This window comes from Agrobacterium sp. GW821-FHT14E08 (genome assembly GCF_058803865.1).
Map to the genome: position 1 here is coordinate 115,343 of NZ_JBXAPJ010000008.1, position 54,104 is coordinate 169,446.

At 55.7% G+C, this 54,104-nt stretch carries 44 protein-coding genes, 5 pseudogenes and 1 riboswitch; of the genes and pseudogenes, 24 read left to right on the forward strand and 25 right to left on the reverse strand.

The window, feature by feature from the left end; all coding sequences use genetic code 11:
* Positions 1 to 371: 371 nt before the first annotated feature.
* A complete protein-coding gene (locus AC1ROR_RS23015; RefSeq protein ID WP_498590863.1) occupies positions 372 to 1,829 on the reverse strand; it encodes a tyrosinase family protein in 1,458 nt (485 codons plus the stop codon).
* Positions 1,830 to 2,209: 380 nt separating this feature from the next.
* The gene (locus AC1ROR_RS23020) at positions 2,210 to 2,623 is read right to left on the reverse strand and encodes a winged helix-turn-helix transcriptional regulator (protein WP_498590864.1); all 414 of its coding nucleotides are present in this window, start codon (positions 2,621 to 2,623) and stop codon (positions 2,210 to 2,212) included.
* A gap of 89 nt (positions 2,624 to 2,712) precedes the next feature.
* On the opposite strand from AC1ROR_RS23020, the gene AC1ROR_RS23025 reads away from it, so the two are divergent.
* A complete protein-coding gene (locus AC1ROR_RS23025) occupies positions 2,713 to 3,597 on the forward strand; it encodes an NmrA/HSCARG family protein (protein ID WP_498590865.1) in 885 nt (294 codons plus the stop codon).
* A gap of 66 nt (positions 3,598 to 3,663) precedes the next feature.
* Here AC1ROR_RS23025 and AC1ROR_RS23030 read toward each other — a convergent pair whose 3' ends face one another.
* From AC1ROR_RS23030 to AC1ROR_RS23055, 6 genes are all read right to left on the reverse strand, one after another.
* The gene (locus AC1ROR_RS23030; protein ID WP_498590866.1) at positions 3,664 to 5,613 is read right to left on the reverse strand and encodes a MacB family efflux pump subunit; all 1,950 of its coding nucleotides are present in this window, start codon (positions 5,611 to 5,613) and stop codon (positions 3,664 to 3,666) included.
* 8 nt (positions 5,614 to 5,621) lie between these two features.
* The gene (locus AC1ROR_RS23035; RefSeq protein ID WP_498590867.1) at positions 5,622 to 6,815 is read right to left on the reverse strand and encodes an efflux RND transporter periplasmic adaptor subunit; all 1,194 of its coding nucleotides are present in this window, start codon (positions 6,813 to 6,815) and stop codon (positions 5,622 to 5,624) included.
* 247 nt (positions 6,816 to 7,062) lie between these two features.
* Entirely contained in the window at positions 7,063 to 8,412 is a 1,350-nt protein-coding gene (locus AC1ROR_RS23040; protein WP_035225418.1) for a sensor histidine kinase, read from the reverse strand.
* Between the two features lies 1 nt (position 8,413).
* Positions 8,414 to 9,088, reverse strand: coding sequence for a response regulator transcription factor (locus tag AC1ROR_RS23045; RefSeq protein WP_080839184.1), 675 nt, complete (start codon positions 9,086 to 9,088; stop codon positions 8,414 to 8,416).
* A 198-nt stretch (positions 9,089 to 9,286) separates the two neighbouring features.
* Positions 9,287 to 9,571, reverse strand: coding sequence for a YMGG-like glycine zipper-containing protein (locus AC1ROR_RS23050; protein WP_142172327.1), 285 nt, complete (start codon positions 9,569 to 9,571; stop codon positions 9,287 to 9,289).
* A 421-nt stretch (positions 9,572 to 9,992) separates the two neighbouring features.
* Positions 9,993 to 10,826 (reverse strand): enoyl-CoA hydratase/isomerase family protein, encoded by an 834-nt coding sequence (locus AC1ROR_RS23055; RefSeq protein WP_035225424.1) that lies wholly within the window; start codon positions 10,824 to 10,826, stop codon positions 9,993 to 9,995.
* A gap of 125 nt (positions 10,827 to 10,951) precedes the next feature.
* Here AC1ROR_RS23055 and AC1ROR_RS23060 point away from each other — a divergent pair, with 125 nt between their 5' ends.
* Positions 10,952 to 11,335 (forward strand): winged helix-turn-helix transcriptional regulator, encoded by a 384-nt coding sequence (locus AC1ROR_RS23060; protein WP_498590868.1) that lies wholly within the window; start codon positions 10,952 to 10,954, stop codon positions 11,333 to 11,335.
* 188 nt (positions 11,336 to 11,523) lie between these two features.
* On the opposite strand, the gene AC1ROR_RS23065 is transcribed toward AC1ROR_RS23060, so the two are convergent.
* On the reverse strand, positions 11,524 to 12,135 hold the full coding sequence (locus AC1ROR_RS23065) for a pyridoxamine 5'-phosphate oxidase family protein (RefSeq protein WP_498590869.1): 612 nt from the start codon (positions 12,133 to 12,135) through the stop codon (positions 11,524 to 11,526).
* 108 nt (positions 12,136 to 12,243) lie between these two features.
* Here AC1ROR_RS23065 and AC1ROR_RS23070 point away from each other — a divergent pair, with 108 nt between their 5' ends.
* Positions 12,244 to 13,149 (forward strand): LysR family transcriptional regulator, encoded by a 906-nt coding sequence (locus AC1ROR_RS23070; protein ID WP_498590870.1) that lies wholly within the window; start codon positions 12,244 to 12,246, stop codon positions 13,147 to 13,149.
* A gap of 555 nt (positions 13,150 to 13,704) precedes the next feature.
* Positions 13,705 to 13,878 (forward strand): annotated as a pseudogene (locus tag AC1ROR_RS23075) (IS6 family transposase); the annotation flags it as partial.
* A gap of 65 nt (positions 13,879 to 13,943) precedes the next feature.
* On the opposite strand, the gene AC1ROR_RS23080 reads toward AC1ROR_RS23075, so the two are convergent.
* A complete protein-coding gene (locus AC1ROR_RS23080; protein WP_498590887.1) occupies positions 13,944 to 15,122 on the reverse strand; it encodes a glucoamylase family protein in 1,179 nt (392 codons plus the stop codon).
* A 357-nt stretch (positions 15,123 to 15,479) separates the two neighbouring features.
* Between AC1ROR_RS23080 and AC1ROR_RS23085 the strand changes: the two genes are divergently transcribed.
* Together AC1ROR_RS23085 and AC1ROR_RS23090 are read left to right on the forward strand one after the other, a co-directional pair.
* Positions 15,480 to 16,289 carry a cyclase family protein gene (locus tag AC1ROR_RS23085; RefSeq protein ID WP_498590871.1) on the forward strand — a complete coding sequence of 270 codons (810 nt, stop codon included), beginning with the start codon at positions 15,480 to 15,482 and terminating at the stop codon, positions 16,287 to 16,289.
* A gap of 377 nt (positions 16,290 to 16,666) precedes the next feature.
* Positions 16,667 to 16,900 carry a BrnA antitoxin family protein gene (locus tag AC1ROR_RS23090; RefSeq protein ID WP_035225458.1) on the forward strand — a complete coding sequence of 78 codons (234 nt, stop codon included), beginning with the start codon at positions 16,667 to 16,669 and terminating at the stop codon, positions 16,898 to 16,900.
* Positions 16,901 to 17,091: 191 nt separating this feature from the next.
* Here AC1ROR_RS23090 and AC1ROR_RS23095 read toward each other — a convergent pair whose 3' ends face one another.
* Both AC1ROR_RS23095 and AC1ROR_RS23100 read right to left on the reverse strand, forming a co-directional pair.
* Positions 17,092 to 17,466: a VOC family protein gene (locus AC1ROR_RS23095; protein ID WP_498590872.1), complete on the reverse strand. Its 375-nt coding sequence runs from the start codon at positions 17,464 to 17,466 to the stop codon at positions 17,092 to 17,094.
* A 39-nt stretch (positions 17,467 to 17,505) separates the two neighbouring features.
* On the reverse strand, positions 17,506 to 18,312 hold the full coding sequence (locus AC1ROR_RS23100) for an AraC family transcriptional regulator (protein WP_035225437.1): 807 nt from the start codon (positions 18,310 to 18,312) through the stop codon (positions 17,506 to 17,508).
* A gap of 432 nt (positions 18,313 to 18,744) precedes the next feature.
* On the opposite strand from AC1ROR_RS23100, the gene AC1ROR_RS23105 reads away from it, so the two are divergent.
* From AC1ROR_RS23105 to AC1ROR_RS23115, 3 genes are read left to right on the forward strand one after another with little or no spacing between them, the layout of a single operon-like run.
* Positions 18,745 to 20,775 (forward strand): FUSC family protein, encoded by a 2,031-nt coding sequence (locus AC1ROR_RS23105; RefSeq protein WP_498590873.1) that lies wholly within the window; start codon positions 18,745 to 18,747, stop codon positions 20,773 to 20,775.
* Positions 20,772 to 20,981, forward strand: a complete 210-nt coding sequence (locus AC1ROR_RS23110; protein ID WP_035225439.1) for a DUF1656 domain-containing protein — start codon at positions 20,772 to 20,774, stop codon at positions 20,979 to 20,981. The genes AC1ROR_RS23105 and AC1ROR_RS23110 overlap by 4 nt, the downstream gene beginning before the upstream one ends.
* Positions 20,978 to 21,856, forward strand: coding sequence for an efflux RND transporter periplasmic adaptor subunit (locus AC1ROR_RS23115; RefSeq protein ID WP_035225440.1), 879 nt, complete (start codon positions 20,978 to 20,980; stop codon positions 21,854 to 21,856). Before AC1ROR_RS23110 ends, AC1ROR_RS23115 begins: the two co-directional genes overlap by 4 nt.
* Positions 21,857 to 22,350: 494 nt before the next feature.
* On the opposite strand, the gene AC1ROR_RS23120 is transcribed toward AC1ROR_RS23115, so the two are convergent.
* From AC1ROR_RS23120 to AC1ROR_RS23145, 6 genes and pseudogenes are all read right to left on the reverse strand, one after another.
* Complete coding sequence (locus AC1ROR_RS23120; RefSeq protein WP_498590874.1) at positions 22,351 to 23,655, reverse strand: lipoprotein-releasing ABC transporter permease subunit; 1,305 nt, start codon at positions 23,653 to 23,655, stop codon at positions 22,351 to 22,353.
* A gap of 962 nt (positions 23,656 to 24,617) precedes the next feature.
* Positions 24,618 to 24,839, reverse strand: a pseudogene (locus AC1ROR_RS23125) (MgtC/SapB family protein); the annotation flags it as partial.
* Positions 24,840 to 25,115: 276 nt separating this feature from the next.
* Positions 25,116 to 25,739 (reverse strand): hypothetical protein, encoded by a 624-nt coding sequence (locus AC1ROR_RS23130; RefSeq protein ID WP_498590888.1) that lies wholly within the window; start codon positions 25,737 to 25,739, stop codon positions 25,116 to 25,118.
* 114 nt (positions 25,740 to 25,853) lie between these two features.
* Entirely contained in the window at positions 25,854 to 26,321 is a 468-nt protein-coding gene (locus AC1ROR_RS23135; protein WP_498590889.1) for a pyridoxamine 5'-phosphate oxidase family protein, read from the reverse strand.
* 478 nt (positions 26,322 to 26,799) lie between these two features.
* The gene (locus AC1ROR_RS23140) at positions 26,800 to 27,393 is read right to left on the reverse strand and encodes a general stress protein (RefSeq protein WP_035228422.1); all 594 of its coding nucleotides are present in this window, start codon (positions 27,391 to 27,393) and stop codon (positions 26,800 to 26,802) included.
* Between the two features lie 21 nt (positions 27,394 to 27,414).
* Positions 27,415 to 27,732: a PepSY domain-containing protein gene (locus AC1ROR_RS23145; protein ID WP_262513767.1), complete on the reverse strand. Its 318-nt coding sequence runs from the start codon at positions 27,730 to 27,732 to the stop codon at positions 27,415 to 27,417.
* Between AC1ROR_RS23145 and AC1ROR_RS23150 the strand changes: the two genes are divergently transcribed.
* Together AC1ROR_RS23150 and AC1ROR_RS23155 are read left to right on the forward strand one after the other, a co-directional pair.
* Positions 27,731 to 27,958: a hypothetical protein gene (locus AC1ROR_RS23150; protein ID WP_498590875.1), complete on the forward strand. Its 228-nt coding sequence runs from the start codon at positions 27,731 to 27,733 to the stop codon at positions 27,956 to 27,958. The two genes, AC1ROR_RS23145 and AC1ROR_RS23150, sit on opposite strands and share 2 nt — an antisense overlap.
* A gap of 200 nt (positions 27,959 to 28,158) precedes the next feature.
* Positions 28,159 to 28,566: pseudogene (locus AC1ROR_RS23155) on the forward strand (catalase); the annotation flags it as partial.
* A gap of 50 nt (positions 28,567 to 28,616) precedes the next feature.
* Here AC1ROR_RS23155 and AC1ROR_RS23160 read toward each other — a convergent pair.
* A complete protein-coding gene (locus tag AC1ROR_RS23160; RefSeq protein WP_262513765.1) occupies positions 28,617 to 28,886 on the reverse strand; it encodes a DUF1488 family protein in 270 nt (89 codons plus the stop codon).
* Complete coding sequence (locus tag AC1ROR_RS23165) at positions 28,883 to 29,176, reverse strand: hypothetical protein (protein ID WP_498590876.1); 294 nt, start codon at positions 29,174 to 29,176, stop codon at positions 28,883 to 28,885. The genes AC1ROR_RS23160 and AC1ROR_RS23165 overlap by 4 nt, the downstream gene beginning before the upstream one ends.
* Before the next feature lie 114 nt (positions 29,177 to 29,290).
* Between AC1ROR_RS23165 and AC1ROR_RS23170 the strand changes: the two genes are divergently transcribed.
* From AC1ROR_RS23170 to AC1ROR_RS23185, 4 genes are all read left to right on the forward strand, one after another.
* Positions 29,291 to 29,536, forward strand: a complete 246-nt coding sequence (locus tag AC1ROR_RS23170; RefSeq protein WP_498590877.1) for a hypothetical protein — start codon at positions 29,291 to 29,293, stop codon at positions 29,534 to 29,536.
* 191 nt (positions 29,537 to 29,727) lie between these two features.
* Positions 29,728 to 29,937, forward strand: a complete 210-nt coding sequence (locus AC1ROR_RS23175) for a cold-shock protein (protein ID WP_035228436.1) — start codon at positions 29,728 to 29,730, stop codon at positions 29,935 to 29,937.
* A gap of 129 nt (positions 29,938 to 30,066) precedes the next feature.
* Positions 30,067 to 30,291, forward strand: a complete 225-nt coding sequence (locus AC1ROR_RS23180) for a hypothetical protein (RefSeq protein WP_003499608.1) — start codon at positions 30,067 to 30,069, stop codon at positions 30,289 to 30,291.
* 132 nt (positions 30,292 to 30,423) lie between these two features.
* Positions 30,424 to 31,233, forward strand: a complete 810-nt coding sequence (locus AC1ROR_RS23185) for a transglutaminase-like domain-containing protein (RefSeq protein WP_498590878.1) — start codon at positions 30,424 to 30,426, stop codon at positions 31,231 to 31,233.
* Between the two features lie 103 nt (positions 31,234 to 31,336).
* Here the strand turns inward: AC1ROR_RS23185 and AC1ROR_RS23190 are convergent.
* Positions 31,337 to 31,420, reverse strand: a pseudogene (locus tag AC1ROR_RS23190) (IS21-like element helper ATPase IstB); the annotation flags it as partial.
* Between the two features lie 574 nt (positions 31,421 to 31,994).
* Complete coding sequence (locus AC1ROR_RS23195; RefSeq protein ID WP_035228440.1) at positions 31,995 to 33,374, reverse strand: enoyl ACP reductase FabMG family protein; 1,380 nt, start codon at positions 33,372 to 33,374, stop codon at positions 31,995 to 31,997.
* Between the two features lie 1,718 nt (positions 33,375 to 35,092).
* Here AC1ROR_RS23195 and AC1ROR_RS23200 point away from each other — a divergent pair.
* From AC1ROR_RS23200 to AC1ROR_RS23210, 3 genes are all read left to right on the forward strand, one after another.
* Positions 35,093 to 35,416 (forward strand): hypothetical protein, encoded by a 324-nt coding sequence (locus AC1ROR_RS23200; protein ID WP_142174889.1) that lies wholly within the window; start codon positions 35,093 to 35,095, stop codon positions 35,414 to 35,416.
* A gap of 195 nt (positions 35,417 to 35,611) precedes the next feature.
* Complete coding sequence (locus tag AC1ROR_RS23205; protein WP_498590890.1) at positions 35,612 to 36,721, forward strand: alpha/beta hydrolase; 1,110 nt, start codon at positions 35,612 to 35,614, stop codon at positions 36,719 to 36,721.
* Positions 36,722 to 37,296: 575 nt separating this feature from the next.
* Entirely contained in the window at positions 37,297 to 40,521 is a 3,225-nt protein-coding gene (locus tag AC1ROR_RS23210) for an autotransporter outer membrane beta-barrel domain-containing protein (RefSeq protein WP_498590879.1), read from the forward strand.
* Positions 40,522 to 40,636: 115 nt separating this feature from the next.
* On the opposite strand, the gene AC1ROR_RS23215 is transcribed toward AC1ROR_RS23210, so the two are convergent.
* Entirely contained in the window at positions 40,637 to 41,221 is a 585-nt protein-coding gene (locus AC1ROR_RS23215) for an N-acetylmuramoyl-L-alanine amidase family protein (RefSeq protein WP_498590880.1), read from the reverse strand.
* A gap of 308 nt (positions 41,222 to 41,529) precedes the next feature.
* Between AC1ROR_RS23215 and AC1ROR_RS23220 the strand changes: the two genes are divergently transcribed.
* The gene (locus AC1ROR_RS23220; RefSeq protein WP_498590881.1) at positions 41,530 to 42,468 is read left to right on the forward strand and encodes a GlxA family transcriptional regulator; all 939 of its coding nucleotides are present in this window, start codon (positions 41,530 to 41,532) and stop codon (positions 42,466 to 42,468) included.
* Between the two features lie 895 nt (positions 42,469 to 43,363).
* A complete protein-coding gene (locus AC1ROR_RS23225; protein WP_142174896.1) occupies positions 43,364 to 44,662 on the forward strand; it encodes an MFS transporter in 1,299 nt (432 codons plus the stop codon).
* A gap of 1,842 nt (positions 44,663 to 46,504) precedes the next feature.
* On the opposite strand, the gene AC1ROR_RS23230 is transcribed toward AC1ROR_RS23225, so the two are convergent.
* Entirely contained in the window at positions 46,505 to 47,467 is a 963-nt protein-coding gene (locus tag AC1ROR_RS23230) for an EAL domain-containing protein (RefSeq protein WP_498590882.1), read from the reverse strand.
* 664 nt (positions 47,468 to 48,131) lie between these two features.
* Between AC1ROR_RS23230 and AC1ROR_RS23235 the strand changes: the two genes are divergently transcribed.
* From AC1ROR_RS23235 to AC1ROR_RS23250, 4 genes are all read left to right on the forward strand, one after another.
* Complete coding sequence (locus tag AC1ROR_RS23235; protein ID WP_498590883.1) at positions 48,132 to 48,881, forward strand: L,D-transpeptidase; 750 nt, start codon at positions 48,132 to 48,134, stop codon at positions 48,879 to 48,881.
* A gap of 171 nt (positions 48,882 to 49,052) precedes the next feature.
* A riboswitch (glycine riboswitch) is annotated at positions 49,053 to 49,146 on the forward strand.
* A 440-nt stretch (positions 49,147 to 49,586) separates the two neighbouring features.
* Positions 49,587 to 50,438, forward strand: coding sequence for a LysR family transcriptional regulator (locus AC1ROR_RS23240; RefSeq protein WP_498590884.1), 852 nt, complete (start codon positions 49,587 to 49,589; stop codon positions 50,436 to 50,438).
* A gap of 157 nt (positions 50,439 to 50,595) precedes the next feature.
* Positions 50,596 to 52,332 carry a peptidoglycan D,D-transpeptidase FtsI family protein gene (locus AC1ROR_RS23245; RefSeq protein WP_498590885.1) on the forward strand — a complete coding sequence of 579 codons (1,737 nt, stop codon included), beginning with the start codon at positions 50,596 to 50,598 and terminating at the stop codon, positions 52,330 to 52,332.
* A 15-nt stretch (positions 52,333 to 52,347) separates the two neighbouring features.
* Positions 52,348 to 53,022, forward strand: a complete 675-nt coding sequence (locus AC1ROR_RS23250; RefSeq protein ID WP_308400416.1) for a trimeric intracellular cation channel family protein — start codon at positions 52,348 to 52,350, stop codon at positions 53,020 to 53,022.
* On the opposite strand, the pseudogene AC1ROR_RS23255 reads toward AC1ROR_RS23250, so the two are convergent.
* Positions 53,016 to 53,610: pseudogene (locus tag AC1ROR_RS23255) on the reverse strand (aldolase/citrate lyase family protein). The gene AC1ROR_RS23250 and the pseudogene AC1ROR_RS23255 sit on opposite strands and share 7 nt — an antisense overlap.
* Positions 53,611 to 54,104 lie beyond the last annotated feature (494 nt).

Here is a 54,104-nt window from a genome sequence, read left to right on the forward strand (position 1 = left end):
AAGCAGTGACGTCGAAGTTGTTTGGTTTTTCGGTAAAATGCGACGCCCTTTGATCCAACGGGCTGTCTCCGCTTCGTCAACACCTCCTGCGAAGGTGTCAGCTGATACTGTTATGTGAGCGAATCCATTTGTTGCCGGGCGATGTCGAGCTTGTTTCGAAACCTCTTGCCGGTACTTGTTAGCGCCGTCTGTATTTTAAGAGGGTGGCGTTTCCAAAAGATGTCGTCATAGTCGATATAACCGGCGACACATATGTGTTTGGTATTGCGATGAAGTGCGCCAAGGTCATCTATCCCGCTTGAAACGACGTCAGGCCAATCCGGCGAAATCTGGAGCCCCCATATTTTTATCCGTGCAAAAGGTGATTACACCTATTGCAAGGGAGCGCTTGAAACCTCCACTCGAAAGTCCTTAATCTGGAGACTTGGATCAACAGAAGTTTGATCTGCTCTTGGGGTGAATCTGGGAACAAGGCTTACAACGACGTTGCTGGTCAATTCCCCGCGCAACCGTGCTTGGTTCGTTGCAGCGAACCTGAACGTCGAACCTGCCCCGCCATGATGATCGCCATGATCAACAGTCAGGTTGAAGAGGGCGATGGAACCGACCTTGTAGTCGCCGGCACCAGCCTGTTGGCCTTCCGGCAGGTTCACAAAAACGTCGAACCCGGTAAGGCCATTCGCTGGCGAATCCAGACGGACGCCTTCGAGAACGATAATGACCGATGTGGCCTCGCGCAGCGGTACAGAGCTGAACACGCTGTTCAAACGCGGATCACTGTCGCTGGGCAATGCAAACGCAAGGCTTACTCCCGACGTCGGTACGGTCACCGAGGTTGCTGCATTCAGGGCAAGAATGCTTCTGCCAAACGGGCGGGCATTCGCTGAGATTGTGCGGGAAACCGGTGGGCGCTTTGTCACCTGCGCAACTTTCTGGGAAAACGGAGCCTCCAAGCTTTCATAGACTTGGCCGAGTGGCGAGGTGGAATTCATGTCCAGGGTGCTCGCGACTGGCTTGTAATCCGCGTCCTGATCGATCGGGAACGCGAACTTGCCAGCGGCAAACGATGCAGCCTGATCCGGCGCTTTGCGTTTGAGAGAAATCCAGGCCGTGAAGAGTCGATCGATATTGCAGTGATGTAGCCAGAATATCGGATCCCGGGCTGCGGTCGGCACGCGCCCCATATCCGATATGGCGCCGCCCGCCACGCCGATATGTATGTCACCGTGCTCACTTCCTTCTAAGCCTGTCTGGAAGCCGAAGAAAGAGGTGTCGTCGAGCGCTCCTGACGATGACGAAAACCAGACATCATCCCCGGCTTGGACAGCTGGATCCCTATTCCTGTTGTAGAGGGAATTCTTTTCCTTCTTCCCTGCGTCTAAAAATTCTTCCCGGAAGATCGCGGGAAGGGACGGATTTTTATACCAGTCCCAATAGGGAAGCCGGAGTGTCGGGACGCCGGAAAGTTTTTGCAAATTCCTCTCTATCGCCGCCAGGTAAGCGCGGTGCCAGATGAAAAAGAGACTTTCGTCTTTATGGCACTGAGACCAGTAGGCCTTAATCGTTGCAGGCAATTTTCCGGCATCGGGATCGTTAGACGGGATCCCATGAATGGCTGCATAATTAAACCATCCAACTTTCTGATCTTTTGGACGGTCGTAAAGCTTCTGAAAAGCAAGTCGCAGCGACGCTACCTTCTGAGGGTCTTTGGAAAACGTCTCGATATCCTCCCTCGCGCCTGATCCCGCTGCACGGGCAATGTCGAAGCGATTGATGCCCATCAGGATCGCCGCCGTGGTCGCTCCTGCTACAAAACTGCGTCGATGCATGAGTTCCCCTCCATATCTTAAGCGAGTACTTTCCGCCAAATTCAACCCATAGTAAAGTAACCGTCAGCGATTTGTTTTTTCGTGCTGGGCGCAAAAAGAACTGAGGGCGGCTTCGATCTGTCAAGATGGGCGGTGGAAGTTGAGGGGCCGCGCTAAACTCGTATCGGCGCCACATTTTCGGGCGCAGAGATCGGTATTTAGGCAAGAACAGGGGCGTAAATCTTCTGCGCCGGGCAGACCAAGCTTCGCCAGTTGTTTGAAACGACTACCGCGGTACCGCCGTCGTCCAGTTCTGGAAGCCAAGGAGAAATAGCCACTGAGGAAAACGGGTAACCTCCGCGACCATTTCCGCCTTCTCAGCCAATTTCGGTCACTTGGATTTACAACTCCGCCTTATCGTAAGCTCGCCGGCGCGCTGTGATGGTGTCCAGATTGTCGTGGACCCAGAAGTTAAATCCCTCAAGGGCACGCAAAGCTCCGTGGCCGATCTCTGTCAACTCGTATTCGACACGCGGCGGCACTTCGGGGAAATAGTGACGCATAACAAATCCTTCGCGCTCGAGATTACGCAGCGTGAGCGTCAGCATGCGCTGGGTGATCTCACCGACCTCTTTTCTCAATGTCGAAAAGCGGAGCCGATGATCTTCCGCGAGAGAAAGACGCCAAAGAACCGGCACAGTCCATTTGTCGCTCAGCAGGCTGCATACTCCGTTTGACGGGATGGTTCTGAAGTGTCTGTCGTTTTCTGATCCGCGCGATGGGCCGGCATTGATCTGCTTTTCCAAGGGTATCATCCTTGTGCCTGATGCTGAAAAATGTGCCGTCTTCCGGCAGCACTACATTCGTATATATAGACGGTCCTAGTTTAACGCGAGGGCTTCAAGTGACCAATAGCAAGCATCCCATTCTGGTTTTCGGCGCTACCGGAAGGCAGGGAGGATCTGTCGCCAAAGCCTTGCTGAAGGCAGGATGGCCTGTTCGCGCACTCGTGCTGGATTCCACCAAAGCTGCATCGCTACAGTTACGGGATGCAGGCGTGGAGCTTATCCAGGGTTCATTTGAAGAGACCAAAGTAATCCGCACAGCGATGAAAGACGCTTTCGGTGTCTTTAGCGTACTGCCAGCCAACCTGGCTGCCGAAGACGAAGTCCATCATGGTATATCGATTGCGGATATCGCTGCCGAAACCGGCATCAACCATTTTGTTTATTCTTCGGGCGCCAGCGTGGGGAATGAACTGACAGGCGTTCCGCGTTTCGACGCCAAGCCTCGTATCGAAGCCCATATTCGACAGCTCGACATGACGACGACCATCATCCGGCCGATGATTTTCATGGAAATGCTGGTGCGACCTGGCTTCGGTCTGGAGGAGGGCCGGCTGGTGTCCCTGATCCGACCCGACCATTCCATTCAGCTCACCGCCGTGGAAGACATCGGCAGGTTTGTCGCTGCCGTGCTTGCCGACAAATCACGCTTCGGCGGCGCAACACTTAAAATCGCCAGTGATCGACTGACCGGCCCCGAGCTTGCGGCTGCCTTCAGCGCAGCAGCCGGTCGCTCGATAGCCTATGAACGGTTTCCGGACGATGTTTTGGCTGCAAACGCTGATCTCGCGCATATGGCAGAGAGCCTGGTAGACGGGCCGCTCGCCGAGCTTGTCGATCTGAAAGTCATGCGCGAAATTAACCCCGACCTTCTCACTTTCAGGTCCTGGCTCGCTGGCAATGGGCGCAAGCTGCTCGATGCAGCCTTGCAACCGTCGGTCTAGGGACATACGCCAGCCTCAATAATGACAAGCGAACCACAATGCAACCTAGCAGACGCTTGCAGTTCATCAGTCGCGCGCCAGGGCCTCGATCGGGTCCAACTTTGCCGCATTGCGGGCCGGAAGGAAGCCGAAGACGATTCCGATCAGGGTTGAGCAGGCGAAGGCCACCATGATGGAGCCCGAAGAGAAGATCATTTTGAAGTCGGGGCTCAGCAAATTGAAAAGAGCGCTGATCCCGAGGGCGAGCATCACTCCCATGAAGCCGCCGACAAGGCAGACCATGACGGCCTCGATCAGGAACTGGGAAAGGATGTCGCTGCGGCGCGCGCCGACGGCCACACGAACGCCGATCTCCTTGGTGCGTTCGGTCACGGATACCAGCATGATATTCATCACGCCGATGCCACCGACAATCAGCGAGATCACGGCGACTGACGAAATCAGCAGCGTCAGGGTCTGCGTGGTGGTCTCGATAGTCTCGCGAATGGTCGCCGAGTTGGTGAGGAAGAAGTCTTTCGCGCCATGCCGACGCTCGAGAAGGCGCGAAACTGCGGCCTCGACATTGCCCGGATCGACATCGTCTCTGATACGGACCGTTATGCCGTCGACGTTCGGACGACCCAGCATGCGGCCCATGACGGTTGTGTAGGGCGCATAAACCGTCAACGTATCAACCGCCGGGCCGAAGGAGTTTTCCCGTTTCGTCACACCCACAACCCTCGCCGGCATTGTGCCCAGAAGGATGACCTGCCCCACCGGGTTAACCCGGTCTGGAAACAGGTCTCGCGCGGCGTTTGCGTCGATCACCACATTCTGGCTGTAGGCGGTAACGTCCTGGGCGTCGAACAGTTGTCCATGCGCCAGCTCAAGACCCCGTACACGAAAGAAGTCGGCGCCAACTCCGGTGACTGACGCATTTACGGCCACGGCGGCGCGCTTGACAGTTACGCTCGTCGTGACGGTTGGTGTCACGCTGTCGACATAGGGCTGGTTCACCAGCGCTTCTGCATCGGCGGGAACCAGCGTCCGTATCTTGCCCGCTTCCAGATCGCCGAAGCCTTTCCCGGCCCGCACCTCGATCGTGTTGGTGCCGAGCGAACTGATACTGCTCAGGATTTGTTGCTGCGAGCCGGCTCCTAGTGCCGAGATAGCCGCCACCGAGGCGATACCGATGATGATGCCGAGCATGGTCAGAAGCGAGCGCATCTTGTGCGCCCATATTGCCGCGCCTGCCATACGAAAGGCTTCGGTCATCCGGTCAATTGCGCCACGCCAGCCAGCGCCCGGCGCGTGCTCGCGGATGGGGCGGGCCGTCGCGGCGGATTTGGATATATTGCGCTCGTCGGAAATGATAACGCCGTCGCTGATCTCGACAACCCGATCCGCGTGTTCCGCGATCTTCTTGTCGTGAGTGACGAGGATGATGGTGTGCCCTTCGGCGTGAAGCTCGCGCAGGATCTTCATGACTTCGGCGCCGCTGTGCGTATCCAGCGCTCCGGTCGGTTCATCGGCCAGAATTATCTCGCCGCCATTCATCAGGGCGCGGGCAATCGACACCCGCTGCTGCTGGCCGCCCGAAAGCTTGCCTGGGATATTGCCCGTCCGCTCGGCGAGGCCCAGCCGGGTCAACAAGGAGATCGCTCGCTTGTGCCGGTCGGATCGGCTGCGTCCGGCATAAATGGCCGGCACCTCGACGTTGCTGGCCGCGCTGAGATCGCCAAGCAGATGATAGCGCTGGAAGATGAAACCAAAACGCTCACGGCGTAGCGCCGCCAGTTCGTCAACGGACATCTTCGAGGTCTCGCGTCCTTCGATCCAGTAGCTGCCGTCCGTCGGACGATCGAGGCAGCCAAGGATGTTCATCAGCGTCGACTTGCCGGAGCCAGAAGCACCGATGATGGCCATCATCTCGCCGGCCTCGATGTCGAGGTCGACGTCTTTCAGCACTCGCACCATCTCGTCGCCTGCGGGGAAAGCGCGGGATACCCCACGTACGCGGATCAGTGGTTCCGTCATAGCGCGCCCTACCGTTTCGCCGCGGCCAGTTGAGCCTGGCCATCCGTGCGTTCGTCCGTGGATGCACCCAGAACGATGGTCTCGCCTGCCTGAAGACCGCTAAGGATCTGGATGTCCGCGCCGTTATCGATGCCGACCTGGACCTGCCGGATCTGGACCTCGCCCATCGCGTCCAGTATGCGCACACGCGCCGTATCGCCGGCCCGGGGCGCCCCTTCCACCGCACTGAGCGGAACCAGCACGGCGCCGCTGACGCGGCTCAAGACGATGGACACCTGCGCCGTCATGGAGGGCCGCAGGACCCCGTCCGCATTCGCCACGTCGATCAGCCCGGTGTAATAGACCGCACCGTTGGTTGAGCCAATCCGGCTCGCCGCGGCGTTGCTCTCGTTGGCGATGGAGGCCGGGGCCGGTTCCACCTGTCGCAACTCCCCATCGAAACGACGCTTCGGATCGCCAAGAATGCTGAACCAGACCGGCAGGCCCCGCCGCACACGCACGACGTCAGCCTCGGAGATATCCGCGCGCACCGTCATTGTGTCCAATCGTGCGATCATGACGATGGTCGGCGCGGTCTGCAGGGCATTCACGGTTTGGCCCTCGTCGGTGACGATCGCGACCACCGTGCCGGCGATTGGGGCAGTGATGCGGGTATAGTCCAGTTCTATACCCGCAGACTCCAGCGCGACCTGCGCTTGGGCGACCTGAGCGTCCAGCGACTGAACCTCAGCCCGCGCGGTGTCTCGCATCGCAACCGCAGCGTCATACTGGGCGCGCGGCGTGGAACCACCTGCCAGCAGGTCACGCTCGCGCTCGAAATCCTTCTCGGCTTTCGCCAGACCGGCGCTGCGCGCGGCGTGAACGGCGCGGATGTTGGCCAAAGCGGCCTCGCGGTCCCGCAAGGTGTTGCGCCGGGTCTGGGAATCGATCTCGGCCACCAATTGGCCAGCCTCGACGATGTCACCGATCTTGACAGCCAGATGCTCAATGCGACCCGAGGCCTGAGCGCCGACACGCACCAGCTCGAGCGGTTCGAGAACCCCGGTCGCCAGCACCACCTCTTCAATGTCACCCGTTCGCGCCTGCGCTGTCACCAGTTCAAGCTTTGCCGGCGGACGCAGAAACAGCAGCCAGACGCCCAGCAGACCGACAAGGGTTGCCGCCCCCAGGATCAAACGCTTGCGGGTAATGTGTCGTGTCATTTAGTCGTGGCCCATGCTATTGAAATTTGCGGGCTTTCTCTGTCACGAGAGTTACCTGAAAATTACGGAGAGCCGTCGTCGCGCCTATCCGTTTGGCACGCGCTGGAAGATCAACCGATCAGCAAAGAGTGCTTGCAATGTGGATGGCGTGCCAAAGATTGTGCGCCAGACATCAAGCGATCGCGGCCGTGCTCAGCCAACGTCGACGAACGAAGATGCCTTGACCAGTTGGCGCAGACGACGGGCCCTACCGCTGCTGGAAAACGCGCTTCTCGCGCCAGCGTACGGCAAATGTGCTGCCCTTGCCTGGAGCGGACGAAAGCTCAACGTAGCCGCCGTGACGGGTGACGATCTCGTTGACCATGCTGAGCCCCAGGCCCGCACCTGAGCCGTGAGGGCTGATCCGGTAGAACGGCTCGAATATGCGCGATTGCTTATCGCCGGCAATTCCGCAGCCCTGATCGGCGACAGCCACGCTGCCGTCAGCCTCAATACTGACCGATATCTGTCCTTTGCCGCCTCCGTACTGGACTGCATTACGCACCAGATTGACGAATGCACGCTCCAGAGCTTCGGCATCGCCGGGAACGAACAGGTTTTCCGCATCGCTATCGAACGAAATATCGTAACCTTCGGCGATCGCCAGGGGAGCAAGGTCGGCAACCACCTTCGACACAACGCTGTTGAGATCGACGGGTGCATTCTGCTGGGGCTTCTGCCGGTACTTCTCGGTGTCGAGAAGCTGGTTCGCGATCGCTGTAAGTCGCTTGATGGCCGTCTGCAGGTGTGTCTTGTCCGCACCTGGTGAAAGCGTATCGATTCTTACCTGCAGGACAGCAATCGGCGTTCGAAGTTCATGGGCCGCGTTGACAAAGAAGCGCTCCGTCGCCTCGAAGCCGCTGTCGAGACGACGCAGTGCCCTGTTGATGTCGCGCACCAGACGAAGCACCTCAGTGGGCAAGCCCCGCTCTTCCACCAGGGCGCCACGTGTGTCGAGATCGATCCTGTCGAGACGCCTGGTCAGATCGCTGAAGGACCGCAAAGCCAAGCGTGTGACAAACGGGACGCCAATCAGGGAAATGGCGACGAGGATCAGCGCCGGCACGCCGATGGCAAGGTTCCCCAGCAGCACGGTCACACCATATTGGGACATCGAAACGCCGCCGGCAAAAATCGTGGCCTCACCGGCCTCTGTATCGAAACGCTCCATGCGGGCGACACTCAACGGATCATTCAGGTCACCATGGAGCTCGACACTTCTGAACGTCCGCAGGAATGGCATGTTGTCGGCAATTTTCCCGGGAGGCGCGCCGTGTGCAAGGACAGTATCTTTTCCAAGGTCTGCCACGAACCACAGGTCAGGCGCGTCCTCCATAATCTCTTTAAGCTCGGCCGTCGGAACCAGATGAGGTCGGCCATTCGGCTCGAGACGAACCGAGTCTGCGATTTCCTGAGACAGCCAGATGGACGTGATCGCCACATCGGGCTTGAGGCCAGAAAGGAGATAGAAAACCAGGCTGAGCGAGGCTATGACCGCGCAGAGCTGCAGGACAATAAAACCAAAAGTAAATCGCCAGCGAAGGGATGTGCTGGTCATCCTATTTCTGCTCATGAAGGTAGTAGCCTATGCCACGAATGTTCTTGATAACAATGTCGGCCTCCGCTTCGCCAAGCTTTCGGCGCAGGCGAGACATGTTGGACTCCAGTGAGTTCGACTGGATCTCATCGTCAAAGGAATAGACCTGCCCCTCAAGGGACGAGCGCAACACGGTACGACCACGGTTCCTCAGAAGAGTTTCGATGATGAGCAGTTCCCTGCGGGTGAGCGCAAGTCGGACGCCGTTGACATGCACATCGCATGAAACCCGGTCATAGGTGACGTTTCCTGCCGACAGGACGAATGGGCCAGCTGTCGGCACCCGCCTCAGCACAGCGCTCATTCTGGCAATCAACTCGGGAATTTCGAACGGCTTCGGCAAATAGTCATCGGCGCCGTCATTGAGGCCGGAAATTCGCTCGTCGGTCGACCTCAGAGCGGAGATAATGATCGATCGCGTATTTGAACCCGTGCGGTGCAAATCGGCGAGGAAGGTACTGCCATCGCCATCCGGCAGTTGCCGGTCGATAAGGACAATATCGTAATCCGCCATGGCGATTGCTTCCCGCGCCATCGCCAGATCTCCAACAGCATCCAGCACGATGCCATGCTGCGAGAGGGCCGTCCTCAAGGCATCCGTCATTTCCGGATCGTCTTCGATAAGCAGAAGTTTCATAGTGGCCTGATCGTGCAAGTCCCGGACAGCTGTTCTCAAGAATTCTAACAGCAAATTTATATGTATGTTTCGGATAAACTCGACTGCCATGACCGACTGGCCGCCAAGTCAATCGGCGGTCCAGATGTCCGGCACCGGGGAACCGAAACCTGCTGAGTATCCAGCCGGCTTTTAGCCCCCGTCGCCAAGACCAGCTCCTTATCGGCAGCGGCCGTAGTTATCCCGATATCTGCAACCGTAATCGCGCCGGTCCCGATTTTCCCAGCGATCGCGGCGGTTCCTGTCGTTTCGTTCACTGATGTTCCCAATGACAGCCCCTCCAGCACCACCCGCGGCGGCTCCCACTGCAGCACCTTGCCACGTGCCGCTTGCCAGCCCGCCAATGATTGCACCACTGGCCGCACCAATACCGGCGCCCTTTTCCGTCTGGCTGCAAGCCGTCAGCGTCAAACAAACCAATATGCCTGAAATGATCTTTTTCATGTCTGTCCTTTCGATCCATCGCCGCTACGGTCGCTCGTCGACCGTTGAGACGCGCCAAGGCGACGACGTATGGCTACCGAAAATTACGTGGAAGTTACGCAGGACCCTCGACACCGACACCAGTCGAAAGCGTAAGTTCGTGTAGGATGCGCGTTTTCGCGATCAGCAATTCTCAGGTAATTCCGCCCGCTTAATCGACAGGCTCCGACTGGGACTATGGTGGCCGACACGGTACGATGATCCACTCTTCCTTAGCGGAATTCAAACATCATCCGGAGAGGTTCTTTTTCCACGGCACTAAGTGGTGCGAATGCCTTTATGACTCGACGTCGGCGCTTGCAAGCACGCAGTCGCGCCAAATCCGAAACCGCTCCACAATGCCGCGCGGCAGCGGTTTCGCTGTTTTGCCTCCAGAAATACCTCACAGCTTCAATCCACGGAGCAAGCTTTCCAGATTTTTCTCACCCTCTTTGGTCTGTGCTCCTCCCTTTAGTCCGCCACGGATAAGCTTTTCAGCGGTCGGAAGTTCGAACAACCCTTTCCAGGCACCATGCTCGCGCTTGAAGCCATCCCCCAGGTCTTCAGGAGGCAACGCCTTTTTGGCCGCCGCGATAACGCCATCGGGCAAGGCAGCGATGTTGCGTGCAAGCCGATCGACAAAGCCGTCGAGTTCGGATGCTGGCAATGCGCGATTGATCCACCCATAGCTTTCCGCCCTCGTGGCATCGATTAGATCGGCGCCAAGGATTACTTCGAGAGCCCGGCCGCGTGTCATCCGGCTCGACAGATATTGCGTGGCCCCGCCGCCCGGCGTGATGCCCATCAACGCCTCACATTGGGCAAGGCCTGCCCGTCCCTCTGAAGCGAAGACCATGTCGGCAGCGGCCACAAACTCCGCTCCGCCGCCACGCGCCAGACCGTCGAGCTTGACGATCGTCACCTGCGGCTGCGCCCGCAGAAGTTCACCAAACGCTTGGAATGGGTTGAGACCGTCCGGCACATCGCGGATAAAATCATCGAAGGCATGAGGCTGATCAATCAATGTCATGTCGACATGCGCGATGAAGAACTCTGGATCCGCGCTCTGGAAAATCAGTACGCGCGTGTCGGGATCATCGCGCACGGCAATAAGAAAGCGGCGGATCTCGCTCATCAAGGGCACATCGAGAACATTGACTGGCGGATTGTCGATTGCGATCGTCGCAATGCCCTCTGATTTGGAAATTCGCAGCCGGCTGAAATCGGTGTCTGTCATGGGTAAATCTCTATCCTTCGGGAACTTCTGGCGCCCGTGTTTTGCACCATTGACCTTAAAGTATTCATCGAATACCTAGCGTCAATTACGCACCTGAAGCATCCCAAGTATGCCGGAGGATACCGATGGATGAGACGATCAATAATGCTGACCCCATTTACCGTGCGGATTGTCCAAGCCGGGTGATCCTTGACCAGATCGCCGACAAATGGTCGATGATGGTGCTTGCCGTGTTAAGCGAGCCACGGCGCTTCAATGCGATCAAGCGTCGCCTCGATGGCGTCACTCAACGCGTATTGACACAGACGCTGCGAAAGCTGGAGCGCAATGGCATGGTGACGCGCAGGATACTCGACGGACGTGTGCTCGGGGTTGAATATGCCTTGACGCCACTGGGCAGGTCACTTCAGGGACCTTTCGCGATCCTGTTCGACTGGACCGTTGCTAACATCGACGTGATTCAGGACTGCCAGCGCCACTATGACGGGACATCAGCAGGCGCCCGGTAATGCTTGAAGCTGCGGACTGCTCCGCGGCCGCCGGGGGGAAGCCAGCAACGCAGATTTATTCGAAGAGGCCTGCAATTTTCTCTCCAGTTTCGGAATTGCCCTTCCAGTCGATTTATCTGCGACCCGTCAACTATCAGGGCTTTGCTCGCAAAAGGTTTGACGCACTGTTGTTTCGTCTGTCGCGCCAGTTACGCCAGTTGCTCTCGAAGTTTGGCGTTCTCGGCCTCCAGTTCTGCAAGCCGCTCGCGGATCGGACGCAGACCCTCTTCAATCTGTACCTCCGTGTAGCGCGGCACGATGTGCTGGGGGCAGTTCCAGTCGAAGTTCTGCAAGCGGAGCCGCACGATACGCTCAGCCCTGCCCGTCGTTCCGTCCAGGACTGCTGCCGTCAATGCGGGGTCTGCATCCAGAGACATCGCTTCGGCATGAACATAGATCTTCAAGCGAGCACGGCGCGGATAATCCATGAGAAAGAGGCATGCCTTGTCGTTTGCCGAAAGGTTCCCCACGCTAATGTATTGGAAGTTTCCACGGTAATCGGCGAAAGCGAGTGTCCGATCATCCAGAAACTTGAGAAATCCTTTGGCCCCGCCCCGATGCTGGAGATAGGGCCACCCGGTCTCGGACGTTGTCGCCATATAAAAACTGTCGCGATCGGCGATGAAACTTGCCTCCTGATCGGTAAAACGGTCAAACTCGCGATGCCCGCGGAAATTTTCCCACATGGATGCAACACCCAGTTGCTGCTGCACCTTCCGCACCGCAGGCGTCACCGCTATATCCAGAAACCCATAGGTCATTGCCGTCTCCCAACGCTGAACGTTTCGCATGGCACCAACATAGTCCCTTTATAGGGATGAATAATCAGCGGATTTTGGATAGTATCTGCGCGAAAAGTGAGGAAATCCATGGATCGTCTGGAGGCCATGACGTTATTGATCGAGACGCTGGATGAAGGCAGCTTTTCGGCTGCCGCAAAAAAGCGCGGCGTGCCGGTGGCAACCCTCACCCGAAAGGTTGGACAACTCGAAAAGCATTTGGGCGCCGCCCTTCTGGTTCGATCGACCCGTAAGCTGTCCCTGACTGACGCCGGACAGCGATACCTAGCAGGCGCACGGCAGATCATCACGCATGTGGCGGAAGTAGAGCGAGAGGCCGCGGGTGAATTCCGCGAGCCCACGGGGCGGCTGGTTGTGAGCGCACCGCGAATGTTTGGCCGCCTCCACGTCCTGCCGATCATCAAGGATTTCCTGCAGCTTCACGAAGGGATTACGGTCGATCTGCAGCTTAGTGACGGCAATGTCGATCTTGCGGCGGGCGCCGCTGATATCGCGGTGCGGATCGGGGCATTGGGGAACAACGGCCTGATCGCCACTCGGCTGGGCAGCATGCGCACCGTGGTTGTCGCCAGTCCAGCGCTTCTTGATCGTCACAGAGAGGTTCGGCACCCGGATGATCTGAAATCTCTACCTTCCATAAAGCTCACATTGCCAACACCGGCCACTGCCCACGGACCGCAAAAATCCAAAATCGACTGGCCTGATGGCCAAATCCGATTGCTGGTTCCAAGCACGGAAGCGGCGATTGATGCGGCTGAGGCAGAGTTGGGCTTTGTGCGGCTTTTGCACTATCAAGCGGCCGATGCACTTGTTTCCGGCCGGTTGCGTCTGCTGCTTGCAACATTCGAGGGAGAGCCAGCACCAGTGCACATTCTCCACGCCCCGCTGCCACAATTGCCTCAAAAAACCCGACGCTTCCTGGATTTCGCGAGCAGCAGACTGCGTTCAACTCTGACTGCTATTGGAAAGGCCTGACGCAACCATGGCAGAAAAAATCATTCAGGCAACTCAATACGTTTCACTGGTATTAAAGAGATTCGAACAGATGGCGCCTAATTTGACCCACATCTAAACTCCGTAAGCCATTGAAACAGCGTTCGATCGACGTCCACCCGACGCTGAACGCCCAGATTAATTTTCGGGCTTTGTCGGCAAAGAGCATGAGCTGCTAAATCTCCAATTAACCTATGAAAGGTTCTTTTGGTAAAGGAGCAGGACCGTCACGAAGGTAATAAAACCCATCGCGGTCAAGCCCAAGGCTCGTATCTTTGCCGCCCGATCACGATGAATTAGCGCAGTTACAAAAGTGCAAAGGGACCAGACGCCTGTGACGATGATCAACAGCCAAGAATATAGAAACGGACCGAGGTCGTAACCGCCACCGCCGATCGAGGCTCCAGAGCTCGTATCGATCTGAACTACGATCAGCGAAAAGACGGGTATTACAAGTATCGAGAGCCACACCCAAAACCACTTATTTTTCATCAAAGGTAACTCACCCCAAATATACAGGTTCCGTCAGATCAGTGGCGGATGATGCGCTTCAAATCGGTTCGGCAATGTCAACGTTCCGTCTCGGTTCATGGCCAGGTTGCCAACCTCTTTCATCTCGATCGGAAACATTTCACTGTCATAAACCATCGCGAACTCCGCGCCAGCGCCGTCACCCCCTGTCGTGAAATTGCATTGTCGACCGTGCTCTGAAATTTGGGATGCGTGTCTTGCCGCGGCTCCGGTCCTTGAAGGCGACGTTACCCTTTCGGCACCCGTCACGACAATGCACTGCCGCGAGGTGTTGATCTGCCAGCCTCATGCGCCTTCGCCCTTTCAGAGCTGTCCTGATAAAAGCCCAAACGCGCCAGGCCGTTTTTCACTTCCGGCGCATTCATGAACAAATCCCAGATGAGACCGGTGCGATGGTTTTCCATCATTGCGACCACCGGGCCCTGATTGATCGCAAGATGCGTTCGGGAGACCCAGCCTGTTGAAGGCTGAAAGGCATCCATCAGGCCGAAGCGGCCGACGAGCGCGCCATCACGCCATTGCAGGAAGCGCAGCGCCGCCTGTTGAGACCTCAGCGGCATAAAAGGCATGCTGGAGAGCGCCGCCGTCGTTGCGACGATACCGTGATCATTGGTCGGAGAATTGACGACGTAACCCTTTGGCCCATCACAGGCGGACAGACCCCATCCGTCTTCGATTGCGTAGCGCGTTCGGCAGTAGCGGTAATTGATCTGGCAATGGGCGTGAGCCTGCGCCAGATAATCGCCGCAGTAAGCATCGCCCAAGCCTTGCGGATTGAGTGTACAAAACGAGTAATGCGACAGAAAGAGCGGCCCTCCATATGGCTCGCCAAGCGGCAGCCACACACCGAGATACTTCGATCCATTCCGGATTGCGCCACGGCGCGCCCACCCGAAATGATAACACTCCGGGCTTATCGGATGCGCAACCGAACCTGCCGCCAGCACATAACAGACCAGAGCCTCGTTCCAGCCCACAATAGGCAGATTTTTCGCCCAGGCATACCGAGGACTCCAGTGCCAGAAAAGCGGCCCTGTTTCTCCCCTGGTAAACCAGTTCCATTCGACAGCCTCGACTATTTCAGTGATAGACTGGCGCAAACCAGTCTCTTCGGATGTCTCTCCGCAGAAGAACTCCCGAACGCAGATAAGCGCCTGAACGAGAAGCGCGGTTTCGACAAGATCACCGCCGTCATCGTATTTCGCAAAGGGTATTGTTTTTCCGCTCGATGTATCGACGAAGTGAGGAAAGGCGCCGTGAAAACGCTTCACTCCAGCCAGAGATTCCAGCATACGGCACACGCGCGCAATGGCGTCACGCTTGCTTATCCACGTACGATGAACGCCAACGATGAGCGAGAGGAAACCAAACCCGACACCCGAGATTGAGGTGATCTCATGGATCGGCGAACCATCGGATCGCATCCGATCCCTGGGCAGCCCGCTCTCAGGATGGCTTCCGGACCAGAAATAGTCAAAGGTAGCGCGATGCAGGCTATCAAGTTGACCGGGTAATTCGTCTGTCACTTCCAACCTCAAAAGATCCGCGACAGTTGGGAGCAGATCCGTGCCAAGCCTTATCCGACTCGGCTACTATTTCCAAATGCGCAGGAATTCTTCGCCGGGAACGGAAGCCAACATTCAAAAACTGGCTCCGCGACGCCGATGTGGATTTAACATGTCTTTCTACCAAAGCTGAGACCTTGAGAACGACCAATCTTGCTTCACTAGGGTTTTCCGATACCGTCATGAACAGAGGTTTCGCAACGGAGGGAAGATGGGATGTGTAATCACTGCGTGATAGAAGACGTGAAGAAGAACATGCTGTCGCGTCGTATGCTGTTTAAAGGTGTGGCCTTTGCGGGTGTGGCGATGGCCGCGGGAAATCTGGCGACACCGGTCCTTGCTCAGACGGCTCACAAAGTCGTCGATCTCACTCATGTGTACGATTCAACCTTTCCAACATTTGATGGCAAGCCCGGAATAGAATTCGAATGGGCAGCAGATATCGCCAAGGACGGGTACCAACTCCATAAATTGACGGTTTTCGAGCACACTGGAACCCATATCGATGCGCCTTTCCACTTCAGCGCCGATGGCGCCAGCGTTGATCAGCTGGAACCACAAAAGCTGGTCGCGCCTCTGGTCATCATCGACATCACCGATCGCGCCAGGGAAGATGCCAATTCGACCATTGAGGCGGCGGATATAGAACGCTGGATCAGCGCAAATGGCGAGATTCCCGCAGGTGCCGTCGTGGCTTTGCGTTCTGGCTGGGCAACAAAGGTTAAAAGCCCCGCCTTCCGTAATGACGACGCTGGAAAATTCGCCTTTCCCGGCTTCAGCAAGTCGGCGACCGATTTACTGCTCGAGCGCGACACCGTTGCAATCGGCGTCGACACGCTGTCGCTGGATCCGGGCAATTCTGCCGATTTCGCCGTGCATAATTCATGGCTTCCGGCCGGCCGCTACGGTATCGAAGGTCTGAACAACCTTGAAGCGTTGCCGATCAAGGGAGCGACAATCGTCGTTGGCGCGCCAACCCACCGAAGCGGCACAGGCGGACCGGCTCGTATTCTGGCGCTTGTTTAATCGTAACTGGTCTCCTGGCGATGAACGACGACCTCCGGAAAATCCGGCGCGTGAAAAGCTTGCCGATACCTGGCTGAACTACAGATAAAGAGGAGTGTGCCTGGCGCCACTGCGCAGTCGCGGACTCTCTTTGCAGCCGACCATACCGGTCCATCGATTCACTGAAAATCGAACAAGCGCTCAAAGCCGCGATTATATATTACGATGTGCGATCTCTTCCGGATTGCTGGACGACTGACCGGTTTATCAGCGGCAATTACGTTCTTTCGGGTGCCGACTACACGCGGCCTGCGACAGCCGCTATGTTGGATTTACATCCCGGAAACAAAGTCTGAACGGTGGCGCTGTTCAAGCGCACGACAAAAAAGGATATGATCATGGCGACGACACCGCGGCGACCGTCCAATCCGAAAGACGCGGCAGAGGCGTTGTTCAAAACGGCAAAAAAGGTCGCAGCGCCGGTCGTTGAACGGCCTGCAATCCCCAACACCAGGGAGCTTGTATCATTGAAGATCGACAGCGACGTCCTCGCGCATTTTCAGGCGGACGGACCCGGCTGGCAAGAGCGCATAAACGATACCTTGCGAGCAGCAATGAATGCGTCCAATTAACAGCTCTTGAAGGGATCGAAACTACCACATTCAGATGAACACTGTGGTTATCTGGACCAGGGATTGATCGCCTTCAGCCCTGCAGTTTCGAAAGGGCTTGTGTCGCGAGTTGCGATCACTAGGGCGTTTGCTGCCGCTGTGGCCAATGTAACCCTCCCGTCCTTGATCACTGGGGTCGACGCACAGCGACCTCATTTCAGCTGATGCGTCCGCGCGGAAAGTTTGTTTCCGTCGGGGTCGCGAAGATAGGCGACGAACGCGCCGTTCGGTCGTTCCGTGGGCGGGCTCTCGATTGCCATGCCGCCATGTGCCACACCAGCGGCATGCCATGCCAGGACATGGTCGGGGGTCGTCGCTGCAATTCCGATCGTTCCACCATTAGCGGCGGTTGCCGGCTTGCCGTCGATCGGTTTCGTTATCATCAGCCGCCCTCCTTCATGCGCGTAGATCAGTCGACCTCTCGCATCCATCTCGCCGGGCTTCCCCCCTAGGGCAACAAAGGTTGCGTCGTAGAATTTTCTAGATCGTTCCAGGTCGTTACTGCCGATCATGACGTGGGTGAACATGCTTTATCTCCTCTCAGGTGATAACTGAATTTCATGATGCTACCGGTCAAAGTTACCTAAATATCTGGCTGGCGATGTACCAAGCGCTTTCTTGAACATCGTGATAAACGCAGACACGGATTCATATCCAAGGTCGCCCGAAACCTGCTGAACTGTCGACCCGGCCGCGAGGCTGCGGATTGCGACGATCAATTGCAGCTGCTGTCGCCAACGACCGAATGTGAGACCGGTCTGGTGCTGGACGAGACGTGCGAGCGAATTCTCACTCATCCCGACCCGCCTTGCCCATAGCGCCATCGTACTGCGATCGGCAGGATGGTCAGCAAGCTCCGATGCAATCCGCATAAGCCGGGGCTCATCTGTAAGCGGGAGATGAAGATGCTCTATCGGCATCCGCGATAATGCCGACAAAAGGAGTGTTGCCATGAGTTCTGAATCTGCGGTCACTGCTGCGGGCTGATTAGCCATCTCAATGATAAGCTCCCGGATGAGCGGGGATAGAGACAGTGTGCAGCACCGGTCCGGCAGATCGGCAGCGCCCGGCTCGATGAACAGAAAAAACAAACGCGCGTTGGCGGTTGCCACGTTGCTATGCGGCATGCCACCCGGAACCCAGACGCCGCAATGGGGCGGCACCATCCACATCCCGCTTGGAACGCGACATGTCACGCCGCCCCGTGAGGCCATGACAAGCTGCCCTTTTTGGTGGCGGTGTTCAGGTGCCTCCCGTTCGTTCTGGGATACATCGATCCTCACAGCGTGCACTCGCGCCGCGGACTTTTCTAGGTCGTGGTCGCCCAGGGCTGCAGAAAGAGACAAGGGCGGATGGTGGAATTTAGTCATCATTTGAGAGGATATCTAAATTCATCAACAGGCTTTGTCGATAGAGTCATCCCAGATAATTCGGAGAATGACGATGTCAGTGCAACATCATGAGCCTGGATACTGGTCTGATATCTTTCAGACAGAAATTCGATTGCCTCATACCTGCGATTCCAAGCATTACATCATGCCTCCAGACAGCGAGGGGCGCAGGGCCAGCCGCATAGCTATCGCGCAAATGGCCGTGAAAGCCTTCCTTGAGAGAGTTGGCGTTTGGTTTGCCCCCCGATCACGGACACCGTCGGTCGTTTCAAGCGCTGATCTGTCTGATGCTTATATGCATGCATGCTTAGCGACACCGTTTTTTTGCTACGTCTCGCCTGAACTCTACGGACTGACCACCTCCATGGGTGACAGAGGCGCGACGCAGGTCGACGCTCACGCGGTGGATGATGTATGAGCGTTCGAACCTTTGTCACCCCCGGGAACGTGATCTTTTCATTGAAGACATTCCTTGCGGCAATGCTTGCTTATTACCTCGCAATAAGGTTCGATCTGCCGCGACCGTTTTGGGCCGTTTCAACCGTCTACATCGTTGCTCATCCCCTTTCGGGCGCCATCTCATCAAAATCGTTCTATCGATTGCTAGGAACACTGATCGGGGGCGGCGCGACCATCATCATGGTCCCAAATCTCGTGAACTCACCCCCACTGCTTTCCGCAGCGATTATCTTGTGGGCGTCGGGATGCACGTTCATCAGCCTTCTTGATCGCACACCCCGCAGCTATGTTTCCCTGCTGGCCGGATACACCGTGCTTCTAGCAGGATTGCCACTTGTCACGGCGCCCGCAAGCACGTTTGACACTGTCGTTGCGCGGGTCGAGGAGATCGGACTTGCAATCCTGTGCGCCTCGATCGTCAGTCACGTTGTTTTTCCAGTCCATGTCGGCACAGCACTGCTCGAGCGGATCGATGCTTGGATGGCAAGGGCGCAGGCGCTCCTTGCGGCAACTGCAACCGCCAAGGCGGATCAAGCCCGAAACAGAGCGGAACGATACGCCTTGGCCGCAGAAGCGGCGGACCTGCGGTCGTTCACAGTCCACCTTCGATATGACGGATCAAGATATCGATCTGCCGTTTCACTTGTGAGGTCACTGCAGCACCGCATGGTCGCCATTCTTCCGTTATTGAGCGAACTCGAGGATCAGCGAAGGGCATTGGCCAGACTCCGCACTCCGGGCACGGAGCAGGCCATGTCGATGATTGCGGCGATCGGATCGACATCGTTAAGCTCCCCGAAATTCTTCGGGATCAAAACGGATGCGCCAACCTCTTTCGAAGCGCCTCGGTCATGGGAAGAGCTTCTTCTTGCCAATGTTTCGCGGAACTTGCGGAATATTGCTCAAGTTTCTCATGAGTATCAGTCGCTTCGAGACGCTTTGAATGAAGAGAATGCAGCGAGGGCAGTTGGCCGCTTCGCGTCTCGGGAAAACATCCCAGCCCAGCACGCTGACATCGCCATGGCGTTGCTTTCGGCACTGACGGTTGCGATCTGCCTCACCACATCAATCACCTTCTGGATCGCCAGCACGTGGACCGACGGCATGGCATTTGCCCAGATTTCAGGCGTACTTTGCTGCCTTCTGGCGACGATGGACGATCCGGTGCCAGCCATGCGCAAATTCGTGTACGTCACCATCGGGTCGGTCATCGCTGCGTCCGTCTATGCCTTCGCGATCCTTCCGCTGATCGATGGTTTTGTGCCGCTTGTCGCTGCACTAGGCCTCTTCCTGATACCTGCAGGGATTTGCCTTGCCGTGCCTTCGCTTGCGATCGTCGGCATGGGCCTTTGTATAAACTTTCCACTTCTTCTTACTCTTCAGGCACAGCAGAGCAGCGACTTCATAATGTTTGTAAACTCGGGTACCGCGACTGTTCTTGGGATGGTCTGGGCGATCTTGGTGTGCGGCATCTTTCGATCTGTGAGAGCAGAGACGAATGCCAGGAGGCTTTTCTCAGTGACACAGGCGCATGTCGCCGGGATCGCGGCGGGCCAGCATGCCGACGCGCATGTCACGCGCCATCACGTCATCGACGTGGCAGGCATGTTTGCAGTCAGGGCGGCGAAACTACCCGCCACCTCCGGCACTTCCGATGCCGACCTGATGAGGGACCTGCGCGCGGGGCTGCACATAACGGCAATGCAGGTACGTTCGGATGAAGCCTCGATACCTGTTTGTGTCCGGGCCGAAGTCATCTTCTCGGCGCTGGAGCTCTTGTATCGGATTACACCCGCCAGGCGTGGCGAGGCCATGGAGCGTGCACTTGGTATGCTGGATGCCTTTATGCTTTCAACCGCGGACCTTTCCTTAACCGACGCCGACACGGAACTCATGGTGCACGCGGCCGCTCTTCGTCTGTGCCTTGCACCGGAGACGGATCCTCCGGTTTCGACAACGTCTCCATCGAATAGGAGCGCCAGGTGACCGGACAATTCGATCTCTATGGTGTCTTTCTGCCTTGGTTATCCGCGCTCGCGGTGTGTGCATACGGTCTGCTCCGGGTACTCATACCGGTGTTCGGCAGGATGGGGCTTTATTCAGCGGTGTGGCATCGCTCGCTGTTCAACCTCGCGCTTTATATCACCCTCCTTGGCGTGCTTTCCGCTGTTCTCAACTGGTTGCAGACATGAAAAATTTTACCATCACCTTGGGCAGAGCCCTGTTGACCTTATCCATGGTATGTTGCGCAGCGGTTCTAAGCTGGCACCTGTGGTCTTTCTACATGGAGGCACCGTGGACGCGCGACGCTCACATCCGGGCAGATATCGTTCGTCTGGCACCAGATGTGTCGGGACCCGTCACGGAGGTTTTGGTATCCGACAACGTGCAAGTCGAGAAAGGGATGCCCCTGTTTCGGATCGAAAAAGACCGTTTCGAACTCTCGCTGCGCCAGGCAGAGGCCCAAGTGCGCAGCAGTAAGGCCGCAGCGGATCTGGCGAAGATCGACTTCGAACGATATCAACTGCTCGCCTCTAAAGAAGCCGCCAGCCTCAAGGAGTGGCAGCACGCAGAAAGCCTGCGGTACCAGGCAGACGCTGCTTACCAATCGGCACTCGTCGCCCTTGATCTGGCGAAGCTGAACCTTGACCGGACAACCGTGAAAGCGCCAGTCTCAGGCAAAATCACGAACTTCCCTTTACGTCGGGGCACCTATGTCTCCGCGGGAAATGCGGTCGGGGTGCTAATAGAAAGTGACGCCATCTACGTTGCGGGGTACTTTGAAGAAACAAAACTCCCGCGGATTCACGTCGGAGATCGCGTGAAGATCGAGATCATGGGAGAACAGCAACCGATTATCGGCCATGTCGCAGGTGTTGCCGCCGGGATTGAGGATCGCGAGCGAAGCGATACTGCAGGCTCGCTAGCTAGCGTTGCTCCAACATTTTCATGGGTCCGTCTGGCCCAGAGGATTCCGGTGCGGATTAAGATCGACGACGGTCCGAAGTCGGTCAACCTTATTGCGGGGAGGACCGCAACAGTCTCTGTTGAACCGAGGGGCAACTGAGGTGTAAACCCGTCCCGTGCGTCGGAATGAGTAGATCGAGGTGCACGAGCGGCATTCCGAAAGCATGGTGTCTGGGACCATGTTAACCCGCAAAGCACGCGACTACCAACCCGGTCGCTCTTGATGAGGCTGTTCTCGCCATAATGCTTTTCACCGCAATCGCCTCCGCCCAACAGTTGTCCGACACGGTGGCGGCCGAGGCGGGGCGGTGGCGTGATCGCCAGGGGCGGTAACGGCATTATGCAAAATACAGCTTCGTCAGCGCGAGCTTATGCGAACGGCGACTGCACGGTAAAGCTAGCTCCGCGCGCGGATGAGCTTTTGTCGTCGTGGATCGCCGACATGCCGCATTCTATGTGATCTCTCAGGACGACCAAAGAAGCGCATCGCTGTGAAAATGCGGCTAACGATCAATGCCGTTCAGCATGACATTGCGTTCAACCCGTCTTTTATTTCGGTCCGATCTTCAAAGAATCGTCGTTTTCCCCGCAATACTAGGACTTCAGCGCGTCGATAGGATCAAGGCTTGCAGCGCGCCAGGCTGGGTAAAGCGTGGCTAGAAAGGACAGAATAAGGGCCATCATCGCTACCGAAAGGGTTTCACTCAATTCCAAACGCGCGGGCAACTCACTAAGAAAATAGAGTTCTGGATTGAACAACGCAGTGCCCGTTACCCAAGAGAGGAATTGCCGGAGGCGCTCGATGTGTAGGCAGATGGCTATTCCCAACGCTACGCCGGCCATTGTGCCGGTCGCACCGAGGATTGCGCCAGTCATCATGAAGATGCGCATAACCGAACCACGGGAGGCACCAATGGTACGTAAGACAGCAATTTCCCGACGCTTGTCCCTAACCAGCATGATGAGACCAGATATGATGTTGAGAGCGGCAACGACCACAATCAGTGTCAGGATTATGAGCATCGCATTCCGTTGAACCTGAAGAGCGGCAAAAAAGGTTTGATTGCGTTGCCGCCAATCTGTCTGCCTGATCCGCAGTGGCACAACCGCCTCAATAGATTTGGATAGCGAATTCACTGCGTCCGGATTATCGACGAAAACTTCGATCATTTGCGCCTGGCGCTCTACCTTGAAGGATTGCTGCGCTTCCAAGATTGGCATGTAGATGACCGATGCATCATATTGCGACATCCCGACTTCGAAAATCGCGCTCACCGGATAAACTTTCAAGAGCGTGCTCTGCGACTGCACCAAATTACTGCTAGGGAAAACCATAGTCAGCATATCGCCAAGCTGGAGCTTGAGGTTCTGCGCCATACGTGTGCCGATGATGACACCCTCACTCGCCTCGAAACCGGCAATATTGCCGTCGCGGATGTTCTTGGCGACTAGCGTGATCCTACCAAGATCAAAACCCCGAATACCGCGCACTATCGCCCCCGTGCTGACTCCCGAGTGGGATGCCAGCACTTGCCCTTCCACTAGCGGGATCGCATATTTTATGCCGGCGATGCTACTGATACCCTTAGCGATGGATTCATATTCTACCAGCGGAGCATCAAACGGTTCGACTAGCAAGTGCCCGTTGATGCCGAGAATACGCGTTAGAAGTTCCGTACGGAAGCCGTTCATGACCGCCATCACAGTGATCAGCGTGGCAACCCCCAGCATGATCCCAATAAACGAAATGATAGCGATGACTGAGGCGCTGGCTTGCTTGCGTTTGGTCCAAAGATAGCGCCACGCCACCATACATTCGAAAGTCGAAAATGGCCCGGCACCCTTTAGAACTTTAGCGCGCCCCGCATCTCTGCGAGCAGTGGAAATGGAATGCGTCATTAAGCTTTGTCCAAAGACGACAGAAGTTCGATGGTCAGCTTGACGGCGCGACTGCTGCATTTGTTACTTGCGGTGGATGTCGCCGTCATTATGCTATTACTTTACGCTTGGGGCACTGGCCGCTTTTCCTGAAATCCAGCTGGAAAGTAGGTAAATTCCAGGTCATTGAGAACACTCTTGGTTCTTTGAACAAGCTGGCGGTGGCGCTCTCCAAAACGCGCTTGACAGCAGAACCTGACATCTTCTCCTCAATCAGCTGCGCCAAGACAAGCTTGTGCCCACATTTCTCCGCCCAACCCACAACCCATCCGTACATTGCGTTACAGGGCCTTATAGAGGTTACTGGAACAAGGTTCGAATGGAATGATTGCAGCAACATTGCAAGCGTCTTTGGTCAGCAACTTTTCCGCTTGCGAAAAATTGGCCCAGCTTTAAATTTTGTGTTGGGTGGAGCCATTCCAAGTCCAATGTACCACCACGTAAATTCCTGTGATCAAATGCTATTGTTCTTATCAAATGATCTGGAAAACCATATCGCTTTGACAATTTCAGCATAGAAATCGGCCGGCTGGCAGCCGGTAGAACCGATGATAGAGGTAGATCGCCAGCCATTGACCATCGACAAACGGATCGCCATCATATGTGTCGCGAGCGGTTGCCCTTTTGCATTCAATCGTGAGATTCCGCCCCAACAGTTTCAACAAGATAGCCTTGCACTTAATTTGAGACTTAACACTTAATGTGAGATTCAATCGTCGACGAAATCGACGGTGTTTCAGTATGAATGATCAATTCCCTGACGAGATTGGCAAAACGCTTTGGGATGAGGCGTGTCGACGCGCGGAGGCCATCCGAGGATTTCTGAAGTGTCGATCTGGCGATGTAACTTCCGGGGATATAGCGCTGCTTGCTGCCGAACTCGAAGTCAGTCGAGCAACGGCATTCCGTCTTATCAAGCGGTTCCGAGCAGTTGCTTCCGGATTGCCAGTTGTAACGGTTTCGGTCGCCTCGATGAAGCCGCAGGAAGCCATCGCAACCAAAGGAAATGTCCGCAGGCCCGTGCTGCGTTCATGCTGTTCTCTGTCCCAGCCGATCGGCAGCGCCAGGAGATAGGCGATCAGGAGTGGCAGGAGGTTCGCGACGATATCGGCCTCAGCCCCGTGGGACAATAACCAGTCGATCACGTGCTTCCTCCCTTTGCCCATAACGAGCTTTGCGGGGGCTAATGAAGTCCTAAGAGCTTATGCAATTTGTCCGCTCCTCTTTCGACTGATGCTACCTGAACCGTCAGGCAACCGTTCCTTCCCGTAAGGATGATTGTTTTCGTCGTCGCCACGTCGGTCCAAGCTACGATCCTTAGACCGACGCGCGAGAGTTAATTCGTGCAACGTGCAGCGCCAATTTGCCCCTCTTTCACCCATATCTGCGCAAAGGGGCCATAGCGGAACATGAGCCTCCACCTACCTCAGAAAGCCATCTGCATCGAACTCGTCCCATCCGCGCAACGGGGACGGGTTCGATCCATCTTTCCGAGTCGGCTTCTTCGTGCCAATATGAAGCGTTTTGGTTAGCTTCGCCTTCATAGCTGATTGTCGACGTTTCTCTGCCGTCATTGCGATATCGTCCTGGCGCCATTCATCGACGGCACCGCGGTCGAGTATGTCCACGACCACGGCAGGATCGAACACATGGAACGTGATCTGACGGGCACGTCCGCGCAGCTTCACGGTACGCGTGCCTGCTGAGGGAAGGCGACCATCCTCCAACCAGCGGCGTCGTTCTGAGGTGGAGATCGTCAGGATGTCCTCGATCTCCCGCGGGATCACCAGGAGAGTTTCGATGCTTGCGAGAATTTCTGAAATCGATGCTGATGTCGCGCGGAACATCGCTCTCGAAGTCTCGGGCATCGCCAGCGTCAGGGTGGCGGCATCGAGATCAAGCGCCTTGCGAACTGGCGTAGGAAGCCGGGCTCGGATTTCCTGGAGGATTCCTTTGGCACGGACCGCCGATCCGAGCGTTATAGATGTGGGAAGTGACCACGTCTTGATGAGTTCAGGCCCATTGTCTTCAGGTTTCTTTTTCATGGTCGATAGATGGATATAGCCGGAGCAGATCGCAACCATATACGATTGCCTCCGCGCCGATTGCATGAGCGTTTTCCGGTGTCTTCTTCTCGCTGATGCTCACGCCGCAGCCGCTCATACTTTATGTCCTTCGACTGCATCGACTGTGGTCATTTCTATCCGTCCATTGTCCTCACCGTCCCAATACTCGATCGTGCGGGCCGCGACCTTGATCAGGATTAGGCCGATGGTATCGATTCCTTCGGGAAACCAGCGCTCGAGATCCTTGACCCAGTGCTGCTCAAATTGCACCTTGTCTCGGATCAAGCTCGCTTCACCATGGACGGCGATGAAAATCCCAGGCTTGCCAAGAATGCTGGGGGACGCGGTAAATGTCAGCGTAACCCCGGCTTCACCAATGATATCGCTGACCTTCTTTGTATTGTCGTATGAGAAGAACCAGGAGTCGCCATCATATTCCACATCACCATTGTTGCTCATTGGCCGGCTGGCAATCCTGTCCGGCGCATGGGTGTTGAACATGCAGAAATCGATGTTGCCCAGCTTCTTCGACAGGTCTTCCATACTCATCGTGCTTGTCATCGAAACCTCCTCCGATTGCAGGTGAATAGAACCGGCCTGAACCGCATTGGTTCCGCGTCTTCCGGACCTTTCAAAACCGGCCACCGGGATCTCCAGCATATGTCGACCACGCACATTGCCGGCTGCCTGTCAGCCATCGCTGTTGTGCGTTGTCTGTTGTGTTTGATGATGGCGCTCCCATAGCCGGTTGAGCGCCCTCGATTTGCGTTCTCGTTACTCTCGTTGAAGCCGACAAACATTCACCACGGGAACAAAGCTCGGGGCTAGGCGGTTTGCCCAAAGAGATCGTGGCGTGCCGGTCTTCCTCTGAACTGCTCGCCAAGTTTATGATACGTTTCAGAAGGCTTTTGAGCCGTGTTTTACGGCCGCCCTCGCCTGCTGTCTGCGGAGAGCGCTGTTGCAATGACCGGCACTCTCGTCTACCCCTTGGATTTGAAAAGATAGGCCGGCAGATGCCGGCCTATCTTCGTTGCGAGGTCTAGCGTCTGTAGCGCAGACGCTCCTGTTCGATTTCAGCTGGTTCATAAGGATCCAGCGTGTCGTCAAAACGTGACCAGCCCTCTTTGGCATAGGCCTCACGGCGCTGATCGGGATCGACCCAGTTGGACTGGCGCAGGATATCCTGCGCGTCCGCGTAAAGGCTGTCTTCCACTTTCGCGGTTACCAGCGTGCCGCCGCGGCGCACGCCTTCCGCATAGACATGGGCATGGTCTTCCGGCACGCCGGACTCCGTCAGCGCGCCGATAAGCCCGCCGGCGGCACCGCCTGCCACGGCACCGGCTACTGCCCCCGCCGCTGTTGCGGCAAGCCAGCCTGCGGCAACCACCGGCCCGACGCCGGGAATTGCCATGATGCCAAGGCCGGTGAGCAGACCGCCCACGCCACCGACGGCGGCGCCGATGCCGGCACCCGTGCCGGCGCCTTCAGCGGCGTTTGTAGACTTGCCGTGGCGTTCATCTGCATTGTTCGACACGATGCTGATATCCGAGGACGGCACACCGCGTTCTTCGAGCGCGCTGACAGCCGCGCTGGCATCGGAGTAGTCGTCGAAAAGTCCTGTAACGGTCTTCATAGGATTCTCCTGAAGAGTGAATTAGTTAGCGACAATGTTGCCCTGATAGTCGAGCGCCAGGCTTACCGGCTTGCCATCTTTCGAGGCCTTGGCCTGCCAGATACCCTTTTCATCCTTCACAAGGCCGGTGACATCGGTATATCCGGCCTCCGTGAGGCGTGTTTTCGCCTGTTCCTCGGTAAAACTGTTTGCGCCTTCGACAGGCGCTGTGGGATTCTTGGTCTCGGGTGTGGCCACGGCGGGCGTTTTCCCATCGGTTGCCGGGGCGGGTGTGGTCTGTGCGAAGGCGGCAAGCGTCGACGCGCCGACAAGCGCTGCGGCCAAGAGAAGTTTTTTCATGATTTTTTCCTCGTTGCAGCCTTTCGAGCAGGCTCCCACAGCAAACACTATGCTAGCCGCAAGGTTCCGCCGCTCTGCAAATAGAATTGGATGGCGTTTGCGTGACGGTGAATGGCTTGCCGACGTGGTGCGCGGGCAGGCTTTGCCGCAGGATGAAAATTATTTTGCCGCCGCAGGAACGTCGCCACGGTTCGAGGGTTCTCCAAGTCCAGCACTCAAAATTTGATCGGATTCCCGGATGGCTGCGGAAAAGACATTGCATGACGTGTTGCCTGACGGGCTCGAGGACATCGGCTTTTCCGCAAACCAGACACTGAAGGCCCAGCCGAAAATGGCGTGAGCCGCCCACTCTGTTCGGGCCGCCTTTCAGGGCGGCTTTTTCATTTCCGGGCCTCGATAGGCCCATTCCAGTTCAGGAGCCACACCATGGCCAGGACCACCAACAGCACCAAGACCACCAACAGCAAATCACCGCAAGACAAGACGCAGACCGTCACTATTCACGACCAGAAGCTGGAGCGCGGCGCCGGCGGCGAGCTGCACCAGACGGCCGAAGCAGACGCGCCTGTGCTGACGACCGCCCAGGGCGGGCCGGTTGCCGACGACCAGAATTCTCTGCGGATCGGCGCGCGCGGGCCGCTTGTCGTGGATGATTTCCATTTCCGGGAGAAAATCTTCCACTTCGACCACGAGCGCATTCCCGAGCGCGTGGTGCATGCACGCGGTTACGGCGCGCACGGCTTCTTCGAGACCTACGAATCCTTTTCGGCCTATACCAGGGCGGATCTCCTGCAGCGCGCGTGCGAAAAGACCCCGGCCTTCGTCCGCTTCTCGATGCCGCGCCTGGTGGCGCAGGCACCTTCGGGAAAGGAATATCCGACAGGTTAGCCGAGGTCGGAGGCTGTCAGGATATTCATATTGCGACGCGATTTGGCGTAGACCTTCTGTGCCGCGGCATAGATGGCCGTGCGCATCGCGTCGAAAGAGGAAAGGCACTGGGCTTCCGACATGCTCATGGCGTGTCCCCGGCCCCTGGCGAGCGCTTCGGCCTCGACAAGAAACCGGATCTCGAACATGCCGTCATGGCCGAAAAAGCGAACCGCTTTACGCCCCTCGTCAAAACTGCGGGCCGCGTTGGGGAAAGCGAGCGTCATGACTTGCTCCCCTTGCGTTCTTTCCTGCGCAGGGCGTTACGCCGGTTGAGGGACAGCATGCCGTCGGTCGCTTCCGCTATGCTGAGACGGGTCAGCCTGCGGACGCCGATGCGCACCGGCACGCCGGTGAAGACATGGTATATCGTCCAGCTCTTATCCCTCTCGATCCGTCTTCCATATTGGGTCTCGAGCGTATCGGAGACGGGAGCGCCGCCTTCGTTCTCCCAGATCTCTATCCTCAGCGCCTGGCGCCGGTGTTCGTTACACGTTTCCATGGTGTTGCCTTTCATATGGAACTCGTACGCGGATTTCGTCCGCGTGGAGCCCGTTTCATTCTACGCCGCTATTGCCATGTTCCGCCGGACGAACGTTACGCGGAGGCATAAAGAAATGGCTGATGGTGTATGATCGCCGCTACCGGCACGCGCCTCTCGCAATGGGTAAAACTTCGCGGCATCGTCAAAAATGACACCGCAGCGCTTGCGCCAACATTTGCAACCGGACGAAGAAAAGAAGACGGCGCCTCTCTGACACCGCAGCGCCATGCGGCCAGCATGACGAAGCCTGACCATGCGCCCGGATTGCGCGGAAAACAAGGCGATGGACGGTCACACGCCATCCAAGGAGAACACAACTTTGTGACGAGATGAAATATCGTCAAAAACCAGTAGTTGACATCCCGGCAGAGGCAGGATATAAGGGGCAGTCGAATTTGCTTGCTTAGCTTTGCTTGTCACGCGCTTGGCACCGCGTTCTGAACGAACCTTTCCTTTCAAAATCGCTATCATCATCCGCAGCGCATGAGTGCTGTGGTTTCTCTATTGCTATGAAAGGGTTCATCATGACCACTGGCACAGTTAAATGGTTCAATTCCACCAAGGGCTTCGGCTTCATTCAGCCTGACAATGGCGACGCCGATGCGTTCGTCCACATCTCCGCTGTTGAGCGCGCCGGCATGCGCGAACTCGTCGAAGGTCAGAAGATCGGCTTCGAGCTCGAGCGCGACAACAAGTCGGGCAAAATGTCGGCCTGCAATCTGCAGGCTGCCTAAGGGTCTGTGCTTCCCTTTGACCACGGATGTACTGGCACTGCCGGAAGCACGCCAACCCAATCAAGGCCAGGCAAATTGCCTGGCCTTTTGTTTTTCGCTCGCTCTCCGGGCATCATCATCGGAACACCCATGACAGAAAAATACAGTATTTCCCGCCAGAAGGCCGAGCTCGCCTTCAGCCATATCCAGACACCGTTCTTCGCAAAGGAAAAAGCGCTTGAGGAGCTCGATTCCATTGCGCAATCCCGCGATGCAAAGACCCTGCGCCTTCGGGAAGCCCGTCTTGCGAAGGAATTGTCTGATCGTACCGCGGCAACATCCGCTCTGCTCGCCAAACGCGCCCGCGCACGTTGATCGATATCCGCGCCGTCATCGCCGTCCGCACAAGACCTGCCTGGAAAACCTGACCACCGGCCGGAACGTCGCGAGCATGAAAGCGTTGCATCCTGAAGGACATGACGATGGCTCTTTCAGGGATAGTGCTGCATGAAGATACGCGCCGGGTTCGATATTGCTTATGAGTGCGAGAATGAGACGGCGATGCTGCTGGTTCTCAACATCCATCCCGGCCGGCGCGCGGATTTGCTCACCGAACAGGTCTTGACCTTCGACCGGCCGGTCGAGGCCTGGGGTTATCTGGACATCTTCGGCAATGCCTGCAGCCGCATATCTGCACCGCCCGGACTGACGACGATCTCCACGCGCTTCGACATATATGACAGCGGTCTGCCGGATCCCGTTCCCGAAAACGCTTTCCAGCACGATATCAAGGATTTACCAGACGATGTTTTGGTGTTCCTGCTGGGTAGCCGCTATTGCGACACCGACCGGCTGGCGGACTTTGCCTGGAAAAACTTCGCGGCGACACCACTCGGCTGGCGCCGTGTTCAGGCGGTCGTCGACTTTGTCCATTCCCATATTGTCTTCAACTACGAGAAAGCCGATCCGCTGAGGACGGCTTATGGCGGGTTCAACGACAGGACCGGCGTTTGCCGCGATTTCGCGCATCTTGCGATCACCCTCTGCCGCTGCATGAATATCCCCGCCCGCTATTGCACCGGTTATCTCGGCGATATCGGCGTGCCGACAGACCCCAACCCGATGGATTTCAGCGCCTGGTTCGAAGTCTATCTCAGCGGCCGCTGGTATACGGTCGATGCCCGTCACAACATGCCGCGCATCGGACGGGTATTGATGGCGACAGGACGCGATGCCACAGACGTCGCTCTGTCCACCGCTTTCGGGCCGGCCGTCTTGAAGCGGTTCGAGGTGGTTACAGAAGAATTGGCTGGATAACGACCGGTAAAGCGTGAAGGTTCGCGCCTGCCTTTTTTGCCATGGCACCGCTGCGGGCGATAAACGAAACATCCTGTCGCCCTAGAGCGAAAGAGCAGCAGAGCACCAGGGATTCATTGACGCGCGTGTCGGCGAAGTCGAAGTCGTCGTCGTCTTTTGCCAAAGGCAATTTGGCGATGCTGAGCTGGTCAGCGCAGCCGCAATGGCGCTAGGCGTCTCTCCCCTAGCAAAGGCTGTAAAGATTCGGCGAATGATAATCGCCTGCCGCTCGTTAATGCAGCGGCCGCCGGCACCGCCTTCACCATCATTGGATACCTCATAGCCGTAGGCGAGACCTCCGCCTGAACGGCCTTTTTCGCCGCGATCGAGAGATCGCGCATCGGCTACTACGAAGCCCTGCAATTAATCACAAGCAAGGAAGCTCTCGACACCACGAGCTGGATCGAGTGGTTTCTGGATCGATTGGGCAATGCTGTCGGAGACGCGCTGCTGATCCTCGACCATGTCATGCTAAAGAATGATTTCTGGCAAACGCATGCCGCACGCGATCTTGATCCGCGACAAGCCAAGGTCCTAAACCGGCTGCTAGAAGGAAACTTCGAGGGCAAGCTCACATCGACGAAGTGGGCAAAACTAACGAACGCATCCCTTCGGGGGCATCTCGGTGTCCGTCAGACGGCTGGGAAGAAGGAGCGTTCTTGTCACAAAATTTGTCGCTCCATGGCCAAAGCACCCAGCTTCCAAGCTAAGTTGGGAAGCCGTCACGCCACCTCAAGGTGTGAGGATTCCATTCCCTGCGCGATAAGCGGCGCAGAAGACTCCGAATGCGGGTGGGAAGTGTTAAGTCGCCGAGCCACGATATCGTGGTTGAGCCAAAGGACGGGACCGGAGGGTTCGGAAGATTCGCCAAAAATTAGCTGCCCGGTTGCTTTCACAACGAGACCGCTCAGGAGGTCGCTGATCATCACCTTGCCATCCCGATGCATCTGGGTGATCTCGTTTGACGTGCCAATGGTCAGATCGGCCTGTGCCTGACTGTTCGCCATGGGCCAAGCCGAAAAGACATAGAACGGGCGCATGACCTCGCTGGCCTGCATGGCGGCGATCTTCCGGAAAACATCCTTCATGGTTAAGCCATCGGCCAGAAGCTGCTGGCAGGCCTGCCACTGTTCGTCTGCCCATTGGCCACCGTTTTCTTTCTTCAACGCAAGCAGCAGCGGTATGAGGGGCAGTTCGATACCCGTGAACACATCGGACGAGTTGGTCCGAATTTCGGGACAGTTATAGACAGTTGCCTTGATCCCGGTCGCCCAGGCTTCCTCTGCAATGCCTTCGAGCCGCATCTTCGCATATCCCTGGGTGTAGTTGGTATAGGTCTGCCAACGATAGCTCCCATCGATCAGGACCGCCGATCCATGATAGCCATAGGCCGTATATCGCACTTGTCCGCCCGAAGCTTCGACGCGCTCGCGGATCGCCGTGCTGAAATCAATGAGATGGCGAAAGGTGTTTGCGGAGACATCGTCAAAATTCTGCAGAATGAGCTTTCCCATGTCACTGTCGAGCAGGGTCTGCGATGACATGTGGCGGGCGCCAGTTCCCTTGTAGATTCGATTGGCGACGACCAGGAATACCTTCGCCTTCGGAATGCCCCCAGCCATTGTGTGGGCGAAGAAAACATTGCGGCCAGCGCTAATCATTCCGTCTAGAACGGTCATGACCCTTGAAAGCGACTCCGTAAAACGCACAGTAGCGATGTCGCGGCATTGCCCGACATAGTCCCAGTCGAGCTTGTCGTGTTCCCAGCTCTCCAGCGTCATCTTTGCCAGGAGATCGGTGGGAGTTGGACCGTCTGCGGGCGCATCGAGATCGAAACCCGCCATAAGAGGTATGTTGATAATCCTGCCGCCCAGTTGGGCCTCCGCCGAAGACAGTTCCTCGGCGTCAAGCGGCCGGAGCGCGTTGTTCTCGTCGCGCCGCCCGACGGTGATCCCCACAATCTCCATTCCAGCCCGTCTGGCTTCGTCAAGTAAGCCGGTGGCGTATCCGCGGCCGAATAGTTCGCCGAACAGTACGAAAACATCGCCCTTACGGAAGACCGTGTTTTCGGAAAGACTATTCAGTGCAATCGGATTTTCCATACTGTCAACTCTTTGCCTCGCGTATCGTAGAGCAATGGCTCACACGACCTGTGATAAAGACATGACCGCATAGTCGCCGGATGGGAACTCATTTTCGGTGACCGTTCATTTCAAAACGTGAAATCAATCCCCTGTTGTTCTTGCACTGCAGCGAAATGCCAAAGCCGTTGGAGACAGGCGCACCGATACCAAAACGATGATTACGACTACCTCGTCCAGATGCCAGAGATCATTCTGATTTGGCAGCTTCCGACACAACTGAGCTGCATAGTCCATGCCGGAGTTCTTTGCCCAGCATTGGATCGCAGGAAACCACGATCAATTGTTCTAAAAGCTTTTCGTGGGCCAATCGCGGGCTCAACGTAAATCGAAAATACAGTCGAACCGCGCGAGCGATATCCGCAGGCGAAAAAAACGACGACGTTGGGCTCTTGCTCATGAGGACGAAATAGCCGCGAGGCTTTCAACACAAGTTAACCTGAGATCACCCGAAAATATATCTGAAACGCGTGGCAGTAATCGCCTGACGATTGGCCGAATATGTCGGCTGTATTGCCTATTATTGGACCGCTATACCCGTCTAGAATATAATTATTGGCGGCTGGGTTTTGTACGGTCAAGTTTTGTTGACGGGAATTGCTTAGCCGCCGTGACTGCCGCGGGTGCCAGTATACGCCTTACGACACCGGCGTGGGTCTATATTCACGAGTAGCAAGCGGTCTGGTTTTAGCCAGAATGCCTCGCGTCTTAGTTGACCGGACTGATAAATCTAGACTTTCGTAGGCCTAGATTGGTTTCCGGATCGACGCGTGTCCTGACAGTGGTCAAGTGGCTATCAAAGTTCAAACAGGTGGCGCACATGGATCTAGCAAATTTTCTTTATCTCGCTGACTTTGCCCGACATTAGGGGATGCTAAAATGTCAACTAGAGATGATGAACGTTCTGTCCAGACAACTCCGGTGTTTTACCTCGGGTTAATATTCTCGATCTCTGGGTTGCTGGTGGGTTTTCTTTTTGCGGGATATGTCACGATTTCGGCCGCGGCGTTTGTCGGCCTTTTCTTGGGCATCCTGATTGGCTGGCATTCGCGAGGCCTGCTATGATAACGGTGACTGTTGGAGTTGATGAGCGGCCCTCAGACCGAATTCCACTGCCCATTCCACGACGGTGTGAAACGTGACGGAAATGTCGCGCTCGTAAACCTCTAGAAGGGGTGATTCAGAACTTCCGACAGACGGCAACGCCCACTTCTACATAGTGTCAGCCAAGAGACGACTTCCGCTTCGTTCAATTGGCGATGTAACGCTAATCGGGCTGGTAGGAAATACGACATGGTCTGAGTTATGGTAAGGCTACTCCGGCCAGGTCCTTTTGAAGCGCGAGTGGCCTGAGGAATTACAGGTCGAAGTGGATGGCTGTGTTCTTCACAGGGTTGGGCCGAAGAGATTTCTGATCTCGGAGTAGGCGTCGACAAAACCTTGAGGCGCGCCTACCAAATGAAACTTGCGTCACCCGGCCAGAATGAACCCTACCCACAAAAAGGGGCAAGTCACGGAGAAGTCACCGAGCAATCCATGGCTGGATTGGCAGTCCATTTGGCAAAAAATGACTGCCTCACATCTTTGTGCCGTGAGTGCGTTGGCCATATTGTCCGGCGACCGAGTGGTTTATCAATAGAATAAGTGGCTTGGTATGTTCAGGAATCTCTGGAGGCGAATTGATCGATGTTTTGGCGTGGACGTCACTAGTTGTTGCTATCATCACCGCACTCTGGTTGCCGGGCCGCGAGCGCCGACACTGCAATAACCAGATAGCATTTAGCGCTGCTCTCCTCGCCGTGGCTTCTACGCTGTTTATTTTAGCATACCCAAATAATCGACGCGTTGTAGCGATGTTTATGGTGCTTGGCGCAGTAATACTGGAGTTGATCAAATTGTTTATTGCACCTCGGCGGGCAACTGTAACGGTTTTATTGCTGAAGGTTGTCGCCGCATTAATCGGTACTCTCCTCGGAGCGATCTTGGTTCTTGCAGTACAATAGAAATCGGTCGGAATCGATTTTTGGTGTTGGAATTCCTCAACGTGAAGCGGCTCCCTTTGTCTCGCGGACAATTGCAATACTGCAGCGCGATAGGAGCAAGCGCGCAAGATTGCGCAGTTTTAAAACGTATTGGTCGATGGACGGCACCAAGTGCAACCAAATTAGGACACTGTTTTCTTGGCGTATATAACCTTCATGCGCGTGTTAGCTTCACTCGTTCTAGCTCTCATCACACTGTCCTCGTGCGCACGCAGACCGGGCTCAGACGTTTTGCAACCGATGGATACAAAAGCATATGGTGCGAAAACGGTAACCGCCTATGTGGCAAGTACACGCCAAGAAAGCGATCGGGGTAAAGGCTTCGGAACGGATCGCGCAGCGAGAGCTAACTATGCCCAATTCGATATTTCCATTCCACCTACGCACCAAAAGGGGAAAATCGAGTGGGCGAGCGGCAAGCCAAATCCCAAGACAGACTTTGTCGTGACAGGCGCCAACATGCTCAGCGAGGAAACATTCAATACCGATCTTGGCCGGATCGCCAAGTCAGGCAGGCAGATAGGCCTTTTCGTGCACGGCTACAATCACAGCTACCAGGAAGCCTTATTCCGGGGAGCACAAATGGCCGCCGATGCGGATATCGATGGCATACCGGTGGTGTTTTCGTGGCCCTCGCAGGCAAAAGTCACGGGATACATTGCAGACAAGCAGTCCGCGGCTTATTCACGCGATGCACTCGCGAAAGTCATGGCTAACCTCGCCCTACAATCCCCGAAGCGAAAGATTATTGTGTTTGGTCACAGCATGGGGGGATGGCTTATCATGGAAGCCTTGCGCCAATTGCGGTTCCAGGGACGAAACGACGTCATTGCCAAACTTCAGGTCGTTCTGGCGGCTCCAGATATCGACGCCGACGTGTTTCGTAAACAGGTCGAGGTCGTTGGGCGGCTTGAGCCGCCCCTAACGGTCATGGTTTCAAAAGATGACCGTGCTCTCAAGATTTCATCCATACTGGGCGCTGATGTTAAACGGATTGGGGCACTGGATGTCGAGAACCCTTCCGTCCAGCTAGTTGCCTTGCGCTACGGCGTACAATTCATTGATATTTCTGACGTGAAAGCGTCGGGCCTGCTCAACCATGACCGCTACACGGCACTAGCCGCCCTGCTGCCGCAGTTGGAAGAAAGTACCGGTGGGCAAGGGTCGGGGTTTGGGCGAGCGGGAGCATTCGTATTTGATACAATTGGAGCGACCCTTTCTAGCCCATTTCATCTCGCGAGCAAAATTGTTAATCCTGAGCATTGATTTCAGTTTTTTGGCGTTTTCGCTCGGGAAGACGTTAGCGGACGCGGTCAATCATCTTTTATGACCCTGATCTCTCCATCAATCGCTGCCTTATGCCTGGATGTACCGATCCGTAAGCGGCACGCTTTCTTTTTTCGCAGGCGAGTTTTTGGAGTGCAACGGCTCGGCGTTTTGTCTCCGCTAGACGGTGCTGCCAAGAGCAAACGCGTGATCTCTTTATTACGAGGACCTCCGGCAGATTTCTCTGCTCTCCCTCATAAGAACTCTCGCACTCGCCGTCCCAGTCTGTTGTCAAGCTGCCGTGGGACTCGTGCAACCCTGGCTATCTCTTTCACCAACAAGGTTTGATCGTGAAAGAGGGTAGGCGAACAGATCCAAATTTAAAAAACTCACTTTTGGATCCCCTTCCGTCCGTTCCCAAAGAAGTGTGGCCGCTAGGAACCGGCATCGTCGATCGATCGGTCACACTCGCTAAAGGCGACACACTCCACTCAGCGCGTGAGGCATGGAACAGGGCTATTTGAGATAGTTCTCTTCAGAATCTCCTGAAAGATATTGCTGGCTCATAAGCACGTATGTTTGGCGAGAAGCGCAGTATCGAGCGAATTGCGGGTCGCAACCGCGCGCTCTACGAGCACCACAGCGATTATCAAGATTTCTGTCAACCTAGAGAATCTCGACCTTACGAGGATCGGGACGCAGGACACATCGGATCAAATATCTGTCCTGTGATGAAAGGGAAACCGCCAGTGAAGAGAATGTCAGCTTGTAAGTCGATTTATACGCTCTTGCTTAGCACAACTACGCTCATTGCGATCAGCGTGCCCGCATATCCACAGGAGGCGAAATACGTAGGTCCCAGTTCTTGGTGGAGTGACCCCGCGAATTGGAGCACCCGCAAGGTGCCGGATTCGGGGACGGATGCCTTGATAGAAGGTCATACGGTGGGATCGGAGTATTCAGGCGCAGCAGCAAAATCGATCACTATTGGAAAAGGGGCCGTTTTTGTTTTCGCCGGCACATCCGACCCAGCACTTACTGCCAAAAATATTACTGTCCAGGATGGCGGACAATTTGCCTTCGCTGGCAAGTCGTCTTCGCTAAAACTGGAAGAGCAAATCACCGTGACAACAGGGGGCCTTGTCGCCTTTATGAATGATTCAGCCGCAACTAATCTTCGGATTCGAACCCTACCAACGGGACAGGAGGCTCCGACCTATTTTGATTACTTTCAAAGAGTAACGTCTGGTACCTCAACCGAGATAAAGCGTCAGATCCTGTTTCGCCACCATGCCTCAGCCGCTAATAGTGAAATTGCCGTAAACCGGCTCATTGCTCAGTTCGCGGAGGATGCAACGGCCGCTCATTCAACGATCACGGTGTCAAACAAAGGCTATATCGACTTCACCCAAAGAGCTTCTGCAGGTGCCGCGATAATCGATGTTAGTGGTGGTCTTTTAGCTGTTGAAGACGACGCGACGCTTGGAACTGCGTCTCTCACAGTCGGCAAAGACAGTGTGATTGTTCTCACAGAGAATGCCAATGCGGGAGCTGCAAAGCTAGACAACAGCGGAATGGTCGGTTTGAACGGGAGAGCCGAACTGCGCAGCGCGACGCTTACCAACGGGGATCAAGGACTTGTCGTGTTCGACCAAGAGGCCCAGGGTAGATCTGCGAGCATCACCAACAAAAGTGGCGGGATACTTCAGGCCGGTGTAGGCAGGGCAACCCCCATAGAGATTGGCTCTGTTTCGGGAGCAGGTTATGTTTTCCTCGGCACTTCAGGCTTGATCGTCGGCAATGCTGCAAAAAGTGACGTTATTTCTGGAGTAATCCAGGACGGGTTTTCACAAAATTACGTTGACAAGCTTCTCCCGCCAAATGTTCAGGAGGCGAAAGCGTCGTCCAAGGCTCTGCACGGCCTTCGCAAGGTTGGCGCCGGCACGCTTACATTGACGGGCACGAACACGTTTTCTGGCGGTACGACGGTTGAGGCTGGTACGCTTAAGCTCGGCGATGGCGGCACCTCCGGCAGTACTTTGGGAGATATAAATAACGAGGCGATACTGGTTTTCGATCGATCCGACGATGTGACATCGGCAAATTCCATTAGCGGGACCGGGGAGATTATTCAGGCCGGTTCTGGATCAATTCTTCTGACCGGTGACAGTTCTGACTTTGCGGGCCAAACGACCGTCAGGAATGGAGCTCTGCTCGTCGGAAAGCCGGGCTCAGGCGGAGCGCTCGGCGGTAACCTGAGCGTGCTGGAAGGGGCAAGACTGGGTGGTTCGGGGATTGTTGGTTCGGGTACCGGGTCGCTGACCAGTATTTTGTCTGGGGGCACGCTTGCCGCAGGCAACTCAATCGGAACACTGACCATCGACGGTGATCTGAAGATGGCTCCCGGTTCCAACTTCGAAACGGAAATTGCAAGCGACGGTCGCTCCGATCTGGTCAACGTGACAGGTAAAGCCGATCTCGCCGGTAGCAATATCCGCATTGTTTCTGTCGATGCCAATACCAGTTACCAGACCGAGCGGAGCTATCGTATTCTGAACGCAGAAGGCGGTGTCAATGGCGTGTTTTCCAACATCCTGTCGAGTTCGGCATTTTTGAATGCCGGATTGGTTTACGCTCCCAAAAGTGTCGATCTCAAAATAGCCCTTGCAAGCGACCCTGGTTATCTCTTCTCGACCGTCGCGGAGACATCGAACCAGCTTGCCACAGCGAGAGGTCTGGCTGGATTGGCCCAGTCCGGTTCTTCCCTTGCACTCTATAATGATCTCCTGATGTTGAATGCGGACGAAGCTCGGGCAAGTTTCGATCGCCTTTCCGGTGAGGCCTATGCCACAGCCGCCGGCGCTCTGGTGGATCAGTCCCATTTCGTCCGGGGCGCCATGAACGGTCGCATGCAGCAGGCGTTTGGTCAGAGTGCAACCGCTCCAGCTCAGGAATCCCATCCCTATTTTGCATGGACCACCTCATATGGTTCCTGGGGAAGCTACGATGGCAACAGTCTATTCGGAGACGTAAGTTCTTCGATCGGCGGTTTCGCTAGCGGGATTGATGTAGACCTCTTCGATACATGGCGTGTGGGTATCATGGCGGGATACGGCCACTCGAGCTTTGATGTGAACCAACGCTCGTCGTCGGGAGACAGCAAGAACTACACGCTCGGAACTTACGCGGCGTCGCAGTGGACGCTGTCTGAAGGTTCCGCGCTCAATTTCCGGTCCGGATTGGCACACATATGGCACGATCTTTCGATGAACCGTAACGTCGCTTTTCCTGGCTTCTCCGATAGCCTTTCCAGTGAGTATGACGCCTCTACACTGCAGCTCTTCGGAGAGGTGGGGTATGAGTTGAACATGGATCGCACCATTTTCGAACCCTATGCTAATGCCGGTTTTGTGCATTTCAACAGCGACGAGTTTGGTGAAGCCGGTCGTACCGCGGCATCGTTGTCGGTAACCTCAGCAACGTTGAACACCTGGTTCACCACTATTGGTTTACGTGCCGCGACCGAACTCGACATCGGTGAGACGTTAGTAACGGCGCGCGGCGATATCGGCTGGCGGCATAGCTATGGCGACGTCACCCCCACGTCGACAGCAAGCTTTGTCGGATCCGAGACGTTCACTGTTTCAGGGGCGCCGATTGCCAGGGACGTCGCTCTGATCGAGGCAGGCTTCGATATTCACTTTACCAAATCCGCAAAACTGGGCGTCTCCTACAACGGACAGTTCGGATCGGGTACAATCAACAACGGCGTCAATGCGAAGTTTAGTGTGAAATTCTAAGCCGATATTGAACAGTCGGAGGTGGGACTGCGACCATGACGGGGCGGAAAAAGGTCAGCGGCGAGGAGCATGAGATTTATCCTCGCTGGAGGCCCCGCCCGGTCGCCCAAAGTACTTACTGGGTGGATCCAACGGCAGCGAATCGATGCACACAGACGATTATAGCCTCCACTGATCCAAGTACGATTTTGTGCTGATAGTCATTGTCATTAAGCAGAGCCTCATCCTCTAGGTTTGAACGAAAACCCATTTCCAAAAGTATGCTTGGAATACTTCCTGTGCGCAGTAATAGAAAATTTCCGTGGCGCCCCGGGTTCTTCAGGAGCGGCACGCGGCGCCCAAGCGCTGTGACCATCGAGCGCTGAATTTCGAAAGAGAAAACCTGTTTCTCCCGGAAAATCAGATCTTCCATGATCGCGCTCACGCCAAGGGGAAGTTCGTGGGTATCACTGGAGCCCGCGGAAACGACCAGATTATTATTAGTAGCGAGTTCCTCCGCCTGCGCGTCCGAAGATTTGGGAGATAGCCTATAGACGCTCGCACCCCTCACCCATCGGTTATTTAAAGCATCAGCATGCAGCGAGAAGAGCAGATGCGCTCGCATCGTTTGCGCCAGCGTCACGCGTTGGTGGCGGCAAAGATTGTGGTTCAATGGTAGCCTTAAGCCAGCCTTAAGGTGGTGAGGGAAATTTGCGCTCATGGACACTTGATCGGAAAGGCCCGGACAACTTTGCGCAAGAAGATTATTTCAATGCCTAGCTCCAAGTCTCAAAATTTGGCCTCTCATGTTATGTTATTTAATAACGTCGGCCAACTCCACGCTTCGGTGCGGGCTTACTTTATACAAGTAAACCTAAAGCTAGCACCGAATGACCTGAACGTACCCATTTGCCGGGACGCCGTCTGTGCAGCTTTTGATACTTTTCCCGACGCTTTTGGCCGTGAGCGCGGTCGAATCGGCTTCGCCGACGGAGGTGAAGTCTGATGTGCGCTCAACGGACCGTTATTATGGCCTTTAGTCCAGATGCCACCGCATTAGACTTGGCTGGACCGATGGATGTGTTTGCAGCAGCCAACGCGTTGCTTGAGGTACAAGACGGATATCGGTTTTTGCTCGTGTCGGCCCAGCCCGGGCCCGTTCGACTGTGTAACGGGTCGCACGTCCTTCCCGATCTCTGCTGTGAAGAGGCCATCGGTAACTATGATGTCGTTCTTGTTGCAAGCTCACCTACGTACACTCACGATCCTACGCTTTGCGCTTGGTTGCGGGAGGTTTGCGGGCGAGCGAATATTTATGGCTCCATCTGCACTGGTGCTTTTGCACTGGGTGATGCTGGTTTGTTAGACGGCCACACCGTGACAACGCACTGGGAATCGGCCCAGGAACTTGGCGCGCGCTTTCCTTCCAGCCGAGTTGAAGCTGACCGCATCGTTATGCGAAGCGGCACTCTCATTACGTCAGCTGGAGTAACCGCGGCAATCAACCTCGCATTGACGCTTGTAGCTGACCATCACGGCGCCGAACTATCGCTACGTATCGCGCAGCAACTGGTAGTGGTGGCCAAACGCCGAGCGGAACATACGCAGTATCTGCCCCAACTGAGTGCACCACCCGATGGCGATATGTCCATTTTTCGCGTGAAAGCACATGTGTTGGAGAATGCGGGCGACGACTACAACCTGAGCAAACTCGCGGCCATCGCCGGAATGAGTTCGCGAAGCTTCTCGCGTCACTTCACACGCGTGACAGGTGTGACCCCCCGCGTATTCGTAGAGCGGGCCCGGCTAGACACCGCAAGGCATCTACTGGAAGGAACCTGTCAGCCTTTGAAGGCAATTGCTTACAATTCTGGTTTTGGAAGTGCGGACAATATGCGTCGGGTATTCCAACGGCGACTTCGGGTCTCACCGGCAGACTACCGGGAACGGTTCAATCGTAAAAGCTAGGGGTCTCAAGCATTCGTATTAACCGGCGGCACATTCTTACATTGTACGGAAGGTGCGATCTCAAAGGGTCTCATTACACCGGTACGTAATGTTCGTATGTGAACGTGCACTTGGTCCTTACACCCACGCATGATGCTCGTGGCAAATGCCACCCAGATATCTTCGGCGACTATCGCGTAGGAAAAATTACCAAGCTGGGTGCGCCAAAGGTGCCGCCAAAGTGGCGAGTACGAACGATATTCGGCTTATACGAAAGATTGTCCTCAGGCTGCATTTTAATCGACTGGGATGAAATTAGCCTCTTCCTCGGACACCAAGCCGCGAGTTGGACGTGCGAGCGGCAAGTAATCTATTCGGGAACGTAATCCACCGGCGCCTTGAGCTCGGTGCACCGATTCTTCGGTCATTTGCAAATTACCAAACTGCCGCGCCCCTTTGCATGAGCTAGTAATCCTAGAACTGGGTCTCCTTACAACGGCACGAGAAGCCTCGTCCCACCGAGATGGCTCCCTTTACAATGGCGGCTCCTTCTTTTGCGACCTGAGAAATCGAACGCGCAGATGAAGAAGCATAGGAAGCTTGTCGGGCAGCGGTGCATTGTTTGCGCGAGGCAATTAAAGACGTGTTTTTGGCCAAATCGGACCGAGCAACAGCCTCGCAAGACGAGTTAACGGGAGTGTAAATCTGCAGATGATCGGAGCAGGTTGCGTTGTTCAACAAACATCGACACCGTCGCGCGGCGAAAGTCAGCGATCCTTAGCGACTAAATCGCTTATCCAACGGACTGGCATATTACGCAAGGCATTGGTCTGTGACGCTGAGATGAATGGCAAAGCCGCGATCGCCCCCTGATCGATACGTAACGCAATCATGAGTGAGGAGTTCGGGAGGATCAATGACAATTGAAAAACCAAAAAGTGCGCGGTTACGCCGTGTACAATGGATTGCTGTTGGCTTTTTGATGACGGCCGGCATCATCAATTATGTCGATCGCAGTGCGCTTTCGATTGCCAACACCGCTATTAGAAACGAAATGGCACTCTCTCCGAGTGAGATGGGTATGGTGCTGTCTGCCTTTTCACTCGCATACGCATTCGCGCAGCTTCCGACAGGTGCACTTCTGGACAAGTTAGGGTCCCGCATCATGCTGGGCGCTGGAATGTTGTTCTGGTCGGTGGCGCAAATCCTCTGTGGGTTGGTCAACAACGCCACGCAATTGATTGTCGCACGAGCAGTACTCGGTGTTGGCGAAGCTCCACAATTTCCAGCTGGCGCTAAGGTGGTCAGTGAATGGTTCAATATTGGTGAGCGAGGAAAGCCAACAGGTATGATTGTTGCCTCGTCCTGCATTGGACCCTGCATTGCACCCCCTTTGCTAACGGCGATGATGGTCGCATTTGGTTGGCGCTGGATGTTCATCATTACTGGGGCTCTTGGAATTATCGTCGCGGCCGGATGGTATTTAATGTATCGGAATCGCAATGAAGTGGCACTTACGCCAGCCGAAGCAGCCTTCATTGACGAGGGATCGGACAAGCAGACCGATCAACCACTGACAGTTAAAGAGTGGAAATCGCTATTCGCGCACCGTACCGCGTGGGGAATTATTCTAGGCTTCATGGGCGTCGTCTACATGGTCTGGCTCTATTTGACCTGGCTCCCCAGTTATCTTGAACATTCTCGTGGCTTTACGGTCGAGAATACTGGATGGGTCGTTGCTATACCTTATCTCTTTGGAACCGCCGGAATGCTCGTTTCAGGGCAGGTCGTTGACATGTTGATGCGACGCGGGATGTCTGCCATTTCGAGCCGAAAGTGGCCGGTCTGCGTAGGCCTGCTCGGAGGTGCATTTTTCACGCTACCGGCCGCATTTACGCCGAACGCGACAATGGCTGTCGCCTATATCTGCCTCGCAATGTTCTTCATAAATTTGGCCAGTGCTGCTTCGTGGATGATGATCACTATTGCCGTTTCGAAGCGCCAGGTTGGCTCTCTCGGAAGCATCATGAACTTCGGAGGTTATTTCGCAGGATCGTTTGCGCCAATCGTTACAGGCTTCATGGTCGAACATGCCGATTCTTACGTCAACGCGTTGGTTGCCGCTGCAGTAATCTCCATCCTTGCTGCACTAGCATATTTCCTGCTTGTAAAGACCGACATGAAAAGTGTTGAGGGGCCAATGGTGACGCGATGACGTTTCTGCTTTTTTCCCAACGATTGGCTCATATCGAAAAGGTGCGCAGTAGATAAAGGGATGTGTTCCCGGGAAGGGTGACAAGTTGGTCGCTCGCCCCGGGATCGACTGGATATCGGCCTATAAGGCGACTGACGCTTTGGCCGACAGCCGCCAGTCTCCCACGGAGCGGTAGTAGAGGTGTCTTGCCGACCATGGAGGAGATTGTCTTGAATGCAGAAAAGTCTTTCACAGGCACTCCCCCTTCTATTTGCCAGGGGCAGACCGCAAGCCGCGCGTCAGCCGAGCCCAGATTCTCGTTGGATCGACACCTTCCTATTCGGTCGTGATGTGAGCAGCCCGAGGAATGATAGAGAATGTGGTCGCCGAAGGCAGCGGAGCAGGCACTTCATTCCACGCAAAACGCACGCGCATTTAATCCGACCGCGCAAAGCTTTTTGAAGCACTTACTTATCATTGCGAGCGCAAGGAATTCGGAAGAGCCGCACGGCCGTGCTTGCCACAAAAGCGGTCACGGTGACCGCACCACTCGCAGTCGTAGTCACGGGCGGCGAGAAATCTGCGCCCGGTCTGCGGGCGCAGGAAGATACGAGGCCGAGGATCAACAGAGAAGAGACAACCGGTCGATAGTTTAGATAACCGCAAAGGCCATTGTCATCTTTGGCGCGCCGTTCCACTACCGTAGCCCGAGAAACTCACGCCGCAGCCGAGTTTTTGCATGGCAAGGATGAAGCCAGTCCTCTGTAGCCGGCTTTCCGGATCGCTCGCTTCCCTGATCTCGATGACCAAGCGTCCTGCAATAGATGGACTTCGGATCAGCTCGTCCCGAACCGAAGTCCACCAGATATCATCAACAGCAGACAAGGCTGACACTTCACAACCGAGCTTCGTATCTGGACGAGTTTTCAGACGATCTATTGTCGCATGGACCAAGTATCGGTCGTAGGCACGCGTTAGGCGCAATCGCTCCAAGACACTCGGAATATTCTCTGTTGCTATCACCCTTGTACCACATCGGATGCTCTTTAACTGGATCCTGTGGTACGGGCATCGGGCGTTACTCTCTACCGCATTCAACGGGTACTCCATCAAGTCGACGCGGCTACTGCTCAAAGCATCGTAGAGCACCACAGCAATCTCCATGTCTGATCTATACTGTTCGAAACAAGCAGGAACCCCATATTTGTGGTCGAGGGCGGGAAAACATTGAGTTTTATTTACGCTAACGGCCACGCTGATTCTCGTTTGTCCAATATCAATGGGCGACTCGCAAAGAAGCAACAGAGCCGGAAGCACTCGTGTCTGTTCAACCTCACCGTCCCAGCCCCACCCCTGGACACGCAATCCTGACGGCTCGATCGTTAGGGCACCGAATGAGTCTGGCAAAATGGATTCTATTCTGCGGCATACAGTGTAGAGCACTCGAGCAGCAATCCCATCGCCATAGCACAACGCAATGTGACGCAGATTTTCGACTGTTATTACAAGGCTATTCCGATTCGACCGCGTGTTACTGTGAGCCTGATCAACACTTAGTTTCATGCGATTGCGCCCGCCAGATACCAGCCGGTAGGGCTCCTTACCAAAAGATAAACAAACGCAGCTGCATATTGAATCAAAAATCCTGCCGCGTCGGCACGAAAAAGCGCGGTCGGACCTCGAAATGTTGGACGCACTCGGAATGCGGAAAGGTCCCGGAGCGTCTCTGGTTCAACACTTCCGACCGGGGAGACCACAGCGCCCGCCGCAGTTGAACGAATTGACTCATGTACGGTATTCATGTTCCTGGCATGAATCATTAATGTTACCTGCGATTTTCTTGTTAGCTAGTTCAACTTGAGTTTAAGGAAAGTCAGTGACAGGAAGGGGAGCTTGGCGGCTCTCTCTTGGGGGCCACGATTTAAGATGGCCATCATGGTGTGCGCGGTAAACATTCGAGGCAGAGCCCGGGGCGACATTTGGGCACGTGATATCTGCAGCTTGCGTAGCGTAACTACCCCTAAATCCAGTTTTGTTCGCGCTAACTGGCACCGGCAGTGAGATTCCGTAACCTTGAAGGTGTGTCGCACCACACAATGCGGCTGATTGCGCGTCTTCGATCGTCTCGACGCCTTCCATAACAACTACAGGAGAGTAGCAAGACGCGAAGCTGATAAGATGCGCCAGAGCATCAAGGTCCAAGCAAGACCGTCTTGTGGGCTGCAAGAACGACCGATCGATTTTGACGATATCAAAATCAACCAAGCGGAGTAGTTGCGGAGATGCGTAGCCTGCGCCAAAGTCATCCAGCGCAATCCGGCATCCCAACTCCCGCATCTCGTTCAGCATGTTTACCGATCGTGTCACATCGAGTAGTGGCCGCGTCTCCGTCAATTCGAGAACTAATCGAGACGCTAGTGTTGGACGAGACCGGACCTGGCCGGCAATCAGGTCCCACGTTTCGCGACTGCGCAAATTATCGGCCGATATATTGCAGCCGAGGACCGCACAGGGATCGATTTCCAGCTCGTCAAGGGCGAGGCGGACCACGTTCTCGTCAATCAACGAGCAGTATCCCAACTCCTCAAGCGTCGGAATAAATATACCCGCGCCATAATGGCAGCCGTCTGTTCCCTGCAACGTTGCTAAGCATTCGCGATAGAACACAGCATCAAATGGTTCGACCGAATGAACTGATTGGACGTTGAAACTTGCCCTTCCATCAGCGATCGCTGACTTAACAATCTCAACGACCCCTATATTCGAGATATCCGAGTGTCTATGCATCTTTGCCTCCCACTGTCCGTAAGAAAAGTCTGCGCTCATTAAGTTGCGGATCTCCATGGCCAGGAGGTTCGTCTTCTCGAGCTTTGGAGTTTAAGGGGGCATCGCGTTAAGACCAATGCGGAGTCACCGACACATTTGGCCAAAGATAATGCTAACTTCGCCATTGAGGACTTCTGTCCTGTACTCAAAGCACCCGCTTGTGCTCAAAGCTACTGCGCTTGGCAGCTTGGCTAAACAGCTTATTGGAGCATCAAGGGCTCCAACGGAGGTATTGGCCGGTTCTTGGTTTTTCCGGGCGGGCGAGAACGATTTCGCTCGAAAATGGAGCGATAACTCGCGTGTTTTTAGACTAGATGTACGTCATGAAGGCCGCGACGTTGCGCTATGACACGCTGGTATAAAGCGCGGCAGGTTTGATCAATTGGCGTCAGAAGTGGGACGCAACCCCGGTTACCGGACGGATTTTATGACCGACCCGGAAGTTATCGGAAGAGGGCAAAAAGTCGTGTTTGCAAGATAGACCAGAGTATACACCGAAGCCGTTCTTACCGGGAATGGCGCAGGGCCAATCTGCGCATTTGCGCAGTATCGAATGGGCAGATTTCATGGTTTCTGTCGCGCAGCAGACATCCGGGCCGTGGCGCTTTGCCGGTTGTCCGCCCCGATCCCGGCATAGCCCCTAGAATTCGACAGCAGAACAGCCTTGGAACAGAAAATCAATTCTCACTTGTCTCGCAGATCGCTGCTCACCTTGGCAATCAGCTCATTTCTGGCCACAGGTTGCGAGCAGGTTCCCAAGACGAAACTCGAAGTTGCCGCGGCTACCCTGCCCGAAAACAAAAATGAAACGACGACAGCTCCAAAACCGGCGAAGGACAACAGGCCAAAGCCTGCGGGTACCGGTTTCGCTTACGACGAAATTTATGCTGCGCTGGCGGATGGCGGCTTTGACGTTCCAGCAGTCAATTACCGCGCCATTGACCCGCAATACCTCCGACAGGAGGTCGAATACATCACCGCAGAGCCTGCCTATTCCATTGTCGTAGATACAAATGAAAGGTTCCTCTACTGGGTTCTTCCCCGCGGCCGAGCCATACGTTACGGCGTCGGGCTTGGAACTCAGGGCCGATCATGGAAAGGGCGCGCCGTCGTTCAATGGAAGCAGAAATGGCCAAGGTGGAAGGCGCCGGACGATATGATCGCCCGTAATCCTGAACTCAAGCCCTACGGTGTTGAAGCAGGCGGAATGGCCCCCGGCCCCCGGAATCCTCTCGGTGCGCGCGCCATGTATATTTTCCAGAACGGCAAGGATACGCTCTATCGTATTCATGGATCACCGAGCTGGAGAACCATAGGTAAGAATTCTTCCTCGGGTTGCGTCAGGATGTTGATGCAGGATGCGATCGATCTTTATGACCGAGTGAAGGGAAAGACGCCGCTTTTGGTCATCTGATAGCGTCAATCTGAGCGCGCAATGACTAAGAATAAGCGCTGCGGGTCAAATTTACGCCATAAATGGCACCATATCTCGCGTCGTTCGGTTTAGCGGATTTAGGGCCTTTCGGTCTTGAAAACGCCAGATCACAGCGCGCCAAACCTCGCGACAGAGGCATGGGGCAACACATATCGAGCAGCGGGAGAGACCGATATCTCCCGACATCGGCGCCGACGGAGCAACCACCCCGGAAACTCTCAGGCAAAAGGACCGCTGCAAGATCATACAAACTCTGAAAAGCGAGCTGATGCTCGCGCCGATGGTGTAAGTTCGCCGAAACAAGGTGAGCGAATCTCTCAGGCCAATGACAGAGGGGGTGCCAAAAGCCCAAAAACGGGGCAAGGAGCACCTATGGCTGGAAGTCACCCTTCCCTATCGACAGTCGATTGCGTTGACGCAGTTTCAAGACCATTTTCATTGACGGTGGCGGCAATTGCATTTGCCGCACACGACCCTGGCAGGCGTGACGCATTCCGGTGCGTCGGCGTTCGTGTCAGCCAGCTTCAGCGGCGGCATTTCACCCCGGAAAATTGAACAACTCCAAGCGGTTTCACCGGGCAACGCGCTCGACGGGTGGGGCGCAAGCACCTCACGACCCGCCTTCTCGCGATGATACCGCTACGCGGTTCTTGTACGAACACTACCTAATTCAGGAAATTTAAAATGGTCGATTGGGAAGATTTGCGATTTTTCTCCGCCTTCGCTCACCACGGGTCGATCACGGCAACCGCCAAGGCGCTACGCGTCGATCATACGACTGTAAGTCGGCGCATCACATCGCTGGAAACCTCGCTTTCCGTGAAGCTCGTTGATCGCAGGCCAAGATCATATGTACTGACCGCTATGGGACGCGACGTCGCGAACTTCGCCGAGGAAATGAGCAGATCTGCATTTGCTCTGAGCCGTTGCGCCGGGTCCGGCCAGAACGGTATAGAAGGCGATGTCGTGGTATCCGCGCCGCCATCGCTGCTCTACAGCTTCATTGCACCGCAAATCTCCGCGCTGCAATCTCAGCATCCTGACGTAAGCCTCCGTCTTGTCGGTACCATGGAAGCGATGTCCCTCTCCAAGGGAGAGGCGGATATTGCCATCAGCCTGAAGCGGCCGAGCGAAGCCACGCTGGTTGCGCGTCGCCTCGGACAATTGCCCTATTTCCTCTATGCCGACCCTGCCTACCCGACGAGAAACGGCCCTCCTCTCTATATCAGTTACGATGATACCATGCGGGAGTCGGATCACTATCGCTGGCTTGATGAGAGGCTTTCCGCCGACGAGGTGTTCATGTGCAGCAACGACCTGCGCATACAGGCGGCCGCGGCCGCCGGCGGCTGTGGGGTGGCACTGCTGCCCGCCTACCTCGCCGCGGAACACGGTCTTGTGAGGTTCGATCCACTCGATCCCGGCGTCAGGATCGACGTTTGGCTGGTGATCCACGAAGACGTGCGCGACACGCCACGCATACGTGTTGCCATGGACTTCATCAGTGAAAGCCTCAAGCCCTTGTGGTGTTCCTGATTATGCGCAGATCAAGCCTGCGCCATTGCCGAATTTTCCGGGATTTGGCGCGGTGTAAAATGCCGCGTGACAGGGTCTGTCCTGCGCGCGTGCCGTGACCGGTTGTACCTGCCCGCATTCCCACCCTATTCCCGATACCTGAGCGTGGAGTATTTTCATGTCTTTGATTGCTCGTTACAGGAGAGGTGCCGTCGGATACCTTGTTCTCCCTGCCAAAAAACGCAGCGCAAAAACATCCGCTCGAAATCGTCAGCGGGTGGGCCTGCTAATCGTGGCATTTGCGATCGGTTATGCCGCGATCGCAGTCCGCCTTCTACAATATGGCTATTTTTCCGAGAGTGACGCGACGGCGAGTATTCCACGATCTCCCAATATAATCGCCTCCCGCCCCGACATTCTGGACCGCAACGGCCAGCTTATCGCAACGGATATCAATCTCATCTCGCTTTATGCAGAGCCTCGCCGCGTTGTTGATGCAAATGAGGCCATCGAAAAGCTCGCCTCTGTTGTTCCCGACCTGGATTGGGCTGATCTGCACAGAAAACTAACGTCTGACTCCGGTTTTCAGTGGATCAGGAGACAGCTTACGCCTCGCCAGGAAGCTGAGATCATGCGCCTTGGCATTCCGGGCATTGGATTCAGACCCGAAAAGCGGCGGTTTTATCCTGGTGGGCCAGTGGCATCTCACATTGTCGGGCATGTCAACATCGATAATCAGGGGCTGGCGGGCATTGAGCGCTATCTCGACAGGCAAGGCCTGGCAGACCTGCGTGGAATTGGCCTTACCGATCCCACCCAGCTTGAACCGGTCCGGCTGTCCATCGATTTGCGCGTTCAGAGCATCGTGCATACCGTCGTTAGCGATGCCTTGAGGAACTATCGGGCGGAAGCGGCAGGTGCCGTCGTAATCGATGTCGACACAGGCGAGGTTCTCGCGATGGCGTCCGTCCCCGACTATGACCCGAATGAGCCTTCGCGGCGCCTTGCCGATGGCACGATCGACAGGGACTACGAAAAGGGATGGTTCAACCGCATGAGCAATTCAGCGGTTGAAATGGGCTCGACCTTCAAGGCGTTCACCCTTGCCATGGGGATTGATGCAGGCGTCGTCAATCTGAACTCGGTCGTTGATGCCTCCCACCCGCTGAAGATGGGTGGTTTCATCATCAGGGATTTTCACGGACGAGGACGGCCGCTGACAATCCGGGAAGTCTTTCGCTACTCATCAAACATCGGCACGGCAAAGGTCGCTGATCTCGTTGGCCTGGAAAGCCACCAGCAATTTCTCTTCAGACTGGGCTTGTTGTCAAAGATGCAGACGGAGTTACCGGAAATTGCCTCGCCCGCAGCGCCAAGGAACTGGAAAAAGATCAATTCCGCAACGATTTCCTTCGGTCACGGTCTGGCCACGACACCGTTACAGACGGCTGCGGCTGCGGCGGCCCTCGTAAACGGTGGCATATTTCGGCACCCGACCTTCATCGCCGACAGTGGGAGGCGTCACCAAATCACCGGCAGGCGTGTCCTGCAGGCCTCGACCAGCGCAAAGGTCCGCGAGCTGTTCTGGTACAACGGCACCCAAGGTTCGGGCCGAAACGCCCAGGTGGCCGGTTTTGATGTAGGTGGGAAAACCGGGACAGCGGAAAAGGTTATCGATGGCAAATACGCGAAGAACCTGAACTTCAATACATTCCTCGCGGCATTCCCCATGCACCGCCCTCGTTATTTGGTGCTGTCGATCATTGACGCCCCGCTTTCCGGTGAGCGTGGCGGGCGCCTGGCGGCCTTCAATGCCGCGCCGATGGTGCGCGACATCATCGAGCGCGCCGCACCACTCCTCGGGGTTCGACCGTCATTCGGGAACCCGCAAGCATATCCTTTGATGAACTACTGAATAGGCGATGAACCCATGTCATTCGCAGATACTGAATTTTCAGATTATTTGATGATCTTTTCCCCGACGGGCAACATTATCCATATTCTCTATTTCGTTGCGATTGTCGCAGAGGCCATGACAGCCGCACTCGCCGCCGGCCGTCGCGAAATGGATTGGATCGGCGTATTTCTGCTTGGATGCATTACCGCCCTCGGCGGTGGAACCGTGCGCGATGTTTTTCTGAACCACTATCCGCTATCGTGGGTCGAAAATCCCAGCTATCTCCTCGTGACGGGATTATCTGCGCTGGCGACGATCCCGATCGCCCGATATATGTATCACCTGCGCAAGATGTTCCTTTTTCTTGATGCGATAGGACTGGTCGTCTTTACCGTCATCGGCTGCCAGATTGCGTCAAACCTCAACCTGCCGCTGGTTGTCGTGGTGGCGGCTGGTGTGTTGACTGGATGTCTGGGCGGCGTACTTCGGGATATTCTGTGCAACGAAGTACCGCTCTTGTTTCGTTCGGAACTCTATGCAACCGTCTCGGTCTTTACGAGCCTGATCTACTTGATCGTGCCCCTCCTGGGGGTTTCCCACGCGATATCCTCGCTCGTCGCAATGGCCCTCGGGTTGATGCTCCGGCTCCTTGCAATACGCTTTAACTGGTGTGTACCGACATTCGTTTACACGAAAGACCCTCATTGAGGAGCGAGCGCATTTTTCACCGCCGCAAGGCCGCGGCGTAAAAACGGATCGGAGTGCACGTAAAAGAACTGCACTCCACGGGCCCGCCAGCGCGGGATTTCCTCCAGCGTTGCAAGTGTGCCGGCGATCTTTCCCGCTGCGCAAATTTTTTTAACGGCGATGGCGACCTTGTCGATCACCACATCCGGGCGCGGTTCGCCGAATGGCGGCGCGGGCGGATACCCCATATCATGCGAGAGATCGCCGGGGCCGATGAAAAACACGCCTATCCCCTCGACTGTCAGCATCGTCGGCATTGCTGACCATGGGCACCATGATCCCGTCGGCACCGGCGTTCAGGTAGCGGATGATGATCGGCCGTTCTTGCGAATGCGGGCGTACGATGGCAGCACCGCCCACCGAGCGTACCACCTGCCCTGTTGCCCGCACATCCTCGAAGCTCCATGTGCCATGCTCGCAATCGACGAAGACTGCATCCGCGCTAAATTCCACCAGCCGGGCGGAAAGACCTGAATGTGTATGGTGGGGCGTGAACATGCTGATAGCCTCACCCGCCGCAAGACGGGCGCGCAACCTTGCTCCATTCATGGAAGTCTCCCCCTTACTTCTTTTTCGGCATATGTGGCGTGTCGTCCGGCGACCCTACCCAGCGCGCGGAGCCGGAACTCCCGGCTCTTCGTCCGCGCCACTTACCGTCACGACATTGGCGAAGGTTCATCTTCATCCCTTGCCCTCGATGCTCTCCGAAAAGTTGTAACACCCAGTAAAAGCGAGCGAACGGCCTGCCGTCGTGAGCGTGGCAGCCAGGCATGTTCGGGGATAAACGGTATGGAGTTTAAAGTCTCAGAAGCAACTGACCATACAGGTAAGCTTTTCGCATCCCGCTTTGCACCCGATGATTTTGGATTTTATGTTTTACGACAGGGGATTTAGCGCCGACGATCGTAGCTGTTTAGCGTGCTGGATCGTAGTTTTAGGGTATTGTAGGATACTGTAGCGTAGGAATTGGTTGCGGGGGCAGGATTTGAACCTGCGGCCTTCAGGTTATGAGCCTGACGAGCTACCGGGCTGCTCCACCCCGC

What these genes read in the sequence shown, in the direction of transcription:
- AC1ROR_RS23165 (WP_498590876.1), bottom strand. Translation starts at nt 29,176, where the DNA reads ATGAAAGGCAACACCATGGAAACGTGTAACGAACACCGGCGCCAGGCG.
- AC1ROR_RS23060 (WP_498590868.1), top strand. Translation starts at nt 10,952, where the DNA reads ATGGATGAGACGATCAATAATGCTGACCCCATTTACCGTGCGGATTGT.
- AC1ROR_RS23145 (WP_262513767.1), bottom strand. Translation starts at nt 27,732, where the DNA reads ATGAAAAAACTTCTCTTGGCCGCAGCGCTTGTCGGCGCGTCGACGCTT.
- AC1ROR_RS23220 (WP_498590881.1), top strand. Translation starts at nt 41,530, where the DNA reads ATGGCCTTTAGTCCAGATGCCACCGCATTAGACTTGGCTGGACCGATG.
- AC1ROR_RS23130 (WP_498590888.1), bottom strand. Translation starts at nt 25,739, where the DNA reads ATGAAAAAGAAACCTGAAGACAATGGGCCTGAACTCATCAAGACGTGG.
- AC1ROR_RS23100 (WP_035225437.1), bottom strand. Translation starts at nt 18,312, where the DNA reads ATGATGACTAAATTCCACCATCCGCCCTTGTCTCTTTCTGCAGCCCTG.
- AC1ROR_RS23090 (WP_035225458.1), top strand. Translation starts at nt 16,667, where the DNA reads ATGGCGACGACACCGCGGCGACCGTCCAATCCGAAAGACGCGGCAGAG.
- AC1ROR_RS23115 (WP_035225440.1), top strand. Translation starts at nt 20,978, where the DNA reads ATGAAAAATTTTACCATCACCTTGGGCAGAGCCCTGTTGACCTTATCC.
- AC1ROR_RS23020 (WP_498590864.1), bottom strand. Translation starts at nt 2,623, where the DNA reads ATGATACCCTTGGAAAAGCAGATCAATGCCGGCCCATCGCGCGGATCA.
- AC1ROR_RS23035 (WP_498590867.1), bottom strand. Translation starts at nt 6,815, where the DNA reads ATGACACGACACATTACCCGCAAGCGTTTGATCCTGGGGGCGGCAACC.
- AC1ROR_RS23195 (WP_035228440.1), bottom strand. Translation starts at nt 33,374, where the DNA reads ATGGAAAATCCGATTGCACTGAATAGTCTTTCCGAAAACACGGTCTTC.
- AC1ROR_RS23215 (WP_498590880.1), bottom strand. Translation starts at nt 41,221, where the DNA reads ATGAGCGCAAATTTCCCTCACCACCTTAAGGCTGGCTTAAGGCTACCA.
- AC1ROR_RS23180 (WP_003499608.1), top strand. Translation starts at nt 30,067, where the DNA reads ATGACAGAAAAATACAGTATTTCCCGCCAGAAGGCCGAGCTCGCCTTC.
- AC1ROR_RS23230 (WP_498590882.1), bottom strand. Translation starts at nt 47,467, where the DNA reads ATGAGCGCAGACTTTTCTTACGGACAGTGGGAGGCAAAGATGCATAGA.
- AC1ROR_RS23055 (WP_035225424.1), bottom strand. Translation starts at nt 10,826, where the DNA reads ATGACAGACACCGATTTCAGCCGGCTGCGAATTTCCAAATCAGAGGGC.
- AC1ROR_RS23175 (WP_035228436.1), top strand. Translation starts at nt 29,728, where the DNA reads ATGACCACTGGCACAGTTAAATGGTTCAATTCCACCAAGGGCTTCGGC.
- AC1ROR_RS23170 (WP_498590877.1), top strand. Translation starts at nt 29,291, where the DNA reads ATGATCGCCGCTACCGGCACGCGCCTCTCGCAATGGGTAAAACTTCGC.
- AC1ROR_RS23105 (WP_498590873.1), top strand. Translation starts at nt 18,745, where the DNA reads ATGAGCGTTCGAACCTTTGTCACCCCCGGGAACGTGATCTTTTCATTG.
- AC1ROR_RS23040 (WP_035225418.1), bottom strand. Translation starts at nt 8,412, where the DNA reads ATGACCAGCACATCCCTTCGCTGGCGATTTACTTTTGGTTTTATTGTC.
- AC1ROR_RS23085 (WP_498590871.1), top strand. Translation starts at nt 15,480, where the DNA reads ATGTGTAATCACTGCGTGATAGAAGACGTGAAGAAGAACATGCTGTCG.
- AC1ROR_RS23015 (WP_498590863.1), bottom strand. Translation starts at nt 1,829, where the DNA reads ATGCATCGACGCAGTTTTGTAGCAGGAGCGACCACGGCGGCGATCCTG.
- AC1ROR_RS23045 (WP_080839184.1), bottom strand. Translation starts at nt 9,088, where the DNA reads ATGAAACTTCTGCTTATCGAAGACGATCCGGAAATGACGGATGCCTTG.
- AC1ROR_RS23240 (WP_498590884.1), top strand. Translation starts at nt 49,587, where the DNA reads ATGGTCGATTGGGAAGATTTGCGATTTTTCTCCGCCTTCGCTCACCAC.
- AC1ROR_RS23135 (WP_498590889.1), bottom strand. Translation starts at nt 26,321, where the DNA reads ATGACAAGCACGATGAGTATGGAAGACCTGTCGAAGAAGCTGGGCAAC.
- AC1ROR_RS23250 (WP_308400416.1), top strand. Translation starts at nt 52,348, where the DNA reads ATGTCATTCGCAGATACTGAATTTTCAGATTATTTGATGATCTTTTCC.
- AC1ROR_RS23070 (WP_498590870.1), top strand. Translation starts at nt 12,244, where the DNA reads ATGGATCGTCTGGAGGCCATGACGTTATTGATCGAGACGCTGGATGAA.
- AC1ROR_RS23185 (WP_498590878.1), top strand. Translation starts at nt 30,424, where the DNA reads ATGAAGATACGCGCCGGGTTCGATATTGCTTATGAGTGCGAGAATGAG.
- AC1ROR_RS23210 (WP_498590879.1), top strand. Translation starts at nt 37,297, where the DNA reads ATGTTTGGCGAGAAGCGCAGTATCGAGCGAATTGCGGGTCGCAACCGC.
- AC1ROR_RS23140 (WP_035228422.1), bottom strand. Translation starts at nt 27,393, where the DNA reads ATGAAGACCGTTACAGGACTTTTCGACGACTACTCCGATGCCAGCGCG.
- AC1ROR_RS23160 (WP_262513765.1), bottom strand. Translation starts at nt 28,886, where the DNA reads ATGACGCTCGCTTTCCCCAACGCGGCCCGCAGTTTTGACGAGGGGCGT.
- AC1ROR_RS23030 (WP_498590866.1), bottom strand. Translation starts at nt 5,613, where the DNA reads ATGACGGAACCACTGATCCGCGTACGTGGGGTATCCCGCGCTTTCCCC.
- AC1ROR_RS23065 (WP_498590869.1), bottom strand. Translation starts at nt 12,135, where the DNA reads ATGACCTATGGGTTTCTGGATATAGCGGTGACGCCTGCGGTGCGGAAG.
- AC1ROR_RS23150 (WP_498590875.1), top strand. Translation starts at nt 27,731, where the DNA reads ATGATTTTTTCCTCGTTGCAGCCTTTCGAGCAGGCTCCCACAGCAAAC.
- AC1ROR_RS23225 (WP_142174896.1), top strand. Translation starts at nt 43,364, where the DNA reads ATGACAATTGAAAAACCAAAAAGTGCGCGGTTACGCCGTGTACAATGG.
- AC1ROR_RS23245 (WP_498590885.1), top strand. Translation starts at nt 50,596, where the DNA reads ATGTCTTTGATTGCTCGTTACAGGAGAGGTGCCGTCGGATACCTTGTT.
- AC1ROR_RS23050 (WP_142172327.1), bottom strand. Translation starts at nt 9,571, where the DNA reads ATGAAAAAGATCATTTCAGGCATATTGGTTTGTTTGACGCTGACGGCT.
- AC1ROR_RS23205 (WP_498590890.1), top strand. Translation starts at nt 35,612, where the DNA reads ATGCGCGTGTTAGCTTCACTCGTTCTAGCTCTCATCACACTGTCCTCG.
- AC1ROR_RS23120 (WP_498590874.1), bottom strand. Translation starts at nt 23,655, where the DNA reads ATGACGCATTCCATTTCCACTGCTCGCAGAGATGCGGGGCGCGCTAAA.
- AC1ROR_RS23095 (WP_498590872.1), bottom strand. Translation starts at nt 17,466, where the DNA reads ATGTTCACCCACGTCATGATCGGCAGTAACGACCTGGAACGATCTAGA.
- AC1ROR_RS23080 (WP_498590887.1), bottom strand. Translation starts at nt 15,122, where the DNA reads ATGCGATCCGATGGTTCGCCGATCCATGAGATCACCTCAATCTCGGGT.